Below are 55,233 nucleotides of genomic sequence, written 5' to 3' on the forward strand. Positions count from 1 at the left end.
TTGTACTCACCCTCTCGGGCTTTCCTCCGGGCGCTTCCCTTCGGTATTTCGTGTTTCCGACTCTATCAGACTCTTTCGTGTCCGATTCCCCGTCGAATTGGGGTTCGCCTTTAGTTCTTCGCTTTCGCGTTTTCCCTCTCGGCGTGTCCACTACTTTAGCGGGTTTCCCCTGCTCTTCATAATCGAGTCATTCGCGTTCGAATTTCGGCACGCCAAAATTCGACACCCGTTGGGGTTCGATCGAAGGTAGTGGATGGTCGCTCGGGGATGCTGAACAGCAGGGCCCGTGTCAAGCGGCTCGGGCTACGTTAGGCGCCCCTTGAGGCCGAGTCAAGTTCGGCGCTTGCGCGGCTGATGGGCCCGGTACGGGCTCACCGTGGGGTCGTCCGAGATCCAGAAACGCCATGGATGCGGTGCTCCGTCTCCGCCCACCCCGGTGCGCGGACCGCTGCGTACCAGGTCGGGCGTGGGAGGGGTGCCCGTAAGGATGGAGAGAGGGGAGTCGGTGCCGGCGCAGACGTCCACTCCGTTCAAGGAGCGGCCGACGTCGAGGGCAGTGGCCAGCCGGGCCGGGCCCTTGGCCAGTTCTCGGTCGTGGCGGGCCGAGAGCCGACGCAGGCGGGCCAGTTCGGAGCCCACTCGGATCTCCCCCGCCCTGAGCAGCACACCGCTGGCCTCGCCCTCAGGACCGCACACCATGTTCAGGCAGTGCCACATCCCGTACGTGAAGTAGACGTACGCATGGCCGGGCGGGCCGAACATCACGTCGTTGCGGGCGGTGCGGCCGCGGAAGGCGTGCGAGCCCGGGTCGTTGGGTCCGTCGTACGCCTCGACCTCCGTGAGGCGGACTTCGAGCGGGCCGTGCGGAGTGAGGCGTACCAGCGTGCGGCCCAGGAGATCGGGGGCGACCTCCAGGACAGGGCGGTCGAAGAAATCCCGGGGCAGTGGCGTACGTTCGGTGGCCGCGATCATGCCGTACGAGCGTACTTGACGTCCGGAGGGAACCGGAGGTCGTCGTCACGCGTTCGTAGGGGTCGAGATCGAGCTGATTCATGGGGAAGGACTGGCATGGGGTTCAAGCGGCTGCTGGCGAGCTTGGGGGCCGGCGGGGCGTCGGTGGAGACCGAGCTCACCGAGACCAATGTGGTGCCGGGCGGGGTCGTGCAGGGCGAGGTGCGGATCGAGGGCGGCTCGGTCGACCAGCGCGTCGAGGGGCTCTCGGTCGGGCTGCAGGCCCGGGTGGAGGTCGAGGGCGGTGAGCACGAGCACAAGCAGGACATCGAGTTCACCAAGGCGCGGCTCGGCGGGGCCTTCGAGGTGAAGGCCGGCGCGGTGCACGTGGTGCCGTTCGGGCTTGAGATTCCGTGGGAGACGCCGGTCACGGCGATCGACGGGCAGCAGCTGCGCGGGATGCACATCGGTGTGACGACGGAGCTGGAGATCGCCCGCGCGCTCGACGCCGGCGACCTGGACCCGATCCAGGTGCATCCGCTCCCCGCCCAGCAGGCGATCCTCGACGCGTTCATCCAGCTCGGTTTCCGCTTCAAGAGCGCGGACATGGAGAAGGGTCACATCCGCGGGACGCGGCAGCGGCTGCCGTTCTACCAGGAGATCGAGTTCCACGCGCCGGCGCAGTACCGGGGTCTCAACCAGGTCGAGCTGACCTTCGTCGCGGACGACCGCGCGATGGACGTGATCCTGGAGATGGACAAGAAGCCGGGCCTGTTCAGCGAGGGCAGCGACTGCTACCGCTCCTTCGAGGTCGGCCTGCATGACTTCCAGGGCACGGACTGGCCGGCGTACCTCAATCAGTGGCTGGCGGAGGTCGGCGGGCGGCGCAACTGGTTCTAGGGGCGAACCCCCTAGGCTCGGGTTCCACCAGTTGCCGCCGATTCAGGAGATTCAGGAGGTGCCGACGTGAGCGAGCTCAAGAGGCCGCCGCTTCCCCATGACTTCCACCCCGAGGTGCCGTCGTTCACGGTGGTGAGCGATGACGTCGAGCCGGGTGCCGTGCTCAAGGACGCCCAGGTCTACGACGGTGGGAACACCTCGCCGCAGCTGCGGTGGGAGGGGTTCCCGGCGGGGACGAAGAGCTTCGCTGTGACGTGCTTCGATCCCGACGCGCCCACGGGCAGCGGGTTCTGGCACTGGTCGGTGTTCGACATTCCGGCGTCCGTTACCGAGCTGCCGGCGGGCGCGGGCAGCGGGAAGTTCGAGGGTCTGCCGGCCGGCGCGGTGCAGGTGCGCAACGACTACGGGACGAAGGACTTCGGCGGCGCGGCACCGCCCGCCGGGGAGACGCACCGGTACGTCTTCACGGTGTACGCGGTCGACACCGAGAAGCTGGGCCCCGATGCCGAGACCCCGCCCGCGGCGGTCGGTTTCAATCTGCGGTTCCACACGCTCGGGCGCGCTCAGCTCATCGGTGAGTACACCGCTCCCGCGGAGAGCTGATCGTTCGTTTTCCGTTTGCCCTGCCCTGGTCTTGGAGAGATCAGGGCAGGGCATTTTTCTGTTGTCGGTCCGGTGCGTCGTCCAGCGCGCGTCCGGGCGGGCTCGGATATTGCGTTGTCCATCGTGGCGAGCCCGGCCAGAGTTGATCCAAGCCCGCCAGGGAGTGGGCCGGCACTACGGAGGTGGGCACGATGAGGGACACGCTGGTACTGAACGCGAGCTTCGAGCCGCTGTCGACGGTGACGCTCAACCGTGCCGTGGTGCTGGTCCTCCAGGACAAGGCGGTCGTCGAGCAGTCCCACCCCGGTCTGCGGGTGCGTGCGGCCGCGGTCGACATACCGGTGCCGCGGGTGATCCGGCTGTGCAGATACGTACGGGTGCCCTTCCGAAGACACGCTCCGTGGTCGCGGCGGGGGGTCCTGATCAGGGACCAGCACCGGTGCGCGTACTGCGGGCGGCGCGCGACGACGGTGGACCACGTGGTGCCGCGGGCGCAGGGCGGCCGGGACGGCTGGCTGAACACGGTGGCGTCCTGCGCCGAGGACAACCACCGCAAGGCGGACCGTACGCCGGAGGAGGCGGGGATGCCGCTGCTGCGCCAGCCGTTCGTGCCGTCGCCCGCCGACGCGATGCTGCTGGCGATGGCCGCCGGTGACCGTTCCGAGCTGCCCGAGTGGCTGGCTTCGGGTGCCGTACCGGCGGCATGAGCCGTGGCGCGGGGTACGCGCGGTCTCTCCCGGGTCGCGTATGACCCTTATTTCAGGGTCAGTTGGAGGATGGCGACGACACCGACAGCGATGATCACCCCGCGCAGGACCGCCGGCTTGAGGCGACGGCCCACCTTGGCGCCGATCTGGCCGCCTATGGTCGAGCCGACGGCGATGAGCAGGACGGCGGTCCAGTTGAACTCGGCGACGAAGAGGAAGAAGACGGCCGCCACCCCGTTGACCAGGGCGCCGAGGATGTTTTTGACGGCGTTGACGCGTTGCAGGGTGTCGGGCAGGAGCAGGCCCATCAGGGAGAGGTAGAGGACGCCCTGGGCGGCGCCGAAGTAGCCGCCGTACATGCTGGCGAGGAAGAGGCCGGCGAGGAGCGCGACGCCGCCCTCGGGGCGGGCCTCGGTGCCGCGGGCCTCACGGCGGCGGGTGATGGCGGCGGCCAGCCGCGGCTGGAACAGGACGAGGACGAGGGCCAGGCCGACCAGGACCGGGACGATCGCGTCGAACGACGAGGATGGCAGCGCGAGCAGCAAGATCGCGCCGAAGAGGCCTCCGAGGAGGGCGGCGGCGCCGAGGCGGAGCACGCGGCGGGTCTGGCCGCGCAGTTCGTGGCGGTAGCCGATGGCGCCGCTGATGGAGCCGGGGACCAGGCCGAGCGCGTTGGAGACGTTGGCGGTGATCGGTGGCAGGCCGGTCGCGAGGAGCACGGGGAAGGTGAGGAGCGTGCCGGAGCCGACGATGGTGTTGATGGTGCCCGCGCCGATGCCGGCTGCGAAGACCGCGAGTGCTTCCCAGATGGACAAGGCCATCTCCTTACACGTTCAGTGAGTCGCCTCCCCGCCGTGGAGGTCGAGGGGCCGCACTGATCATGCATGATTCGTGTACGGGGCAGTCAACTTGCCCCGGTCCACGGGTTGTTCACGTCTGTGGGGGGGGTGGTGACGAGGCCGCGCGGTCAGCTCCGTACCGGGGTGTCAGTCCTGGCCCAGTCCTGTCAGCTCCGTCAGCTCCGTCAGCTCTGTCAGTCCATGCGGGGTTCTTCGCGGCGCTCGACCGAACCGCTGCCGCCATTGCCGTTGTTTCCGCCGTTGCCGCCGTTGCCACTGTTTCCGCCGTTACCCGTGTTGAAGCCGGGCATGCCGCCGCCGAGGTTGCCGAAGGCGCCGGAGAGGCCCTTGAGGGCGTCGCCGATCTCGCTGGGCACGATCCAGAGCTTGTTGGCGTCGCCCTCGGCGATCTTCGGGAGCATCTGAAGGTACTGGTAGGAAAGCAGCTTCTGGTCGGGGTCGCCCGCGTGGATCGACTCGAAGACCGTACGAATGGCCTGCGCCTCACCTTCGGCCCGCAGGGCCGCGGCCTTGGCCTCACCTTCGGCGCGCAGGATCGCGGACTGCTTCTCGCCCTCGGCGCGCAGGATCTCCGACTGCCGCACACCTTCGGCCTGGAGGATCGCGGCGCGCTTGTCACGGTCGGCGCGCATCTGCTTCTCCATCGAGTCCTGGATGGAGGTCGGCGGCTCGATCGCCTTCAGCTCGACGCGGTTGACGCGGATGCCCCACTTGCCGGTGGCCTCGTCGAGGACGCCGCGCAGGGCCGCGTTGATCTCCTCGCGGGAGGTCAGCGTCCGCTCCAGGTCCATGCCGCCGATGATGTTGCGGAGCGTGGTGACGGTGAGCTGTTCGATCGCCTGGATGTAGCTGGCGACCTCGTAGGTTGCGGCCCGGGCGTCGGTCACCTGGTAGTAGATGACGGTGTCGATGTTGACGACCAGGTTGTCCTGGGTGATCACCGGCTGGGGCGGGAAGGGTACGACCTGTTCGCGGAGGTCGATCCGGTTGCGGATCGAGTCGATGAACGGGACGACGATGTTCAGTCCGGCGTTGAGCGTCCGCGTGTAGCGGCCGAAGCGCTCCACGATCGCGGCGCTGGCCTGCGGGATCACCTGGATGGTCTTGATCAGGGCGATGAAGACCAGCACCACCAGGATGATCAGGACGATGATGATCGGTTGCATCGCGTACCCCCGTGCCTTTCTTGCTCTCGGATGGCCCTGTAAGCGTTGGCGATTACCGGACTTGATGATCCTGGCATGGTTCACATGACGATGGCAGTGGCTCCGTCGATCTCGACGACGTCGACCTGGTGGCCGGGCTCGAAGACGCGCTCGGCGTCGAGCGCGCGGGCCGACCAGACCTCGCCCGCGAGCTTGATTCTGCCGCCCTCGGCGTCGACACGTTCCAGGACGACTGCCTGACGGCCTTTCAACGCCTCGGTGCCGGTGGCGAGTTGGGGGCGCTGTGCACGGTGGCGGGCCGCGATGGGGCGTACGACGGCGATGAGCGCGACCGAGACGGCGACGAAGAGCAGCACCTGTCCGACGGGGCCGAGGCCCAGACCCGCACCGATGGCGGCGGCGACCGCGCCGAGTGCCATCATGCCGAACTCGGGCATGACGGTCAGGACGAGGGGAATGCCGAGTCCCGCCGCGGCTACCAGCCACCAAACCCACGCCTCGATGTCCACCAGGTCATGGTAGGTGCGGGGCTCCCCCCACCGACAGTGCGCAAGGACCGGCCCGGACGGGGCGGGAGGCTCAGCCCGAGCGGATGCAGGGACCGGCCCGCCCCCGGGGGCCGCGGGGCTCAGCCGAGCGGGAGGCCCGTCGCCGTGTAGCGGTCGCCGCGGTGCTCCACGAGGAGCGGGAGGCCGAAGCAGAGGGAGAGGTTGCGGGAGGTGAGCTCGGTCTCCATGGGGCCGGCGGCGAGCACCTTGCCCTGGCGGATCATGAGGACGTGGGTGAAGCCGGGGGCGATCTCCTCGACGTGGTGCGTGACCATGATCATCGAGGGGGCGTACGGGTCGCGGGCGAGCCGGCCCAGGCGCCGGACCAGGTCCTCGCGGCCGCCGAGGTCGAGACCGGCGGCGGGCTCGTCGAGGAGGAGGAGCTCGGGGTCGGTCATCATCGCGCGGGCGATCAGGGTGCGCTTGCGCTCGCCCTCGGAGAGCGTGCCGAACCTGCGGTCGAGGAAGTCCGTCATGCCGAGGCGGTCGAGGAAGGCGCGGGCGCGGTCCTCGTCGACGGCGTCGTACTGCTCCTGCCAGGTGGCGGTCATGCCGTACGCGGCGGTGAGCACCGTCTGGAGCACGGTCTGGCGCTTGGGGAGCTTGTCGGCCATGGCGACGCCGGCCATGCCGATGCGCGGGCGCATCTCGAAGACGTCCACCTTGCCGAGCTGCTCGCCGAGGATCTTGGCGGTGCCGGTGCTCGGGAAGAGATAGCTGGAGGCGATGTTGAGGAGGGTGGTCTTGCCGGCGCCGTTGGGGCCGAGGATGACCCAGCGCTCGCCTTCCTTGACCGACCAGGAGACGTCGTCCACCAGAGCGCGTCCGTCGCGGACCACGGATACGTCCACCAGCTCCAGTACATCGCTCATGAGCGCGTTGTCTCCCCATGCCATCGTCGTGAGTTCGCGAGTGCGGTGCGGGGGGCGCCTGTGGAGGCGGTCCCCAGGGAAAACCTACGCCACTGGGGAAGTGATCCCGCCTCTAGGGTCTTTCGTTCGGACGGGCCGGAGCAGGGAGCGGGGCCCGGTGCCGTGCATGGTGAGGCGGAGGAGGGCGACATGGCGGAGCCATGGCAACCGCCGACAACGCGAGGAGGGCCACATGGCGGAGCCATGGCGTCGACGACAATGCCGCGAGGCGCGGCACGGGGCCCCGCGAGCCCGGCATGATCCAAACGAAAGACCCTAGGTCCCGGTCGGCCGGTTTCTCTAGGCTGGTGGGATGTTCTCGGAACCACGTTCAGGTCGGCTGGCCGCATGGGGAAACGCCCTGTTGGCCGGAAATGTCTCACCCGATGACGCGGCGCTCGCGATCGTCGGGGACGACGCGGTGCACCGCGTCGAGGGGCTGCCCGGCGAGTCCGCCCCCGTGGGGCTCACGTTGGCGCTCGGGCGGCTGCGGGGTCTCGGGGTGGGCGGCTGGCGGGTCGCGTTGCCCGCGGCGGGGCATCCGCTGGGGCTGAGCGGTCCCGCGGAGTTCAACGCGCGGGCGCTTGCGGCCGAGGAGGCCGTCGTCGGGTTCGGTGCGCCGTACGGGCTCGTCCCCGAGCTGTACGAGGCCGGGCCCGCCGGGGATGTGCACACGGAGGTCGTCTGGCACTGCCTTGTGGTACGGGAGGCGCCGCCCGCGGACGTGCCCTCGCTGGGCGAGGCGGAGCGTGAACTCGCGGAGGCGCTGCGGGAGGCGACGGTCGTGCTGACCCGGCTCGATGTCGCGGGGTCGGGTCCGGCCGCGGCGGTGGCGATCGACGCGTACCGCGCGCGGGCCGAGGGCCCCGACGAGGAGGTGCTCGCGCCGGGCTATCCGCCGCGCGCGGTCCGGGTGTTGGAGCTGGCCCGGCGGGTCGGCCTGCTGGTGTCACTCGCGTACGAGAACGGGCATGGGGGTGCGGTGAGCGCCTCGGAGATCTCGGCTCGGGCGGAGGCGTTGCGGCCGGTGGAGCGGGTGGCTCGGCGGGCGCGGGTGGCGGCGTACAACGCGTATGTGGAGGAGCGCCAGCGCGACCGGGGCTAGCTGGAGAGCAGCCCAGGCCCCTGGGGCTCCGCCCCAGACCCCGTGTGGCGCCCGAAAGGCGCTCGTCCTCAAATGCCGGACGGGCTGGGGCTGCGCGTGCCGCCCGGCGTCAGGGCCGCTCGCGGACGAAGACCGGCTGGGGCCCGGCCGGCCGGGACGTGCGGCGGCCCCCGGGCAAGGTCCGGGGGCCGCGGTGCGCCAGGACGGTCAGAAGTTGGAGCTCTGGTTGCCGAAGACCGGGTTCAGGGCGCCGATCACATTGACCGTGTTGCCCGTGGCGTTCACCGGCACGTGCACCGGCACCTGGACCAGGTTGCCGGAGACGACGCCCGGGGAGCGCTCGGCCTTGCCGTCGGCCTGGGCCCCGCCGTGGGCGGAGGCGGCGCCGGTCGCTGCGGCGAGGGCGCCGCCGGCGAGCACGGTGACGGCGAGAGCCTTGTTGAGCTTCATGGTGTGGATCCTCCAGGTCGTCGCCGCGACCAGTCGCCGCGGCATGCCATGAAGAACGCGCGGCGCCCGCCGGGGTTGCGCTATGTGGGTGACATTTACACGACGGTATGAATCTCGCACCGGACCCTGACGCTCCGCTTCCCGTGCGACGCGGGTCAGCCCACCACCCCGCGGCTCAGCCCACCACCCCGCGGCTCACCCCGCCACCCCGTGTCGTACCGCCCACAGCGCGGCCTGGGTGCGGTCGGCCAGGTCCAGTTTCATCAGGATGTTCGAGACGTGCGTCTTGACGGTCTTCTCGGACAGCACCAGATGGCGGGCGATCTCCCGGTTGGAGCGGCCGTCGGCGATCAGCGCAAGGACCTCCTTCTCCCGCTCGGTCAGCGTCGTGCCGCGGCCCGTTCCGCCGTGTCCTACGTCCTGGCTGAGCAGCGCGCCCGCGACCTCCGGCTGGAGGAGCACGTGCCCGGCGTGCACCGAGCGGATCGCGCCGGCCAGCGCGTCCGGGTCGACGTCCTTGTACACATAGCCGGAGGCGCCGGCGCGCAGAGCGGGGACGACCGTACGCTGCTCGGTGAAGCTGGTGACGATGAGGACCCTGGCCGGGTTGGCGAGCTCGCGGAGCTTGCGCAGGGCCTCGATTCCGTCCATGCCCGGCATCTTCACGTCCATCAGGACGACGTCCGGCTTCAGTTGCTCGGCGCGGGCCACTCCCTCGGCGCCGTCGGAGGCCTCGCCCACCACTTCTATGTCGTCCTGCACTTCCAGGAACGTACGCAGTCCGCGGCGGACCACCTGGTGGTCGTCCACGAGCAGGACCCTGATCACCTTGTCAGCCACCGGGGACCTCCATCTTGATCGTGGCGCCCTCACCGGGTGCCGAGTGCACGGTGAGTCTGCCGCCGACTCCGCTCGCCCGGTGCCGCATCGACACGAGCCCGAGGTGGCGGCCCGCACGGCGGACCAGGCTGGGCTCGAAGCCCCGGCCGTCGTCGGTGATCCGCAGCACGGCGCCCTGGCCGTTGCGTTCCAGTACGACGTCGACCCGGCCCGCGCCCGAGTGCCGCAGCGCGTTGTGCAGGGCCTCCTGGGCGACCCTCAGCAGGGCTTCCTCCTGGGCCGGCGGCAGGGCGCGCACGCCCAGGTTGTCGAAGGTGACGCGGGCCGCGTGGGCCCGGTCGAGGACCTGGATGTGGGTGCGCAAGGTGTGCACGAGGCCGTCCTCCTCCAGGGCGGCGGGCCTCAACTCCACGACGGCGGCGCGCAGTTCGTCGGCCGCCTCGGCGGCGAGGGCCGCGACTTGCTGGAGCTCGCCCTTGGCGCGGGCCGGGTCGCGGTCGACGAGGGCGGCGGCGGCCTGGGCGGTGAGGCGGAGCGAGAAGAGCTTCTGGCTGACCGCGTCGTGCAGCTCGTGGGCCAGGCGCGAGCGTTCCTCGGCGATGGTCAGTTCGCGGCTGCGCTCGTACAGGCGGGCGTTGGTGAGGGCGATCGCAGCGTGCTGGGCGAGCAGGCGGAGCAGCTCCTCGTCGTGGGCGGTGAAGCCGCAGCGGTCGCCCCTGCGGGAGAGGGAGACTTCGGGGCAGCGCTTGTTGGCGAGGAAGAGGGCGCCGAGCGTCTCCTCGCCGTCGCGGATCGGCATGCCGAGGAAGTCGGACATGTCGGGGTGGGCGGAGGGCCAGCCCTCGAAGCGGGGGTCCTTGCGGACGTCGGCGAGGCGCTCGGCCTTCTCCTCGTGGAGCATCGCCGCGAGGATGCCGTGCTGGCGCGGCAGCGGCCCGATCGCCCGCCACTGCTCGTCGCTCACGCCGTCGACGACGAACTGCGCGAAGCCGCCGTGGTCGTCGGGGACGCCGAGCGCCGCGTACTCCGCGTCCAGGAGCTCGCGGGCGGACGCGGTGATCGTCTTGAGGACGTCCCCCACCTCCAGGTGCCGGCTCATGGCGAGCAGGGCGGTGCTCACGGCGGCGAGCCCGGCGCTCGGCGACGGGCTCTGCCCTGGTCCGGCGGGGTGCGCGGGTCGGGGACGGCTCATGTGGTCACCGTACCGGCGGGGTGTGCCAGTGCGCCTCGGCCGCTGGACGGCCACATCTGGGTCGCAGGGCCTAGGCCGAAGTGCCTTGTCGGGTGGGCCCCGCGTCCGACGCGGCGCCGGTGGGTGCGGAGCCACCGTGAAGCCATCGACGGACACCCGTCGATTCGGTTCATGGACAGCTCGAAGGACGAAGGGGTCGGTCATCATGCCGGTTGCGATCATCACGGGGGCTTCGAAGGGGCTCGGCCGCGCGCTCGCCGTGGCCCTGGCCGGGCGGGGCTGGGATCTGGTCCTGGACGCGAGGACGGGTTCCGTACTGAAGGAGGCGGCGCGCGAGCTCGGCGCGTACGGCACGGATGTCGTGGCGCTCGCCGGGGACGTCACGGACGCCGGGCACCGCGCGGAGCTGGTCGCGGCCGCACGGGAGCTGGGCGGACTCGATCTGCTGGTGCACAACGCCTCCGCGCTCGGCGCCGAGCCGCTGGTACGCCTTGACGAGCTGGAGCTCGCGGGGCTGCGGGCGGCGCTTGAGACCAATGTGGTGGCGGCGCTCGGGCTCGTACAGGAGGGGCTGCCCCTGCTGCGGGATTCGGCGGCGGGCGCGGTGATCGCGGTCAGCTCGGACGCGGCGGCCGAGGCGTACGGGACGTGGGGCGGGTACGGGGCCTCGAAGGCGGCGCTGGACCAGCTGGCGGCGGTGCTCGCCGTGGAGGAGCCGGGGCTTCGGGTGTGGGCGGTGGACCCGGGCGACATGCGGACGGATCTCTACGCGGCGGCGGTGCCGGGGGACGACTCCGCGCGGCCGGAACCGTCCGCGGTGGCGCCGGGCTTCCTGCGGCTGCTCGACGAACGGCCGGCGAGCGGCCGCTACGGCGCCCCCTCTCTTATGGAGGCTCAGATGCAGGCCCACAGGGAAGCCCACCCGGACCACACGGCCCGTACCACCCACACTGCCCGCACGGCCCGCACAACCCGCACGACCCATCCGGCGCACACCGCTGATGCCCCCGATACCGCTGATGCCGCTGATACCGCTGATGCCGAGGCTGCCGCCGGGGCTCTCGCGGAGGGGGCGGAAGTTTCCGACGGGGGGCTGGGCGCGGCCGTTCGCTGGGACGGGCGCGCGCAGGCCGTCCCTCAGGACGCCTTCGCGGCGGCCGCCCCCGCGGACGGCAACGGGGACGGCACCGGGGACAGCGCCGGGAAGGGCGCGCGATGACGGCGCCCATGGTGGTGCGGGTACCCGACGGCCTGCTCGCGTCGGTGCCCGCCGAGGTGCGCGGTACGGGCCGGGACGACGTGCGCCTGATGGTGTCGCGCGGCACGGCCGTCACGCACCACGCCTTCCACGACCTCGCGGGGCAGTTGCGCGCCGGCGACGTCCTGGTCGTCAACACCTCGCAGACGCTGCCCGCCGCCGTCGACGCCACGGTGGCGGGGCAACCCGTGGTGGTGCACTTCTCCACGCTCGGCCCCGACGGGCGCTGGGCGGTGGAGCTGCGTACGCCGGCCGCCGGGGGAAGCAGCGAGCGCCGCCGCGGCGACCGGGCGGGGACGGTGGTGGCGCTGCCCGGCGCGGAGCGGCTCGTGCTCGAAACGGCGCTGAGCCCGGACCGGCTGTGGTGGGCGCGGGTGTCGGCGGCCGACGTGCCGGGGCTGATGGGCCGGTACGGGCGGCCCATCCGGTACGGCTACACCGAGCGGGACCAGCCGCTGTCCGCGTACCAGACGGTGTTCGCGCTGCCGGCGCCCGGCGGGCTCGGCTCGGCGGAGATGCCGAGCGCGGCGCGGCCGTTCACGGCCGGGCTCGTCGCCGAGCTGGTGCGGCGCGGGGTGTGGTTCGCGCCGGTCACGCTGCATACGGGGGTGGCGTCGGCGGAGGCGCACGAGCCGCCGTACCCGGAGCGCTTCGAGGTGCCGCAGGCGACGGCCCGGGTGGTGAACGCGGCCAGGGCGGGGGGCGGCCGGGTCGTGGCGGTGGGGACCACGGCGGTGCGGGCCCTGGAGTCGGCGGCCGGGGCGGACGGGCTGGTGCGAGGGGCGGTCGGCTGGACCGATGTGGTGGTGACGCCGGAGCGCGGGGTGCGGGTCGTGGACGGGCTGCTGACCGGGCTGCACGAGCCGGAGGCCTCGCACCTGCTGATGCTGGAGGCGATCGCCGGGGGGGCGGCGCTCGCCGTCGCCTACGACCAGGCGCTGAGCCGGCTCTACCTGTGGCACGAGTTCGGCGACGTCCACCTCATCCTCCCGGAGGAGAACCCTCACCGTATGCATTGCTCCAGCAACGTGCGGTGAAACTGTTACGCCCTCGATGTGAGCCCGCGCATAGGACGCACATCACTTACGAAGTCGGCTAGTGGACAAATAAAGGCGGTGTGAGCCGCTATGGAGTGGGTACGAGGCGCCTTTCCCGGCGGGGTGATCCACTATCCGGCTTCGTATGTAGCACCTTTGCCACGAGATTTTGCGGCCGCTAACAATGGCTCCCGTCGCACAGCGCTGCGGCTCAAACCGCTGCGGCGCTCCGGTGCCCGTCCCCGCCATTCGGAAGAGGTCCAACCGCCATGCCCGAGTCCACCAACCCCGGTCATAGTCGTCTCGACAAGAAGCACAAGATTTCGATTGCCGGCGTGGCCGCCCTCGGCGCCGCCGCTCTCGCTCTCTCGGTCTTCCCGGGCACGGGCCAGTCGGACAGCGCCGCGGCCGCCGAGCCCGTCGCCTTCGCGGCGACCGTCAGCACCAAGACGGTCTCGCAGAGCATCTCCAAGCAGCAGGTGACCGCCGACAAGCAGGCCAAGGACGCCGCGAAGGCCAAGGCCGCCGCGGACGCCAAGGCGAAGGCCGCGGCCGAGGCGAAGAAGCGTGACGAGGCCGCCGCGGCCAGCCGCTCCGCCGCCCGCAAGCCGGTCTACGCCAACAACCTGGACGGCTGGATCCGCCAGTCCCTCGACATCATGAAGAGCAAGGGCATCCCGGGTACCTACGACGGTCTGCACCGCAACATCATGCGCGAGTCGACCGGCAACCCGAACGCCATCAACGGCTGGGACATCAACGCCATCAACGGCATCCCGTCCAAGGGCCTGCTCCAGGTCATCCAGCCGACCTTCACCGCCTACCACGTGGCCGGCACGTCGTGGAACATCTACGACCCGGTCGCCAACATCACGGCCGCCGCCAACTACGCGGCCGACAAGTACGGCTCGATGGACAACGTGAACAGCGCCTACTGAGCACCTACTGAGCGCCTACTGAGCGACGTAGGACGGCATACGCGACGCCGAAGGGCGGCACCCCGTGCGGGGTGCCGCCCTTCCGCGTGCGCCTCGTGCGGCGTGCGCGCCTCCTGCGACGTGCGCGGTCAGCGGTTACTTGCGCATGACCTCGGGCTCGTGGCGGCGCAGCAGGCGTGCGACCAGGAAGCCGAGGGCGATGCCGATGACGAGCAGCACCGTGATGTCGGTGAACCACTGGGCCGCGTCGTGCTTCCACAGCGGGTCGAGGTTGGTCGGGTCGCTCTGGTCCATCGGCGCCATCAGACGCGAGAGGTCGAGCGTGGTGCCGGCGCCCGCGATGGCCCAGCGCGACGGCATCAGCCAGGCGAACTGCTCCAGGCCGGGCGAGTCGTAGACCTTGAACAGGATCCCGGTGAACACGACCTGCACGATGGCGAACATGACCAGGAGCGGCATGGTCTTCTCGGAGGTCTTCACCAGCGCGGAGATGATCAGGCCGAACATCATCGAGGTGAAACCGAGCGCGATCACGACCAGGCACATCTCGACCGCGGGCGGCATCACCAGGCCCTCGGCGGGCAGCTTGCGGGTCGAGAATCCGATCACGCAGAGGATCACACCCTGGAAGGCCGTGATGACTCCGAGCACGAGGATCTTGGACATCAGATACGCCGAGCGGGACAGGCCGGTGGCCCGCTCCCGTTCGTAGATGACCCGTTCCTTGATCAGTTCTCGTACGGAGTTGGCGGCGCCCGAGAAGCACATGCCGACCGCCAGGATCAGCATGATCGTGCCGGCGTCGCCGTTGAACCGGGACGGCGGCGTCGGCGGCGCGAGCCCGAACTTCGCCGGGATCACGACGCTGACCGAGCCGATCACCGCGGGCAGGGCCACCGACAGGGCGAGGAAGCCCTTGTCCGAGGCGATGACCGAGGTGTAGCGGCGCATCAGGGTCCACAGCTGGGAGAGCCAGCCCTGGGGCTTCGGCGGCTTCATCGCCTGCGCGGGCGGCATCTGCACCGACTGCGGGGCGACGGCGTCGATGTCGGCGGCGTACATCTGGTAGTGCTGCGAGCCCTTCCAGCGGCCCGCCCAGTCGTAGTCGCGGTAGCTCTCGAAGGCGGAGAAGACATCGGCCCACGTGCTGTAGCCGAAGAAGTTCAGCGCCTCCTCGGGCGGGCCGAAGTAGGCGACCGAGCCGCCCGGCGCCATCACCAGGAGCTTGTCGCAGATGGCGAGCTCGGCCACGGAGTGGGTGACGACCAGGACGGTGCGGCCGTCGTCGGCGAGGCCGCGGAGCAGCTGCATGACGTCGCGGTCCATGCCCGGGTCGAGGCCCGACGTGGGCTCGTCGAGGAAGATCAGCGACGGCTTGGTCAGGAGCTCCAGGGCAACCGAGACGCGCTTGCGCTGGCCACCGGAGAGGGAGGTGACCTTCTTCTCCTTGTGGATGTCCAGCTTGAGCTCGCGCAGCACCTCGTCGATGCGCTGCTGGCGCTCGTTCTCGGTGGTGTCGGCGGGGAAGCGCAGCTTGGCCGCGTACTTCAGCGCCTTCTTGACGGTCAGCTCCTTGTGCAGGATGTCGTCCTGCGGGACCAGACCGATGCGCTGGCGCAGCTCGGCGAACTGCTTGTAGAGGTTGCGGTTGTCGTAGAGGACGTCGCCCTTGTTCGCGGGCCGGTAGCCGGTGAGCGCCTTGAGCAGGGTCGACTTTCCGGAGCCCGAGGGGCCGATGACCGCGATGAGGGACTTCTCGGGGACGCCGAAGGAGACGTCCTTGAGGATGTCCTTGCCGCCGTCGACCGTGACGGTCAGGCCACGGGCGGAGAAGGAGACGTCACCGGTGTCGACGAACTCTTCGAGCCGGTCGCCGACGATGCGGAAGGTCGAGTGGCCGACGCCGACGATGTCGTGCGGGCCGAGCAGGACGCTGCCGCCCTTGGCGATCGGCTGGCCGTTGACGTAGGTGCCGTTGTGCGAGCCGAGGTCGCGGATCTCCATCCGGCCGTCGGGCGTCGCGTGGAACTCGGCGTGGTGGCGCGAGACCTGGAGGTCGGAGACGACCAGCTCGTTCTCGAGCGCACGGCCGATGCGCATGACGCGGCCGAGGGCGACTTGGTGGAACGTGGTCGGGCTGCGGTCGCCGTAGACGGGCGGGGTGCCCGCGGGGCCGCCGCCCTGCTGCGGGAACTGCGGCTGCTGGGGCTGCTGTTGCTGCGACTGCTGCTGTTGCTGTTGCTGCTGCTGCTGCCAGGACTGCTGCGGCACCTGCGCCTGCTGAGGCTGCTGCGCCTGCTGGGGCCATCCGCCCTGCTGGGGCGGGGCCTGCTGGGGTCCCGGGTGGGCGGGGGCCGCCTGCCCGTGCTGGGCGGGGGCGGGCTGTGCGTAGGCCGCCGCGGCGGCACCGGACAGATTCAGCCGCGGGCCGTCGGTCGCGTTGCCGAGGTGGACCGTGGAGCCGGGAGCGATGTCCATCTGATGGACGCGCTGGCCCCGCGCGTAGGTGCCGTTGGTGGATCCGTGGTCCTCGATGACCCAACTGTGGCCGTTCCAGCTGATCGTGGCGTGCCGCCACGAGACTCTGGCGTCGTCCACGACGAGGTCACCCTGCGGATCACGTCCCAGGGTGTACGACCTGGACGGATCGAGCGTCCAGGTGCTGCCATTCAATTCCAGTACGAGTTCCGGCACTCCAGCCCCACTTGTCGTCCCCCGAAAGACCTCCGCGCCGGAGGCCCGTTACTCCCGACACCGGGAGTCTAGGGATGGTGAACATCGTGGGGAACTATTTCAGGCCCGGGCTCGTATCCGAAACCCGGGCCTTGTGAATTAGGTGCACAGACCGGGCACAGTCCCGTCGCGGTCCTGCAACAGGGCTCTGGGACCGCCCCGTTGACGTGGGGCAAACACGCATCGAGAACAGGAAGAACCCATGAGTGCGTATGGATCATGATGTCCGCCCATAAATGATGTTCACGCGGACCAAAAGGGTCGCATCGCACAAAAGGGGCTGAGTCGGCTCGTATCGGGGGGTCCGGATGAGCGTGGACGGCAATCGCGGCCATGGTGCGATCCGGTGGGGTGACGTCGCTCTCGCATCGGTCACCGCGGTGAGCTGGGCCCTGGTCGCGATGGCGGCCACGGCCGTCGATTCGGCGCGGGCATCGACCTGCGCGGCGACGCGGGGCTCGCCTGCACGCTCGGCGCCGGATGGGGCGCACCCGCCGGGGCGAGCAGGGCGGACCCGAGTCGAGCCGGTACGGCACGGGCGGGCCCGCACCGAGCCGGAACGACACGGGCGTCCCCAGCGAACCAGGCCCCTATCGCCCCGCTCTGCCGCACCCGCTGCCCGACCCGGACACCAACCCCTACCTCAAGCCCCCGCCAGGCCCGCACGACTCCCCCACGCTGCCCGGGCCCCCGAGCCGCCCCCCCGGGCACGCCCCGGGCACGCCCCGTTCGCACAGGCCGCCGCGTGAGAGGCCGCCGCCTCCGCCCGGGGTCTCGCCTTTGCCCGGGGTGCCGCCTCCGCCCGGGTGTCGCATAGGCCGCGCTGAGCTGCCCCGCGCCGGTGGGGGCCATTGGAGGGGGCGCTGTCCGCAGGGCGGGACGGCGTGCGGGGCGGGCGCCGGGGCCGGATACGGTGGAGGCACCATGACGCCATCGCCCCTGCCCCCCGCCGGCCAGAACTCCGACGCCGGTCAGAGCTCTGACGTACCGACCCTCCTCGTCAAGATCTTCGGCAAGGACCGCCCGGGCATCACGGCCGGGCTCTTCGACACCCTCGCCGCCTACGCCGTCGACGTCGTCGACATCGAACAGGTCGTCTCCCGCGGCCGCCTCGTGCTGTGCGCGCTCGTCACCGAGCCGACCGTGGCCACCCCGGGCGAGCTGCGCGCGACCGTGCACAGCTGGGCCGAGTCGCTGAAGCTCGAAGCCGAGATCATCTCCGGCATCGGCGACAACAGGCCGCGTGGCAGCGGCCGTTCGCACGTCACGGTGCTCGGTCACCCGCTGACCGCCGAGTCGACGGCGGCCATAGCGGCTCGTATCGCCGGCACCGGCGGCAACATCGACCGTATCTTCCGGCTCGCCAAGTACCCGGTCACGGCCGTGGAGTTCGCCGTCTCGGGTGTGGCCACCGGGACGCTGCGCACCGCGCTCGCCACCGAGGCCAAGGCCCTCGGAGTGGACGTGGCCGTCGTCTCGGCGGGTCTGCACCGGCGGGCCCAGCGGCTCGTCGTGATGGACGTGGACTCCACGCTGATCCAGGACGAGGTCATCGAACTTTTCGCGGCCCACGCCGGCTGCGAGGCCGAGGTCGCCGAGGTAACGGCCGCCGCGATGCGCGGCGAGCTGGACTTCGAGCAGTCGCTGCACGCCCGGGTGGCGCTGCTGCGCGGCCTTGACGTCTCGGTGGTGGACAAGGTGCGGGCGGAGGTTCGGCTGACGCCGGGCGCCCGCACCCTGGTCCGTACGCTCAAGGCGCTCGGCTATCAAGTCGGTGTGGTGTCCGGCGGGTTCACCCAGGTCACCGACGGGCTCAAGGACGAGCTCGGGCTCGACTTCGCCTCCGCCAACACCCTGGAGATCGAGGACGGCACGTTCACCGGCCGGGTCACCGGCGAGGTCGTGGACCGGGCCGGCAAGGCGCGGCTGCTGCGGGAGTTCGCGGCGGAGGCGGGGGTGCCGCTGTCCCAGACCGTGGCGATCGGCGACGGTGCCAACGACCTCGACATGCTGAACGCGGCGGGCCTCGGCGTCGCCTTCAACGCCAAGCCGGTGGTGCGGGAGGCCGCGCACACCGCGGTGAACGTGCCCTTCCTCGACACCGTGCTCTATCTGCTCGGCATCACCCGGGAAGAGGTCGAGGCCGCCGACGGCGTCCTGGACTGACCCCACCCCGTACCCGCACGTATGCGGAAGGCCCCGGCGGATCGTGGGCGCCGGGGCCTTCCGCATGCGTAGGGGTGTGCGCCGCGCGGCTCAAGCGCGGCTCAGACGTGTGGCTCAAGCGCGCGGCTCAGGCTCGCGGGCTCGCGGCTCAAGCGCGCGGCTCAGACGTGCGGCGCCCAGAACTCGACGAGCTTGGCCACGCCGTGTTCGACGGACTTCCAGGTGCCGTCGAACGTCAGCACGGCGATGGCGGAGGTCGGAAAGCCGCTGCGGTTCATCCGCGACAGCACATCGCCCTCGGCCTGGCCGGCGAGCGCGTCGGCGAGCGCGTGCATGCCGGGGTTGTGCCCGATGAGCACCAGGTCGGCGACGTCGTCCGGGGTCTCGTTGACCAGGGCGATCAGTTCGCCGAGGGAGGCCTCGTACATCCGGTCCTCGTACACCGTCCGCGGGCGGTGCTGGAGTTCCGACACGGCGAGCTTCCAGGTCTCGCGGGTCCTGACCGCGCTGGAGCAGAGGGCGAGGTCGAAGGTGATGCCGGTTTCCGCGAGGCGACGGCCGGCGGCCGGGGCGTCCGCCCGGCCCCGCTCGGCGAGCGGCCGGTCGTGGTCGGACACCTCGGGCCAGTCGGCCTTGGCGTGCCGGAGTAGGACGATCCTGTGCGGTGTGTCGACGCTCATGCTCTCCAGCTTCGCATGGATCACGCCATCGGGCGCAGGGTGTTGGAGGGCTCGGCGAGGGTGCTGACGCGACGCTCGGTGGGGCCGCGTCGGCCTAGCGCGCGAGGGTGTGCTGGATGCGGTCGACGAGGTGGTTGAGGGTCCCGTCGCCGGAGGCCGCGTGGGCGTCGCCGGATCCGACGACGAGCGCGAGGAGCACGAAGAACGCGATCGCGGGCAGCACCACGCCCCACCACGGCAGCTTGAAGTCGACGCCACCTGCGGTCGGTTGGGGGGCCCTGGGGTGGGTGTGGGCCGACATGACCGCCTCCGTGGATTCCGGGTTCGAGTGCCGCGTACGAACAGGTCGTTCGGCGCACTTCAGAATCTACGGAGCCGGGCAGCGCCACCCCATCCGGTGACCCACCCACTTCACCCTGACCCTGACCCCCTAGGGGATGGTGGGGCTAGCCCCACCGTGCCGGGCCGGGCCGGGGTGCGGGTCAGGGTGAGGCGATCGTCGCGATGATGGCGACGACGACCGTGACGGCGAGCATCGCGCCGAGCACGAGCAGGAGCTTCTTGTGGCTGTTCTGCGGATTGGGTTCGAGCACTGGCATGCCGACAGTGTCGCATCCCGGTTTGGCCCGCTATCGCCGGGCCCCAGCCACGCCGCACGGCCCGGCCCGCCGGCATCAGGCCCCGGCCACGCCGCCCGGCCCGCCGGCATCAGGCCCCGGCCACGCCGCCCGGCCCGCCGGCATCAGGCCCCGGCATCGCCATCCGGCCCGCTAGCGCCGGGCCCCCGCCTCGTCCTCGATCGTACGGTCGCGTCCGGCCATCATTCCGACGACGATCTGCGGCACCATGAGGCCCGCCATCAGCGCGATCGGCAGGTCCCAGCCGCCGGTGCGGTCGTGCAGGACGCCGACCAGGAGGGGGCCCGGGATGGAGAGCAGGTAGCCGACGCACTGGGCGAACGCGGACAGGCGCACCACGCCGGCGTGGCTCCGCGACCGCTTGCTGATCATGGTGAGGGCGAGCGGGAAGGCGCAGTTGGAAACGCCGAGGAGCAGCGCCCAGGCCCAGGCTCCGGCGGCCGGTGCGAGGTAGAGCCCCGCGTAGCCGGCGAGACCGCAGGCGCCGAGTGCGACCACGATCGGGCCCTGGCTGCGCAGCCGGTTGACGAGCCAGGGAATGACGAAGCCGAGCGGCACGCCCATGACCATGGTGATGGAGAGCAGCAGCCCCGCCGTGCCGGCCGAGACGCCCGCGTCGCGGAAGATCGTCGGCATCCAGCCCATGGTGATGTAGGCGCCGGTGGCCTGGAGGCCGAAGAAGCAGGCCAGGGCCCAGGCGGTGCCGCTCCGGGTGATGCGCAGGGCGGGCGCCGGCTCTTCGCGGGTGCTGGGGGCCGGCCCCACGCTTCCCGAGCGGTCGCGGGCGAGCGGGATCCAGGCCGCCACGGCGACGACGGCGAGCAGCGCCCAGATGCCGAGGCCCTGGCGCCAGCTGCCGCCGAGCGCGTCGGTGAGGGGCACGGTGGTGACCGCGGCGAGCGAGGTGCCCGCGGCGAGCGCCATCGAGTAGAGGCCGGTCATGGAGCCGACGCGGTCGGGGAAGTACCGCTTGACGATCACCGGCATCAGGACGTTGCTGACGGCTATGCCCATCAGGGCCAGCGCGCTCGCCGCGAGGAAGCCGACGGTGCCGCCCGCGAAGGGCCGCAGGAACAGGCCGGCGGTGATGGCGGCCATACCGGCGAGGACCACGGCGCCGGGGCCGAAGCGGCGGGCCAGGCGCGGCGCCATGATGCCGAAGACGGCGAAGCAGAATGCCGGCACCGAGGTGAGGACGCCCGCGATGCCGTCGCTCATGCCGAGGCCGCCGGTGACCTCCTTCATCAGGGAGCCGAGGCTGGTGATGGCGGGGCGCAGGTTGACGGCCGCGAGCACCAGCGCGAGCGGTACGGCCCACCGCGTCCACGACGGCACCCGGCCCGCGGCGGCGGGGGCTTCCGGGAGGTCGGCGGGGCCGGGGGGCGCGGGGCTCAGCGTGGTGGTCTCTTCATCGGCCATGGGACCATCATAGAATCATGGGATGATTGGTTGTCCAATCGCCTGCAGTACCTCGCTCGGACCTTACAGCCCTCCTCCTCGCGCCCTCCTCCGCACAGCCCTCCTCCGCACAGCCCTCCTCCTCAACAGCCCTTCTCGGACAGGAGCACCATGACGCTGAGCTCTCCCCGGCGGTCCGCCCTCGTCGACCAGGTGATCGCGCAGCTGCGTAACCAGATCACCTCGGGCGAGTGGGCGGTGGGGTCGCGCATCCCGACCGAGCCCGAGCTGGTCGAGCAGCTCGGGGTGGCGCGCAACACCGTCCGCGAGGCCGTTCGCGCCCTGGCCCACAACGGTCTGCTCGACATCCGGCAGGGCTCGGGCACCTATGTCGTGGCGACGAGCGAGCTGGCCGGGGTGATGCACCGCCGGTTCGCCGGCGCGGACCCGCGCCATGTGGCCGAGCTGCGCTCCACGCTGGAGTCGTCGGCGGCGAAGCTGGCCGCGGAGCGGCGCACCGAGCGCGAACTCAAGCAGCTGGACACACTGTTGGAGCGGCGGGAGGAGGCCTGGGCCTCGGGCGACCGGGAGGCCTTCGTCGCGGCCGACGCCACGCTCCACCTGGCAGTCGTCGCCGCCTCGCACAACGACGTACTGACCGAGCTGTACGCGGACCTCGGCCATCTGCTGCGCGACTGGCTGCGGGACGACGTCGCCCTCGACATGAGTCCGGAGCACCACATGGATCACAGCCGCATGGTCGACGCCATCCGGGCGGGCGACGCGGAGACCGCCGCGTCCGAGGCCGCGGCCCACGCGTTCATCTGCCTGCCGGAGCGGCTCGCCGGCCGCTGAGCAGGGGCCGCCCGGCACCCGCCGCCGCGGCCTCGGCTCAGCGCGCCTTCTGGTGGGTCACCCACACCGCGCCGACGCCCTTCCAGCACCGGTCGGTGAGCCGTACGGTCTGGCCCGGGGCCACGTCCACCGGCGCCGCGTCCGCGTCCAGGTCCCACCACATCGCGCAGTCGGTGTGCAGCCGCACCCGGTCGACGTCCGGGTAGGGGTTGTGGCAGTACGCGATGGCGTGCGAGCCCTGCACCGAGGTTCGGCATGCGGCGCCGAACGGTTCGGGCTCCGGCGCCGCGGGCGCGGTCTCGGGGGCGGTCGCGGCGCGCACCACCGAAGGCGCGGCGAGACCGGCCGCCGTGACGAGCAGCAGGAAGAGCAGGGCCAGTGCCCGGCGCTCCGTGACACGCAGGGGGCGCGACACCGCGCCACCTCCTCCCCGCTCGACTGCCCGGTCCGTCCGTCTCGATCAGTCTGCGGTCACGTGGCGCCGCACGCACGGCGGCCGCCCACCGAACGGGTCGGTGGGCGGCCGCCGTGGGGCGTTCCGGTGTTACGCGCCCATCATGTGCACGCCGCCGTCGACGTGGATGATCTCGCCGGTGGTCTTCGGGAAGAAGTCCGAGAGCAGCGCGGCGATGCCGAGGCCCGCCGGCTCAGGGTCGGCCATGTCCCACTCCAGCGGGGAGCGGGTGTTCCACACGTCGGCCAGGTCCGCGAAGCCCGGGATGGACTTGGCAGCCATCGAACCGATCGGCCCCGCCGAGATGAGGTTGCAGCGGAAGTTCTCCTTGCCCAGGTCGCGGGCGAGGTAGCGGGAGGTGGCTTCGAGGGCCGCCTTGGCCGGGCCCATCCAGTCGTACTTCGGCCAGGCGAACTGCGCGTCGAAGGTGAGACCGACGACGGAGCCGCCGTTCGGCATCAGCGGCTTGCAGGCCATGGTGAGCGACTTCAGGGAGAACGCCGAGACGTGCATCGCGGTCGCGACGTCCTCGAAGCTCGCCTCAAGGAAGTTGAAGGCGCCCTGCGGCGCGAAGCCGATCGAGTGGACGATGCCGTCGAGGCCGCCGAGCTCGTCCTTGACCAGGCCGGCGAGGCGGTCGAGGTGCTCCTGGTTGGTCACGTCGAGCTCGATGACCTTGGCCGGCTTGGGGAGCTTCTTGGCGATGCGCTCGGTCAGGGTGGGCCGCGGGAAAGCGGTGAGGATGATCTCCGCGCCCTGCTCCTGTGCGACCTTGGCCGCGTGGAAGGCGATGGAGGACTCCATCAGCACACCCGTGATGAGGATGCGCTTGCCGTCGAGAATTCCGCTCATGTGATCAGTGACCCATGCCCAATCCGCCGTCAACGGGGATGACGGCTCCAGTGATGTACGACGCGTCGTCGGAGGCGAGGAACTTCACCGCGGCGGCGATCTCCTCGGGCTGCGCGTAGCGGCCCAGCGGCACCTGGGCCACGATGCCCGTGCGCTGCTCCTCGGTGAGCACCTTGGTCATGTCGGTGTCGACGAAACCGGGTGCGACGACGTTGAAAGTGATGTTCCGGGAGCCGAGCTCACGCGCCAGCGAGCGGGCGAAGCCCACCAGGCCGGCCTTGGAGGCGGCGTAGTTGGCCTGGCCGGCCGAGCCGAGCAGACCGACGACCGAGGAGATCAGCACCACGCGGCCCTTCTTCGCGCGGAGCATGGCGCGGTTGGCGCGCTTGACCACACGGAAGGTGCCGGTGAGGTTGGTGTCGAGCACGGAGGTGAAGTCGTCCTCGGACATCCGCATCAGGAGCTGGTCCTTGGTGATGCCCGCGTTGGCGACCAGAACCTCGACCGGGCCGTGCTTCTCCTCGATCTCCTTGTAGGCCTGCTCCACTTGCTCGGCGTCGGTGATGTCACACCGGACGGCCAGACAGCCCAGTTCGGCGAGCGCGGCCGGCGGCTCTCCGGAGCGGTACGTGATCGCGACCTTGTCGCCGCTCTCGGCAAAAGCGCGGGCGATGGCGAGGCCGATGCCCCGGTTACCTCCGGTGACGAGAACCGAGCGGCTCAACGGATCACCCTTTCGATAGGCGGATTCGTACTCCCGCAAACTATCGGTACCGCCCCACTTAAGAGGAATCGAGCCCTGACAGTGGCATGGAACGAGCGCTGTCGGGTCTCTACAGAAAGGGCGTAGTCAGGGAGCCCCTGGGCGCGACATGATCGGGGCGACCGGTCTCATACGACAGGGAGACAGCTGTGCCATCTGGGACCCATTCCATCGACCAGGCCTTCACGGCGCTACCGCTGCGGGCCCTCGCCGACGCGGCACTCGCCCGGGCCCGCGCCCTCGGCGCCGATCACGCGGACTTCCGTTTCGAGCGGGTGCGCAGCGCGTCCCGCCGGCTGCGGGACGCGCGGCCCGCCGGTTCCTCAGACACCACCGATCTCGGCTACGCGGTCCGTGTCGTGCACGGCGGGGCGTGGGGGTTCGCCTCCGGGGTCGATCTGACGATGGACGCGGCCGCCAAGGTGGCCTCCGCCGCCGTGGCCATGGCCAAGCTGTCCGCGCAGGTCATCGCGGCCGCCGGGTCGAGCGAGCGGGTCGAGCTCGCCGACGAGCCGGTGCACGCCGACAAGACCTGGATCTCCTCCTACGAGATCGACCCGTTCACGGTGGCGGACGAGGAGCAGAGCGCGCTGCTCGCCGACTGGAGCGCGCGGCTGCTGCGCGCCGACGGCGTGGAGCACGTGGACGCCTCGCTGCTCACGGTGCACGAGAACAAGTTCTACGCGGACACGGCGGGCACCGTCACCACGCAGCAGCGGGTGCGGGTGCATCCGGAGCTCACCGCGATCGCCGTGGACCGTGCGAGCGGCGAGTTCGACTCGATGCGCACGCTGGCGCCGCCGGCCGGGCGCGGCTGGGAGTACCTGACGGGCACCGGCTGGGACTGGGAGTCGGAGCTCGCGCAGATCCCGTCGCTGCTGGCCGAGAAGATGCGGGCGCCGGCCGTGGAGAGCGGCCGCTACGACCTCGTGGTGGACCCGTCCAACCTGTGGCTGACCATCCACGAGTCGATCGGCCACGCCACCGAGCTCGACCGGGCGCTCGGCTACGAGGCGGCGTACGCGGGCACCTCGTTCGCCACCTTCGACCAGCTGGGCAAGCTGGCGTACGGCTCGCGGGTGATGAACGTGACCGGCGACCGCACCGCCGAGCACGGGCTCGCCACCATCGGCTACGACGACGAGGGCGTCGAGGCGCAGTCCTGGGACCTGGTGAAGGACGGCACCCTCGTCGGCTACCAACTCGACCGCCGCATCGCGAAGTTGACCGGCCTCGGCCGCTCCAACGGCTGCGCTTTCGCCGACTCCCCCGCGCACGTCCCCGTGCAGCGGATGGCGAACGTGTCGCTCGCGCCGGAGCCGGGCGGGCTCTCCACGGAGGACCTGATCGGCGGGGTCGAGCGCGGCATCTACGTGGTCGGCGACCGCTCGTGGTCGATCGACATGCAGCGCTACAACTTCCAGTTCACCGGGCAGCGCTTCTTCCGCATCGAGAACGGTCGCCTGGCCGGTCAGCTCCGTGACGTCGCCTACCAGGCGACCACCACCGACTTCTGGGGCTCCATGGAGATGGTCGGCGGCCCCCAGACCTATGTCCTGGGCGGCGCCTTCAACTGCGGCAAGGCCCAGCCGGGCCAGATCGCCGCGGTCTCCCACGGCTGCCCCTCCGCCCTGTTCCGCGGCGTCAACATCCTCAATACTGCTCAGGAGGCGGGTCGATGAGTCCCCGTACGACCGTCAAGCCGCACGAGATCGTCGAGCGTGCCCTGGAGCTCTCCACCGCCGACGGCTGTGTCGTCATCGCCGACGAGCACTCCTCGGCCAATCTTCGGTGGGCCGGCAACGCGCTCACCACCAACGGCGTCACCCGCGGACGGACGCTGACCGTGATCGCGACGGTCGACGGCGCCGAGGGCACCGCGTCCGGCGTCGTGTCGCGCTCGGCCGTCACCGCCGCCGACCTGGAGCCGCTGGTACGGGCCGCGGAGGCGGCCGCGCGCTCCGCCGGGCCGTCCGAGGACGCCCAGCCGCTGGTCACCGGTGTTCCGGTGGCGGCCGATTTCACCGAGGCCCCGGCCGAGACGACCTCCGCGGTGTTCGCCGACTTCGCGCCCGCGCTCGGCGAGGCCTTCGCCCGCGCCAAGGCGGGCGGCCGCGAGCTGTACGGGTTCGCCAGCCACGAGCTGACCAGCACCTACCTCGGTACGTCCACGGGCCTGCGACTCCGCCACGACCAGCCCACCGGCACCCTGGAGCTCAACGCGAAGGCCGCGGCCATCGCCGGGGGCCCGGGCCGTTCGGCCTGGGCGGGGCGGGCGACCGCGGACTTCAAGGATGTCGATCCGGGCGCCCTCGACGACGAGCTCACCCGCCGGCTCGGCTGGGCCGAGCGCCGCGTCGAGCTGCCCGCCGGGCGGTACGAGACGCTGCTGCCGCCGACCGCGGTGGCCGATCTGCTGATCTACCAGATCTGGTCGGCCGCGGCCCGGGACGCCGCCGAGGGCCGGACCGTCTTCTCCAAGCAGGGCGGCGGCACCCGTGTCGGCGAGACCCTGGCCCGGCTGCCGCTCTCGCTGCGCAGCGACCCGCACGAGCCGGGCCTGGAGTACGCGCCGTTCACGGTGGCGCACGCGTCGGGCGACACGGAGTCGGTGTTCGACAACGGTCTTCCCGTCGCAGCGACCGACTGGATCCGCGAGGGCCGCCTGGAGAACCTCGTCACCACCCGGCACAGCGCCGCGCTCACCGGACTGCCCCTCGCGCCCTCCGCCGGGAACCTCATCCTGGACGGCGGCGGTGAGCGGTCCCTGGACGAGATGGTCGCCGCCACCGAGCGCGGTCTGCTCCTCACGTGCCTGTGGTACATCCGCGAGGTGGACCCGGCGACGCTGCTCCTGACCGGTCTGACCCGCGACGGCGTGTACCTCGTCGAGAACGGCGAGGTGGTCGGCGAGGTCAACAACTTCCGGTTCAACGAGTCGCCGGTGGACCTCCTGTCGCGGGCCACCGAGGCGGGGCGCACCGGAAAGACCCTGCCCAGGGAGTGGAGCGACTACTTCACCCGCACCGCGATGCCCGCGCTGCGCATCCCCGACTTCAATATGAGCTCGGTCAGCCGGGGCGTATAACCTCGGTGCTGGCAGTAAGCACGTCAGCACGGCTGAACAAGCACGTCTGAGCAAGCACCTCCGAAGGAGACAAGAGACCCGTGACGGACATCGTCGACGAACTGCAGTGGCGTGGGCTGATCGCCCTCTCCACTGACGAGGACGCATTGCGCAAGGCGTTCGCGGACGGTCCCGTCACGTTCTATTGCGGCTTCGACCCGACCGCGCCGAGCCTGCACCTGGGCAACCTGGTGCAGATCCTCACCATGCGCCGGATCCAGCTCGCGGGGAACCGCCCGCTGGGTCTGGTCGGCGGGGCCACCGGCCTCATCGGCGACCCGAAGCCCAACTCGGAGCGCACTCTGAACGCGCCGGAGGTCGTGGCGGGCTGGGTCGAGCGGCTGCGCGGCCAGATCGAGCGGTTCCTCGACTTCGAGGGCCCGTACGCCGCGACCATGGTCAACAACCTGGACTGGACGTCGGGCCTGTCGGCGATCGACTTCCTGCGGGACATCGGCAAGTACTTCCGGGTCAACAAGATGATCGCGAAGGAGGCCGTCTCGCGCCGGCTCAACTCCGACGCGGGCATCAGCTACACCGAGTTCAGCTACCAGATCCTCCAGGGCATGGACTTCCTGGAGCTGAACCGGCGCTACGGCTGCACGCTGCAGACCGGCGGCAGCGACCAGTGGGGCAACCTCACGGCCGGCACCGACCTGATCCACCGGGTGGAGCCCGACGCCGATGTGCACGCCCTCGCCACGCCGCTGATCACCAAGGCGGACGGCACCAAGTTCGGCAAGACGGAGTCCGGCACGGTCTGGCTCGACCCCGAGCGGACCACGCCGTACGCCTTCTTCCAGTTCTGGCTCAACGCCGACGACCGGGACATCTCGAAGTTCCTGCGGATCTTCAGCTTCAAGTCCCGCGAGGAGATCGAGGAGCTGGAGAAGCTCACCGAGGAGCGGCCGCAGGCGCGGGCCGCGCAGCGGGCGCTCGCCGAGGAGCTGACCACGCTGGTGCACGGCGCGGAGCAGACGGCCGCGGTGACCGCCGCGTCCAAGGCGCTCTTCGGCCAGGGTGAGCTGACGGAGCTGGACGAGGCGACGCTGGCCGCCGCCCTGTCCGAGCTGCCGAACGCGAAGGTGGCCGAACTCGGCCCGGTCACCGACCTGTTCGCCGAAGTGGGCCTCGTGGCCAGCAAGTCGGCGGCCCGCCGCACCGTGAAGGAGGGCGGCGCCTACGTGAACAACGTGAAGGTGACGGCCGAGGACGCGGTGGCCACGGCCGACGAGCTGCTGCACGGGCGGTGGCTGGTGCTGCGCCGCGGCAAGAAGAACCTGGCGGCCGTGGAGTTCACCGGCGCCTGACCGCACGCCCGACCGGAGCAGGTTGCCGCGGGCAGCCGGGCGGTGCGAGCGTGCGTGAGGGGGCGGTTCCTGTGCGGAACCGCCCCTCACGCGTGCCGTCAGGCTCTCTGCTTGTTGCCCCGCACCGCCATGTAGAGCATGTCTCCCAGGAAGACGATCACGACGGCGGCCGCGATCTGGAGGCCGTGCCGGCCCCAGTCGATGCCCTTGGTCTCGGCGATGCCGATGGCCCGGGCGATCGAGTTGCCGACGATGCCGCCGATGATGCCGAAGATGGTGGTCAGCCAGAGCGGACTGTGCTGCTTGCCGGGAATGATCGCCTTGGCGATGAGACCGAGCACGAATCCCACGATGATGGCCCACAACCAGCCCATGGCTGCCTCCTAGTACGGCTCGACGTGAGCAGGTTCAGCCAGTCTCTGCCCGTACCCCGTACGGCGCATGTCGGACTCGTCCGTACGTGGCATGTACTGCGGCATCCGCACAGGTAAGAGCCGCCCCGGTCTCGAAGGCGCCGCACCCCCGGCGTACCGTGAGAGCAGTCCGGGCCGGGGAGAGCCCGCCGTGGAATTCGGGTGGTGGAAGTGATGCGGAAGCAGAGCAGCGGCCAGGTCTTCCGGATCACCGGAGCCCGCCGGTCGCTCGACGAGGACGTCCGGGGCCGGCAGCGCCGCTACGTGATCTCGATGTCGATCCGCACGCTCTCGGTGATCCTGACGGCGGTGCTGTGGAACGTCGAGCGTCCCGTCGCCATCGTGACGCTGGCGCTGGGCGCACTGCTGCCCTATGTGGCGGTCGTGTTCGCCAACGGGGGCCGGGAGAACGTGACTTCACTTCCCTCCACCTTCATCCCCGCCCCCTCACGTCCGGCGCTCGGCACGGCGCCGACGGGCGGCCCCGCGCAATCCACGGCGGACTCCGCGCCAGGACCCGCTGCCGGCGACCACGAACCGCACGCACGCGAACAGGGCTGATTCGTCACCGTCCGCTAAGCTCAAGAAAACCTCAGATCAATCATGAAGTTCCGGTGCACCACACCGGGTCCCCCATGACATACTTCGTAGGCGCTCCGCATCCCCCGTCGGAGCGACGGACCGACGCCGGGCAGCTCCCCCCGTGGCTGCTCGGCGTCGCCATTTCCCGGGGCCGTATGCCGCACAATGTCTCTGTGAGTGACGAGACCAGCGACGAGACCCCCATCTGTTCCGCCAAGGGCTGCCGTGCCGCCGCCGTCTGGGTCCTGGCCTGGAACAACCCCAAGATCCATACGCCGGAGCGGCGCAAGACATGGCTCGCGTGCGAGGAGCACCGCGAGCACCTCTCCCAATTCCTGGGCGTACGGGGCTTCTTGAAGGATGTGGTGACGCTCGCCGAGTGGGAGTCGGCCGGCTCAGCCGCCGATCGCTGACATCGGGCGCTCGGGCTGCAGGAAGGACGGGTCGTCCAGACCCGATCCGGCCTTCTTGCCCCACATCGCCAGCTTCCACAGCCGGGCGATCTCGTCGTCGCCCGCTTCCGAGCGCAGTGCCGCGCGCAGGTCGGACTCCTCGCGGGCGAAGAGGCAGGTGCGGACCTGGCCGTCGGCGGTGAGCCGGGTGCGGTCGCAGGCCCCGCAGAACGGGCGGGTCACCGAGGCGATGACGCCCACGGTGTGCGGGCCGCCGTCGACCACCCAGCGCTCGGCGGGCGCGGAGCCCCGCTCGTCGTCGCCCTCGGGGGTGAGCGTGAAGCGCGTACGCAGCGACTGGAGGATGTCGCCGGCGGTGATCATGCCGTCGCGCTTCCAGCCGTGCTGCGCGTCCAGGGGCATCTGCTCGATGAAGCGCAGCTCGTAGTCGTGCTCGACGGCCCAGGCCAGCAGGTCGGGGGCTTCGTCGTCGTTGAGGCCGGGCATCAGGACGGCGTTGACCTTGACCGGGGTGAGGCCCGCGGCCCGGGCGGCGTCCATGCCCTCGATGACGTCCTTGTGGCGGTCGCGGCGGGTCAGGGTCTTGAACACCTCGGGGCGCAGGGTGTCCAGGGAGACGTTGACGCGGTCCAGGCCCGCCGCCTTCAGGGCGGAGGCGGTCCGCTTGAGGCCGATCCCGTTGGTGGTGATCGACATCTGGGGGCGCGGCTCCAGGGCGGCGCAGCGCTCGACGATCCCGACCAGGCCGGGCCGGAGCAGCGGTTCGCCACCGGTGAAGCGGACCTCGGTGATGCCGAGGTCGGTGACGGCGATGCGGATCAGCCGGACGATTTCGTCATCGGTCAGCAGATCGGGCTTGGCGAGCCATTGCAGCCCCTCTTCCGGCATGCAGTACGTGCACCGCAGATTGCACCGGTCGGTGAGTGAGACACGCAGGTCAGTGGCCACACGGCCGTAGGTGTCGATGAGCACTGTGGGCCCCCTCCCCCGTCGTCGAAGATTCCTCGGACATCGCACGGATGTGTATACACCCGAGCCTACGCGAGAGGCGCGGCAACTGCGGGGGCCGATTGTCACGAGGTGCGGCGAGGCCGTGTCGTAGGACCCTACGACACGGCCTCGGCCACGCTCCGTGCGGTCGTACGTCAGTGGGCTCCGACGCCGGTGAGGGACTTGACCTCCAGCTCGGCGTACTTGCCCTGGTCGGGCTCCTCCTTCGAGAGCAGCGACCCGATCCAGCCGAGCAGGAAGCCCAGCGGGATCGAGATGAGGCCGGGGTTCTCCAGCGGGAACCAGTGGAAGTCGACGCCCTTGAACATCGAGGTCTTCGGGTTGCCGGAGACGACAGGCGAGAACAGCACCAGGAACACCGAGCTGAAGAGGCCGCCGTAGATCGACCACAGGGCGCCCTGGGTGGTGAAGCGCTTCCAGAACAGGCTGTAGAGGATGGTCGGCAGGTTCGCGGAGGCGGCCACGGCGAAGGCGAGCGCGACCAGGCCGGCCACGTTCATGTCGCGGGCGAACGCGCCGAGCAGGATCGCGACGGCGCCGATGAAGACGGTGGCCCAGCGCGCGGCCCGCATCTCCTCCTTCTCCGTCGCCTTCCCCTTGCGGATGACGTTGGCGTAGATGTCGTGCGCGAAGGACGACGACGAGGCGAGGGTGAGGCCCGCGACGACGGCGAGGATCGTCGCGAAGGCGACCGCCGAGATCACCGCCAGCAGGGTCGCGCCGCCCGTGGTGCCGACGCCCCCGCCGAGATACTCGGCGAGCTGGGGCGCCGCGGTGTTGCCCGCCGGGTTCTGCGCCTTGATGGCGGCGGGCCCGACCAGGGCCGCCGCGCCGAAGCCGAGCGCGATGGTCATCAGGTAGAAGGCGCCGATGATGCCGATCGCCCAGTTCACCGACTTACGCGCGGCCTTGGCGCTGGGCACGGTGTAGAAGCGGATCAGGATGTGCGGCAGGCCCGCGGTACCGAGCACCAGGGCGATGCCGAGCGAGAGGAAGTCGAGCTTGGAGGTGCCGCTGACGCCGTACTTCAGGCCGGGCTCCAGGAATGCCGAGCCCTTGCCGCTCTTCTCGGCGGCCGAGCCGAGCAGGTCGGAGATGTTGAAGTGGAACTTGAGCAGCACCAGGAAGGTCATGAGGATGGCCCCGGCGATCAGCAGGACGGCCTTGACCATCTGCACCCAGGTGGTGCCCTTCATGCCGCCGATGGTGACGTACACGATCATCAGGACGCCGACGAGGGCGACGATGAGGATCTTGCCCGCGTCGGTGGTGATGCCCAGGAGCAGCGAGACGAGCACGCCCGCGCCGGCCATCTGCGCCAGCAGGTAGAAGATCGACACGACGATGGTGGAGGCGCCGGCGGCGGTACGGACCGGGCGCTGGCGCATCCGGTAGGCGAGCACGTCGCCCATCGTGTAGCGGCCGGAGTTGCGCAGCGGCTCGGCGACCAGGAGGAGCGCCACCAGCCAGGCGACGAGGAAGCCGATGGAGTAGAGGAAGCCGTCGTAGCCGAACAGGGCGATGGCTCCGGCGATGCCGAGGAAGGACGCCGCGGACATGTAGTCGCCGGAGACCGCGAGGCCGTTCTGGAACGCGGTGAACTGGCGGCCGCCCGCGTAGAAGTCGGAGGCGTTCTTGGTCTGGCGGCCCGCCCATACGGTGATGGCGAGGGTCGCGGCGACGAACACCGCGAAGAGGGTGATGATCAGCGGCCGGTGCTCGGTGGTCGAGGAGGCGGCGAGGGGGATGAGGGCGGGGCTCATGCGTCGGCCTCCATACGGTGCTTGATGACCTCGGCCCTGGGGTCGAGCTTCGCCGCTGCGTGCCGCGAGTAGAACCAGGCGATGAGGAAGGTGGTCAGGAACTGGGCGAGGCCGAAGACGAAGGCCACGTTGATATTGCCGACGACCTTGGTGCCCATGAGGCCGCCCGCGTAGTTGGAGAGCAGCACGTACAGCAGGTACCAGCTGATGAAGGCGACGGTCAGTGGAAAGGCGAACGACCGGTGGGCGCGCCGGAGTTCACCGAATTCCGCGCTCTGCTGCTCCGAGACGAACGCCTCGGTACTGGGCTGCGCCGGGCGGGGGACCGCCCCGGCTTCGGGGGGCGACGCGTCGGTGGCCACGGATTCTCCTCGCGGTGCGGATGCGGCGGGCATGGATAGGTCGGACATGGCGGGGTCCTCGCTGTGGGGGTGCTGATGCGGTCCCCCTGACAACGGCACGGGGCTCGGGGCGTCTCGGTTCACCCCGGCCGTTTTTTCTCCGTGGCGCGTTCTCCCGCCGGGTGCGGCGTGTTCACGGCGCGGCGTGTTCCGCGCGGGCCCCTCACGGCGCGGCGTGTTCCGCGCGGGCCCCTCACGGCGCGGCGTGTTCCGGGCGGGCCCTGGTCGACAACACGACTTTCTGCGCGAACTCGGCCGAAGTCGTTGATCCGCCCTGATGATCGGCGATAGCTTCACGCTCAATCCGTCCCGGCCGTGGCGGCCCTGCGGCTCCGGCCGCCGTTCCTCACGTCCGTACGTACCGAGAGTTCCGCCAACCCCATGGAGACCCCATGACGTTGCACATCTCCCGTACGCGCCGCGCCATCGCCGCATCGGCGGGTCTGGCCACCGCCGCCGCCCTCGCGCTGCTCCCCGGCACGGCGACAGCTGCACCCGCCGGTCCCGCCGGACCCGCCTCGGCGAGCACGAAGGCCGGGCAGAGCTCCGGGCCCGAGCTGAGCTATATCGTCAACGTCCGCCCCGGGCAGGGGAATTCAGCCAGAGTGCAGAGAGCGGTCACCCAGGCGGGCGGCTCGGTCCTCCAGGCGTACGACCGGATAGGCGTCCTCGTGGTGCACTCCGCCAACGCGGACTTCGCCAAGACGATCCGTCAGGTCAGGGGGGTCGATTCGGCGGGTGCGACCCGGACCGCGCCGCTGCCCACGCAGTCCACCGACGACGTGGGCACGCCCAAGAACATCACCGCCGAGCAGCTGAAGGCCCTCTCCGCCAAGGCGGCGCCCGGCGAGGACCCCCTGGAGCCGTTGCAGTGGGACCTGAAGGCGATCAAGGCGGACAAGGCGCACGAGAAGACGCTGGGCAGCTCCAGGGTGACCGTCGGCGTGATCGACACGGGCGTCGACGACACCCACCCCGACATCGCGCCCAACTTCGACCGCTCCAAGTCGGTCAGCTGCATCACCGGCAAGCCGGACACCACGGACGGCGCCTGGCGCCCGTTCACCACCGGCGGCTCCCCGCACGGCACCCATGTGGCGGGCGAGATCGCGGGCGCCAAGAACGGCGTGGGCATCACCGGCGTGGCGCCCGGGGTGAAGATCGCGGCGATCAAGGTGTCGACGCAGGGCGGCAGCTTCTTCTACACCGAGGCCGTGGTCTGCGGCTTCATGTGGGCGGCCGAGCACCACATCGACGTCACCAACAACAGCTATTACACCGACCCCTGGTACTTCAACTGCACGAACGACCCCGACCAGAAGGCGCTGGTGGAAGCGGTCACGCGGGCGTCGAAGTACGCCGAGTCCAAGGGCACGGTCAACGTGGCGGCGGCCGGCAACGAGAGCTACGACCTCACATCCCCCTCGATCACCGACCCGTCGAGCCCGAACGACACCACCCCGGGCAGCCGGGTGATCGACCCTCGGAAGTGCCTGGACATCCCGACCCAGCTGCCGGGCGTGGTCACCGTCGCGGCGACCGGAGCCAAGGGCCTCAAGTCGTCGTTCTCGAACTACGGTCTCGGCGTGATCGACGTCGCGGCCCCGGGCGGCGACTCGACCGCGTACCAGCCGCCGCAGGCCCCGGCCACCAGCGGTCTGATCCTGGGCCCGGTGCCCGGCGGGACGTGGGCGTACATGGCCGGTACGTCGATGGCGACGCCCCATGTGGTGGGCGTGGCGGCCCTGCTGAAGTCGACGCATCCGCACGCGTCGGCGTTCGCGATCAAGGCGCTGCTCGCGCTCCAGGCGGACCGGACACCGTGCACCACGCCCTACGACATCGACGGTGACGGCAAGGCCGACGCGGTCTGCGAGGGCGGGACGTACTACAACGGCTTCTACGGGGCGGGCATCGTCAACGCCCTCAACGCCGTGAAGTAGCAGGGGAGTTGAGGGGGCCGGCCGCTGTGCGGTCGGCCCCCTTCGCCGTGCCGCGGCCGGTTACGGCTTGACGAGGACCTTCAGCGCGGTGCGGTCGTCCATCGCGCGGTAGCCGTCGGGTACGCCCTCGATGCCGACCGTGCGGTCGAAGACCGGGGACGGGTCGATGGTGCCGTCGAGGATGTCGGCGAGCAGCTCGGGGATGTAGGTGCGCACGGGGGCGACGCCGCCGTGCAGCGCGATGTTGCGGTCGAACATGACGCCGAGGTCGAGGCCGGTGCCGCTGCCGTGCGGGACTCCGACGTAGCCGATGGCGCCGCCGTCGCGGGTGATGTCGACGGCGGTGCGCATGGACTGCTCGGTGCCGACGGCCTCGATGACGGCGTGGGCGCCGTGCCCGCGGGTCAGCGCGCGCACCGCGTCCACGGCGGCCTCGCCGCGCTCGGCGACGACGTCGGTGGCGCCGAAGAGCTTCGCGATGTCGGTACGTGCCTGGTGGCGTCCGAGCGCGATGATCCGTTCGGCGCCGAGCCGCTTGGCGGCGAGCACCCCGCACAGGCCGACGGCGCCGTCACCGACGACGGCGACGGTCGAGCCGCGCTTGACGCCGGCGCCGATCGCCGCGTGGTGGCCGGTGCCCATGACGTCGGAGAGCGCGAGCAGCGCGGTGAGCAGGTGGTCGTCGGAGGCCGCGTCGGCCGGGAGCTTGACGAGGGTGCCGTCGGCGAACGGCACGCGGACGGCTTCGCCCTGGCCGCCGTCGGAGCCGACCGAACCCCAGAAGCCGCCCTGCGGGCAGGAGGTGGTCAGGCCTTCGGAGCAGTAGTCGCAGGTGCCGTCGGACCAGACGAAGGGCGCGACGACCAGGTCGCCCTTGGCGAGGCCCCGTACCTCGGACCCGGCCTCCTCGACGATGCCGAGGAACTCGTGGCCGATCCTCCCCCAAGGCCTAAAGGGCCAGGGGGGACCCCCACCCGGGCTTGCGCGCGGACTCACCGCGGTAGGCCCACAGGTCGCTGCCGCAGATGCAGGCGCGCAGGACACGGACGACCGCGTCGGTGGCCACCTGGACCCTCGGGTCCGGCACCTCCTCCACCCGGATGTCGTGGGGGGCGTGGATGACGGTGGCGCGCATGGTGCAGGTCCTTGCCGGTCAGGAGGGTGTTCGGGACTCCTCACGGTACGCCTGTGCGAGAAGTGCCTGGGCGCCGAGATAGGTCAGCATGATCCAGAAGTCGGGGCGCGGCAGCTGGGGCCAGTCGGCGACGCCGGTGGCGATGAGGGTGTCGGAGAGCAGGAACAGGGCGCCGCCGACACCGACGAGCGGGCCGAGCCGCGAGGAGCGGTAGGCCATCGCCGTGAGCAACAGGCTGTACCCGGCGACGGGGACGCGCAGTCCGGCGGGCAGGTCGGGCCAGAGCCCGGCGATGGTGACGAGCAGCGCGATCACGTAGGCGGCGCCCAGCCCCGCGTGCGTCCTGCCCCGCCCGAACAGGACGAGGTAGCAGACGTGCCCGGCGGCGAAACAGCCCATGCCGAGCAGGAAGGCGGCGTCGGCGCCCGAGAGCAGGAACACGTCGCCGCCCCAGCCGCACAGAAGCGCGGCGATGAGCAGCCGCGGGCCACCCCGGGCGTAGACGTGCCCGGCGAGCAGCGGCATGAGGAGCGGCTTGGTGACCAGGTGCCCGGTGTGCCAGCCGGCGAGGAGTAAGCCGAGGTCGAGGGCGCCGGCCAGCGCGAAGGCGACGAGGAGCGGGGTGGCCGCAGCGGCGTGCCGCATGCCGGGGGTGCCGGACGTACCAGGGAGCGGGTCGGCGCCGGGGGCCGGCTCCGAGGCCGGGGCCGGTCCGAGCGGGACGGCGTCCCGACCGGCTCGGGTCATACGGCGCGCTCCGCGACGGGAGCGGGCCCGGCGGCGGGCCCGGCGGCGGGCTCTGCCGCCGACGATGCGACAGGTTCGACGACGGCCCCTGCGGCCCCGGACGCAGTCGCCACGGCGGGCCCGGACGCCGTCGCCACGGCGGGCCCGGACGCCGTCGCCACGGCGGGCCCGGACGCCGTCGCCACGGCGGGCCCGGACGCCGTCGCCACGGCGGTCCGCGGCTGCCAGCCCGGCCCGCCGAATACCCGGCCGGCCCGCTCGCGCCAGCTGGTCGCGGCGCGTACGTCGCGGGCGATGGCGGCGTACTCATGGGTGGCGACGCGCAGCGGGTTGAAGGTGGCGATGTTCTTGGTGAGCCCGAACACGGGCCGCTCCGTCTCGGCGGTGAACGAGCCAAACATCCGGTCCCAGATGATCAGGATGCCGCCGAAGTTGCGGTCCAGGTAGCCACCCTGCGAGGCGTGGTGCACGCGGTGGTGCGAGGGCGTGTTGAACACGAACTCGTAGGGCCGGGGCAGCTTGCCGACCCGCTCGGTGTGGACCCAGAACTGGTAGACGAGGTTGGCCGACGAGCAGAAGGCCAGCACCGCCGGGTGGACGCCGAGGGCGATGAGCGGCACGTAGAAGGGCCACACCGTCCAGGTCGTCCAGGGCTGGCGCAGGGCGGTGGTGAGGTTGAACTTGCGGCTGGAGTGGTGCACCACATGGCAGGCCCACAGGATCCGGATGACGTGGTGGCCGCGGTGCGACCAGTAGTAGAAGAAGTCCTGCCCCAGCAGCATCAGCGGCACGGTCCACCACAGCACGGGAATGCTGAGCGGGGTCAGGGCGTAGACCGCCGTATAGATCGCGACGATCGGAATCTTCCACAAGGCGTCGAAGACCAGGCTGCCGAGCCCCATGCCGACGCTGGTGGCGGCGTCCTTCGTCTCGTACCCGGCGGAGTCCTCGTCCGGATGGAGGCGGTAGCTCACCATCTCGACCACGGTGAGCAGCACGAAAGCGGGTATCGACCACAGCACGACATCGGGCAGGTTCGGCTCCATGCCTGCACCGTAGGGGCGCGGTGGCGGGTCCGGCTAGATGTTGTTACCGACAAGTATGCGAGACACGTTGTCAGCAACCTTTGGTGAGTTCCGCCAATGGAGCACCCGGGGCCGGGCGTACCATCTCCGGCACCGGTGCGCTCTGGGGGAGGCAACTGCGGTGCCAGGCATGGAAGTTGTGGTCGCACGTCTCGCGAGCGCGGTGGTCTCGACCGTCGCGAAGTCGGTCCTGGCCCCGAGACCGGGTGCGGGCCTCGCGGCCCGGCCCCCGCGCCCCCTGCCGAAGCCGGCCTCCCCCGACCGCCTGGCGAAGGTCCTCGGGCGGCGCCTGGCGGAGGCGCACGCCGCGCTCCCCGCACACGAGCGGACGGCGGCCGTCGACGCGGTGCGGGACGGCTTCGCGGCGGCGGGCGCACTCGACGCGGACCGCCTCTTCACCCTGGGCCTGGACCCGGACCGCCTCGCCGCCGAGCTGCGCCGCCCGCACCCGGGCCCCGGCGAGGCCCTCTATGAAGAGCTGCTCACGTTGTGCTGCGCCCACGTCCTGGAGCAGCTCACGGCGCATCCGTCGTTCGCGGCGCGCGCTGCGGTGGAGCAGACCAGGACGGCGGCCTCGGCACGGGAGCTGATCGAGGACGTACGCGACCGGGTGGGCCCGCGCCGCGAGGCCGTCGCGCTCGGCTTCGAGGAGCAGTACGCACGGTACGTGGCCGAGACGCACGGCCGCCTCGAACTGTTCGGCCTCACTCTCGGCCGCTCTGCGGGCGAGTGGCCGCTGGACACGGCCTACATCAGCCTGGCGGTCAGCGGCGAACCGCGACAGGCGGCGGGGCTGCCGGACGGCAGGTCCACCACGGTGGGCGTGGAGCACGCGCTGGCCGGCACCGACCGGCTGCTCCTGCGCGGCGCGGCCGGCTCGGGAAAGTCCACGCTCGTGCAGTGGCTGGCACTGAACGCCGCCCGCCGTACCTTCGGGCCCGAACTGGCCGACTGGAACAGGTGCGTTCCCTTCGTGCTCCGCCTGCGGGCGTTCACCGCGGCCGAGTCCCTGCCGGTGCCGGAGGACTTCCTGCGTTCGACCGGGGTGCCGTTCGCTCCCCCGCCCGGCTGGACCGAGTCGCTCCTGGCCGGGGGCCGGGCGCTGGTCCTGGTGGACGGCGTGGACGAGGTACCCCTGCGGTTGCGGGCCCGGACCGAAGCGTGGCTGAGGTCGCTGGTGACGGCGTTCCCCGAGGCCCGGTACGTCGTCACGACCCGGCCGTCGGCGGTGTCCGAGGACTGGCTGGCGGGCCGGGGTTTCGTCGCGCACTCGCTCCTGCCGATGGAGCGGGAGGACGTGCGGGCGTTCGTGGCGCACTGGCACGATTCGGCGCGGCTCGCCTGCCCGTCGCCCGAAGAGCGCGACCGCCTCGATACGTACGAGACGTCCCTCCTGAGTGCGGTCACCTCCCGGCTCGACCTGGGGCGGCTCGCCACCAACCCGCTGATGTGCGCGCTGCTCTGTGCCCTGAACCGGGACCGCCGCATGCAACTCCCCCGCGCCCGCAAGGAGTTGTACGACGCCGCCCTCGACATGCTGCTCGTGCGCCGCGATACCGAGCGGGAGATCACCGGCGTCGAGGGCGTCACCCTCACCCGGGACGAGCAGACGGCTCTGCTCCAGCGGCTCGCGTACTGGCTGATCCGCAACGGCCTCGCGGAGGCGGACCGCGACGAGGCCACCTCGATGGTGACGGAGTGGCTCGCCGCGATGCCGCAGGTGACGGGCGAGCCCGGCCAGGTCTTCGCCCACCTGCTCATCCGCAGCGGGCTGCTGCGCGAGCCGATGCCCGGCTCGGTCGGCTTCGTCCACCGCACCTTCCAGGACTACCTGGGAGCGAAGGCGGCCGTCGAGGAACGGGACTTCGGCGTCCTGGTGCGCAACGCCCACGACGACACGTGGGACGACGTCGTGCGGATGGCGGTTGGGCATGCGCGGGTGGGCGAACGCGCGCGTCTGCTAAGGCAGTTGCTCCGCCGCGCCGACCATGCGCCGCGGCTCCGGCACCGCTTGGTCCTGCTGGCCGCGGCCTGCCTGGAGCACGCCCCGGAGCTGGACCCGGCAGTGCGGGCCGATGTCGAGTCCAGGGCCCGGGAGTTGATGCCGCCGCGCACCTGGGACGAGGCGGAGGCCCTGGCCAAGGTGGGGCAGCTGGTCCTTGAGTTGCTGCCGGGGCCGGAGGGGTTGTCCGAGGACGAGGCCGCGTGTGTGGTGCGGACGGCCGGGCTGGTTGGCGGGGAGGCGGCGCTGGGGGTGATCCGGCGGTTCCGGAGGGATGCACGACCGCCTGTGCGCGTCCAACTGGGCGTCGCATGGAGCTCGTTCGAGACCGGCACATACGTGAAGGAGGTGTTGGCGGACGCACCGGCGTGGACGACCAGCTATGTCCCCGTGCGCAGTGCGGAGCAGCTGGCCGAGGTGCCACGGCTGCACCATCTGAAGCTGATCAGCCTGGAGGGGGACCTTCCCCTCTCGGAGGATCTCCTGACCCACCCGGATCCGACGTCCCTGAGCCTGCTCGCCAACCGAGTCGTGGACGATCTCGCTCCGTTGCGCCGCCTGCCCACGCTGCAACGACTCTGGATCGGGAGGTGTCCGGCCGTCATGGATCTGACTCCCCTGCGCGACCTGCCCCTTCTGCGCGACCTCTCCCTGTTCTCGCTGGAGCCCGATCTCCCCCTGGCACCACTCGCCCACGTCGACCGCTTGGAACGGCTCACCCTCGGCACCCCCGGCGCGCCACGCCAGGTCGGCGACATCCCCGCGTCGCGGCACCTGCGCCACCTGGGCCTGTTCCCGGGTACGCGGGACATGGGCCTGGACGGCCTGGACCGCTGGCCACTCACCAGTCTGGTGATCACGGGCGGGCGCCAGTCCGGGGAGCTGGCACGGCAACCCGCACTGGCCCGGTTGCGCGATCTCCAGATCTTTGACGATCCGGGCCTGGACCTGGCCGAGTTGGTGCACCACCGGGGATTGATCTCTCTCACGCTGAGCTCGTGTCACCTGTTGTCGGGCCTTGCGGCCCTGCGCGAGCTGCCCGAGCTGCGCCGGCTGACGTTCCTCAGCTGCACCGGGGTGCTCGACGTGAGTTCCCTGCACACGCTGCACCAGGTGCACATCGGCCATCAGCACACCGACCTCGTGGGAACCGCGCTCCTGCCGCCCGAGCGGCTGCGCAGGTTGTGAGCCCTACACCCCCACCGCCCCCAGCAACACCCCCGCCCCATAAGTGACCCCCATCGCCACCGCACCCCCACCCACGTTCCGCCAGATCGCCCGGTCGACCGGGGCCGCGCCCAGGCGGGCGCTCCACCAGCCGGTTACGGCGAGCGCGGCCAGGACCGAGGTGACCGTCACGTAGAGGCGGACGGAGGCCGGGGGCAGGACGATGGCGAGCAGGGGGAGCAGTGCGCCCGCCGTGAAGGCGAGGAAGCTGGCCCAGGCCGCGTGCCACGGATTGGTGAGTTCGTCGGGGTCGATGCCCAGCTCGACGCTGGCGTGGGCGCGCAGCGCGTCGCGTTCGGTGAGCTGGACCGCCGCCTCGCGGGCCACGTCCTCACTGAGGCCCCGCTGCGCCAACAGGCCGGTCAGCTCGGCGAGTTCGGCCTCCGGCGACTCCTTCAGCTCGCGCCGCTCCATCGCGAGCGCGGCCTTCTCGGAGTCGCGCTGGGTGGAGACGGAGACGTACTCGCCGGCGGCCATGGACATGGAGCCGGCGAGGAGTCCCGCGAGGCCCGCCGTGAGGAGGGCCGAGCGGGAGTCCGTCGCCCCGGCCACGCCGACGACGAGACCGGCGGTCGAGACGATGCCGTCGTTGGCGCCGAGCACCGCGGCCCGCAGCCAGTTGAGCCGCGAGCCGAGCGCCCCGTTGTGCGCCTCGTCGTGCTGGTCGGATGAGCTCATGCGGGGCAGGGTCTCACCCCGCCCCTCACCACACCCGCACCGACCCACCCGGCGCGAACGCGGGGCTTGTGGCCTTCGCCGGGATCTCCTTCAGCGGTTCGGCGATCTCCGCGACCGTGGGTCCGACGCGGGCCGCGACCTTGTCCAGGGCGGCCAGGTCGAAGCCGTAGACGCGGGCCGCGTTGCCGCCGACCATCGCCGCGACCTCCTCGCGCGGCACACCGGCGTACGCGATGCGCAGCCCTTCCCGGGAGAAGGGGGTGGTGCCCTCGTCGTGCGGGTAGTCGCATCCCCACATGATCTTGTCGAGGCCGATACGGTCCCGCAGCGGCACCTCGTGCGGCCGCATGAAGCTCGCCCCGACGAAGCAGTTGTCCCGCCACACCTGCGAGGGCCCCTTGCCCATGGACTCCGCGAGGCCCGCCCCGAATTTGGACTCCGCCGTGGACGCCTTCGTCGCGGCCGCCACCAGCCGCCCGTGGTAGTAGTCCAGCATGTCCAGGACACCGGGGATCCAGCCCGAACCCTGTTCGGTGAGAACGAGGTTGAGGGCGGGGTGACGGTTGAAGACCCCGCCGAAGATCAGATGCCACAGCGCCCGGTGCGAGAACCACGTCGTCTCCACCATGAACACCGCGCGCGCCGCCGGCTCCTCCCCCAGCTTCGGGGACGCGGAACCGCCGTGGTGGTTGACCGGCACGCCCAACTCCGCGCAGACCGCCCAGATCGGGTCGTACACATCGGAGTAGAGCTCGGGGATGCCCGAGCCCGGCGGGGCGCCCGGCAGCAGGATGCCGCCGGTCAGGCCCGCCTCCTTGGCGCGGCGGATCTCGCGTACCGCCTCGTCGACGTCGTTGAGGAGGATCTGCGCGACACCCGCACGGCGTCCGGGTGCACCGGCGCAGAAGTCGGCGAGCCAGCGGTTGTGGGCGCGCAGCCCGGCCCAGCGCTGTTCGTACTCCTCGCGGGTCGGGGCCGGCGCCATGAGGGAGGCGGAGGGGAAGAAGGGCGGGATCGTGTTGGGGAAGACGACCTCCGCGACGATGCCGTCCGCCTCCAGCTCGGCCAGCCGGCGCGCCGAGTTCCAGTTGCGGTCGGCCGTGTCGGCCATCAGGTCCTCGTACGGATTGACGTACGTGGCCGCCCATGCGTCGAAGGCATCGTGGTACTCGGCCTCCAGGTAGGGCCGGTAGTCCAGGAGATCGGCCCCTGCGTGGCAGTCCGCCGAGACAACGGTGTACCGCTCGCTCATCGCTCCACCCCCAGGACCGGGAAGTCGTGTTCCGTCAGCCAGTGGCGGCCCACCTCGCGCGAGCGCGCCCAGGACGCCTCGACCGCCAACTGGTCCTCGGGCTGGCCCAGTTCGGCCGGGGTCGGTCCGATCCGGCGGGCGATCGGCGCCAGCACGGCGGTGTCGAAGCCGAAGACCTCCGCGGCCGCGAGGCCGAGCATCCGCCGGGTCTCGCTCACCGGAATGTCGTGGAAGGTGGTGCGCAGCCACTCCCGGGTGTTGGGCCAAGTGCCCTCCGGGTGCGGGAAGTCCGATCCCCACAGGATGTTGTCGACGCCGATCTCGTAGCGCTGGGCGAGCTCGCGGCGCTTGGTGTTGGTGGCGCAGACGAAGAGCTGCCGGTCGAGGTACTCGCTCGGTGGCCGCTTCAGCTCGGCGAAGGGCGACAGCTTCTTGCCGCCGTGCGCACCGAGGTAGAGGCGGTCCATGAACCACAAGAGGTTCGGCAGCCACCAGCAACCCGACTCGGCCACACCGAATGTGAGTCCCGGGTGCCGCTCGAAGACACCGGACCAGAGAAGGAACCAGAGGGGCCGGGCGGGCCAGAACGTCACCTCGGACACATAGATCCCCAGGTGATCGCCGTACTCGTGGCGCGGGGCCGCGCCCGAGTGGGTCACGAGCGGCATCCCCGTCTCGGCCGCCGCCGCCCACACCGGGTCGTAACGCCGGTCGTGGTACGGCGCCTTGTCCACCCACATCGAGGGGATCATCAGCGCGCCGAGCCCGGACTCCTTGGCCCGGTGGATCTCGGCCACGACCCGGTCGACCTCACCCGTGACGGGCAACAGGGCGACCCCGCAGTGCCGTTCGGGATTGTGTCCGACGAACTCAGCGAGCCAGCGGTTGTGCGCCTGCGCGCCGCCCATGCCGAGCTCGGGGTCCTGGTCGCCGGAGAGGCCGAGGCCCACCCCGAAGGGGGCGGCGGTGCGGCTGTCGACGGCGTCCGCGTCGGGGAAGACGACCTCGCCGGCCACCCCGTCGCCGTCGAGCTCCTTGAGCCGCTGCGCCGGGTCCCAACCGCCGCGCAGGCCCTCCTCGTTGTCGCTGAACCAGCGGTCGGCGAAGGCCTCGTTGCGTACGCCGAGCCGGGTCATCTCCTCGCGGCGCCGGTCGCGCCCCGCGAGGAACTCGTCGAACTCCCGGTGGAACCGGGCGTCCAGATAGGGCCGGTACTCCTCGGTGGGAAGCCCGGCGTGGCAGTCGGAGGAGATGATGAGGTACGGGTCGTCCTGCCCTGCTGCTACCCGTCCTGCTGCTGTCTGTCCTGCTGTCGTCCGTGCATCCTTCTGTGCTGTCATCGCACGTCCCTCGTCATTCCTCGTCAGTCCAGAATGAAGCGTTCCAGGTACGCCGGGTTCGCCCGGTCGAGCATCGACGTCGAGCGAGCTCGGATCTGCCGGTCGCTGTGCTCGCTCGCCGGCAGCATCCAGAACCGGTCGGCGCGGATCCCGTCGACGACCTCGTCCGCCACCGCTTCGACCGGGGTGAACTCGATCTCCTGGCCGGCCGCCTTCATGGCCGCCTCCCACTGGTCGAGGCTGCGATAGGGGGTCTTGCGCGGCCGCTCCTTGGCGTACCGCTCGGGCCGGTTGCGGTGCGACTCCCACAGTCCGGTGCGCAGCATGTGCGGCCCGGGGAAGAGCACCGATGCGCCGATCGGGACCTCCTCCGCCTTGAGGTGTGCGTACAGGGACTCGGTCATCGTGACCACCGCCGACTTGGTGACGGCGTACACGGACGCGGTCGGCAGCGGGGCGATTCCGCCGTCCCCTGAGGAGGTGTTGAGGATCCGGCCCGGCTCGCCGCCCGCGATCATGCGGGGCACGAAGGCCTGGATGCCGTGGAAGACGCCCCAGACGTTGACCGCGAAGGCCCACTTCCAGTCGTTGACCTCGTGCTCCCACATGCGGCCCTCGGCGCCGGAGCCCACCCCGGCGTTGTTGCACAGCACGTGCACCGCGCCGAACGCCTCGTACGCGGCGTCCGCGAGCGCGCGCACCGAATCCCGCTCGCTGACGTCGACGGTACGGGCCAGCACCTCGGCCCCGTCCTCGCGGAGGCTGCCGGCCGCCTTCTCCAGGGCGCCCTCCTCGACGTCGGCGAGAACGACCCTGAGGCCCTCGGCGGCGAACCGCCGCGCCATCGCCAGCCCGATCCCGCTCGCCGCGCCGGTGACGACGGCGACCTGCCCCTGCCTCAGCTCCATGCTCAGACGCTCCCCTCGGGCGGGCCGTCCAGGATCTGCTGCGGGTCGTCGTAGCGCTGATGGATGTAGGGCAACAAGGCCTGGGCGCTGACCCGTTCGACGACCTTGCCCTTCTGGTCGGTGGTCTTCTCGCCTATGGTGATCTCGACGACGCGGCGCACCGGCAGGTCCGCGACGGGGTCGTACATCGACTCGCGCAGCACCACATCGCCGGTGATCTTCTCCAGCTTGCGCACCTTCTCGTTACGTACGCAGTGGACGAGGGCGGGGTCGGCGTCGAAGCCCTCGCCGTCGACGGCCGGCAGGAACTTGAAGTAGAAGTCGGTCTTCCGCGTCGGCTCGGGCAGCGGCAGCGGGCCGTCCACGGCGCCGCGCACCTCGACGAAGGCGATGCCGTGCCGGGCGAGCGAGGCCCGTACGACCAGGCCGTCGCGTTCGACGGCCACTTCGCCGAGCTTCTTCGGCTCGCCGAACACCTCGCGCCCGCCGATCAGGGCCCGCTCGTGGGTCATCGGCATGACCAGCGGATACCAGCCCTCCTGGCCGTCGTGCACGGCGGCGACCGCCACCGAGCCCGCGCCGAGGGGATAGCCGGGCAGGTCGACCTTGCTGATGTTGGCCCGCACCAGGGGGCGCTCGGCTGGTTCGAGCGGCGGCGGGAGCACGGCGGCGACCGCGTCGGGGTCGCTCTCCCAGACCGCCACCACGCCGGTCGACCAGATGTCGGGAAGCTTGGAACTCGCGGTGCGCGCGGCCTGGATCTCGGCCTCGGTGCGCGCCCCGTACCGTACGCGTGCCATGTCGTACCACCCTTCGCAGACTGCTCTTCGCCGGTCACTCTCGGGGGTCTGTAACACAGTTACACCGCTTGCGATGAAGGGTAAAGGGCCATGCAGGCACCGGAATTGAGGGAGCATCAGATATGGCGCGTGAGTCGCTCACCCGGGAGGAGATCCTGGTCGTGGCGGGATCCCTGGTCAGACGGCACGGCCCGGCCGCGCTGACCATGCGGGGGCTCGCCGCCGAGCTCGGCACCGCCGTCACCTCGATCTACTGGCACGTCGGCAACCGCGAGTCGCTCCTGGACGCGCTGGTCGAGCGGACCGTCGAGGAGTTGGGCGAGATCGAGCCGCGCGGGCGCACTCCGGCCGCGCGCGTGGTGTCGGTGGCCCGCACCCTGCGCCGCGAGCTGCGGGCCCGCCCCCACCTGATCGCGATGGTGCACGAACGCGGCCTGACCGAGCGGATGTTCCTGCCCGCACAGCAGGCGCTGGTCCACGAGGTGCACGCGGCGGGGCTGCGCGGCGCCCGCGCGGCCCAGGCCGTGCGGGCCGTGCAGTTCCAGGTGGTGGGGTACGTACTGGTCGAGCGCAACCGGGAGCGCGCCCCGCAGCAGCGCCCGGCCGAGGAGGAGCTGTGGCACGCCGCGACGGCCGAACAGGACCCGCCGCTGGCGCGGGCGCTGGCCGCGCCGGTGGACCAGGAGCGGCTGTTCACGGTCTCGGTACGGGCTCTGGTGGACGGGCTGCTGAGGGACCGGGACGCATGACCGCGCGCCCGGCAAGGACCGCTCCGGGCGCCCGCGGGTGTGGGCAGGGCCTCATCGGGCCACCCGCACGGGTGGCGCGCGGGCGGCCGGGCAGCGGCACATATCGGCTGTTACGGCCGCCAGTTGAAGGGCTGCGGCCTGCGGAGCCCGCCCCCGGGCGCCCGGTCCCGGCCACGGGTCCGGGCCGGGCTGTCAGTGCGGCCCCGTATTCTCTGTGACCATGCTCGACGACCTGACGACAGCAGCGACGTGGCCGGCCGCCTACCCACCGGGGTACGCGGTCGTCGACGTGGAGACCACCGGCCTCGCCCGCGACGACCGGATAATCTCGGCTGCCGTCTACCGGCTCGATGCGCAGGGCAACGTCGAGGACCACTGGTACACGCTGGTCAACCCCGAGCGCGACCCGGGCCCGGTGTGGATCCACGGGCTCACCAGTGACGTGCTGGAAGGCGCCCCGCTCTTCCCCGAGGTCGCCGAGGAGTTCGCGGCGCGGCTCGACGGCCGGGTCCTCGTCGCGCACAACGCGATCTTCGACTGGCAGATGATCGCCCGCGAGTATGCGCGGGCCACCCGCACCGCACCGGTCAAGCAGCGGCTGTGCACCATCGCCCTCTCCAAGGAACTGGCGCTGCCGCTGCCCAACCACAAACTGGAGTCGCTCGCCGCGCACTACGGCGTCGTGCAGCAGCGCGCCCACCACGCGCTCGACGACGCGCGGGTGCTCGCCGAGGCGTTCCGGCCGAGCCTGCACGCGGCGGCCGCCGGCGGGGTGCGCCTCCCGCTGCTCGAATGCCGGCCGCTCACCGAGTGGACGGACACACCGCCCACTCCGCGTATCGGATACCAAGCGTCATACCGGGGCGGATCGGGCACTTGGCGGGCCTCGCGCAAGCGACCCGCCTGCCCGCACCCCAACCCCGGGCGCTACGAACCGGACCGGCCGCTGAAGCAGGGCATGCGGGTCGCGTTCTCCGGGGACACCTCCGTCGACCGGGAGCTCCTGGAGGACCGGGCGATCGAGGCAGGGCTCCATGTGGCGACGAGCGTCTCGCGCCTCACCAGCCTGCTCGTCACCAACGACCCCGATGCGGCCACCTCCAAGACGGTCAAGGCGAAGTCCTTCGGCACGCCCGTCGTCGACGAGGCCGCGTTCACCCAGTTGCTCCGGGATGTGACACCGGCAGACGGGTGAGTGCCGGGCGCGGCGCCCACCGCGCGCGCCGCGCACCCTCCACCCTGTGGCGCATGGCACGTTGCGAGGTCTGCGGAAACGACTACGGGATGTCCTTCGAGGTGCACGCGCAGGGCGCGGTACACGTCTTCGACTGCTTCTCGTGCGCCATCCACCGCATGGCGCCCATCTGTGAGCACTGCCGGGTCCAGATCATCGGCCAGGGGGTCGAGGTCGAGGGCGCGTGGTTCTGCGGGGCGCACTGCGCCCGCGCGGAGGGAAAGGCGGGCATCGTCGACAAGGTCTGAACCCGGTTCCCCACCCCCGGCATTTCCCCCACCCCACTCAGCGCACCCCATGGCCCGAGTTGTACGGTCATGGGGTGTACCGCTTCCTGTTGTCCCGGCAGTGGGTGCTCGTCACCCTTCTGACCCTGGCGCTCATCCCCACGATGATCGAGCTGGGCTTCTGGCAGCTGCACCGCCATGAGCACAAGGTCGCCCAGAACACCCTGATCGCCGACAACCTGAAGGCGCAGCCGGTCGCGGTGACCGAGCTCACCTCACCGGGCCACACCGTCCCGCGGTCGGACTACTGGCGCAAGGTCAGCGCCACCGGCACCTGGGACACCGCCCACGAGGTCGTCGTACGGCGCAGGACCGCGGCCGACGGCCGGGTCGGCTACCACGTGCTCACCCCCTTCGACCTCGACGACGGCCCCACCGTGATGGTCAACCGGGGCTGGATCGCCGACAACGGCAACCAGACGGACTTCCCCAAGATCCCGGCGCCGCCCCGCGGCAAGGTCACCATCACCGGCCGTCTGATGGCCGACCAAACGACCGCGGCCAGCGGCATCAAGGACGTCAAGGGCCTGCCGCCCCGCCAGGTCATGCTGATCAGCAGCGCCCAGCAGACCAAGGCGCTCGGCCGACCGGTGCTCGGCGGATACATCGAGCAGACCGCGCCCGAACCGTCCGGTGACTCCCCCGAACTGATTCCCGCCCCCGACGACAGCTCCATCGGCCCGCACATGGCGTACGCCGTTCAGTGGTGGCTGTTCTCCGCCGCGGTGCCGGTGGGCTGGTTCATCCTCGTACGCCGTGAGAAGCAGGACCGCGAGGCCGCGAAGGCCGAGCCCGCGGTGGTGCCGGAGCACGCGGCTGTGTAGCGGAGAGCGGTGCGGGAGCGCGCCGCCGTTCCGCGGGGAGGGGCGCGGGAGCACGCGGCCCGCATGGCGGAGAGTGGTGCGGGAGCACGCGGCGCTTAGCAGTTTGCCTGGCCGGGAACACGCCTTGGCGTGACCCAACGTACACAGCGCATCGAGGACTACGCCCTCATCGGCGATCTGCAGACCGCCGCCCTCGTCGGCCGCGACGGATCCGTCGACTGGCTCTGCCTGCCCCGCTTCGACTCCGCCGCCTGTTTCGCGGCCCTGCTCGGCGACGAGGACAACGGCCACTGGCGGATCGCCCCCGTCGAGGCGGGCCACACGGGCCAGTGTTCCCGGCGCGTCTACGCGGACGACTCGCTCGTCCTGGAGACCTACTGGGACACCCGCACCGGCACGGTGAAGGTCATCGACTTCATGCCGCAGCGCGATGTCGCCCCCGATGTCGTACGCATCGTGGAGGGCGTCAGCGGCACCGTCGAGATGGGCTCCGTCCTGCGGCTCCGCTTCGACCACGGCCATGTGGTGCCCTGGATGCGGCGCTCGGACGGGCACCGGGTCGCGGTCGCCGGGCCCGACTCGGCGTGGCTGCGCAGCGAACCCGAGGTCAAGACGTGGGGCCAGGACATGAGCACCCGCTCGTCGTTCACGGTCGGCAAGGGCGAGAAGGTCGCGTTCGTCCTCACCTGGCACGCCTCGCACGAGCCGCGCCCCGACCTCATCGACCCCTACGAGTCCCTGGAGCAGTCCCTCGCCGACTGGCGGGAGTGGGCGGGACGCTGCCGCTACCAAGGGCCCTACCGGGACGCCGTGATGCGCTCCCTCATCACTCTCAAGGCCCTCACCTACGCGCCCACCGGCGGCATCGTGGCGGCGCCCACCACCTCGCTGCCCGAGGAGATCGGCGGCATCCGCAACTGGGACTACCGCTACTGCTGGCTGCGCGACTCCACCCTCACGCTCGAATCGCTGCTCTCCGCGGGCTATCTGGAGGAGGCCGCGCAGTGGCGGAACTGGCTCCTTCGCGCCGTCGCGGGCGATCCGGCCGACCTCCAGATCATGTACGGGATCGCCGGTGAGCGCAGGCTGCCGGAGAGTGAACTCCCGTGGCTGAAAGGCCACTTCGGGTCGGCTCCGGTCCGGATCGGCAACGCGGCCGTCGACCAGTTGCAGCTCGATGTGTACGGCGAAGTCGTCGACTCGCTGTATCTGGCCCGCCGGGCCGGTCTCAAGAGCGAGGCGCACGCCTGGAACATCCAGCTCGCCCTCCTCGACTTCCTCGAAGAGCGGTGGCGCGAGCCGGACGAGGGCCTGTGGGAGGTGCGCGGGCCACGCCGGCACTTCGTGCACTCGAAGGTGATGGCGTGGGTGGCGGCGGACCGCGCGGTGCGCACCCTGGAGGAGGAGCCCACTCTGCGCGGCGACGCCGACCGCTGGCGCCGGATGCGGGACGCGGTGCACAAGGAGGTGTGCGAGAAGGGCTTCGACCCGGTCCGCAACACCTTTACGCAGGCCTACGGTTCCGCGGAGCTCGACGCGGCGACCCTGCTCATCCCCCGCGTCGGCTTCCTTCCGGCGGACGATCCCCGGGTGGTCGGCACCGTCGAGGCGATCCAGGCGGAGCTCGGCCAGGGCGGGTTCGTACGCCGCTACAGCACCGACGGGGCGGCCGCGGACGTGGACGGCCTGCCGGGCGACGAGGGCACGTTCCTGGTGTGTTCGTTCTGGATGGCGGACGCGTTGCGCCTGATCGGCCGCGAGAAGGAGGCGCGGGAGATGTTCGAGCGGCTTCTCACGCTCCGCAACGACGTGGGGCTGCTCGCCGAGGAGTACGACCCGGTGAGCGGCCGGCAGCTCGGCAACTTCCCGCAGGCCTTCAGCCACATCGGCCTGGTCGCCACCGCCTGCGCGCTGGAGCCGGACTGCGGCGACGAGGCAGGATAGGCCCATGGATCTTGGACTGAAGGACCGTGTGTACGTAGTGACCGGCGCCTCGCGGGGTCTCGGCCTCGCCGCCGCCCGCGCGCTCGTCGCGGACGGCGCGAAGGCGGTCATCACCGGCCGCGACGAGAAGACACTGAAGGAGACCGCCGCCGAACTCGGCCCGGGCGCGCTGCCCGTGGTCTCCGACAACGCCGACCCGGCGTCGGCGGGACGGCTCATCGCCGCCGCCCGCCAGCACTTCGGGCGCTTCGACGGCGTCCTTGTCAGCGTGGGCGGCCCGGCGCCGGGCTTCGTCGCCGACAACACCGACGAGCAGTGGCAGTCGGCCTTCGAGTCGGTCTTCCTCGGCGCGGTGCGCATCGCGCGGGCGGCCGCCGGGGAACTCGACGAGGGCGGGGTGATCGGCTTCGTGCTCTCCGGTTCCGTGCACGAGCCGATCCCGGGCCTCACCCTCTCCAACGGGCTGCGCCCCGGCCTCGCCGGGTTCGCCAAGTCGCTCGCCGACGAGCTGGGGCCGCGCGGCATCCGCGTCGTGGGGCTCCTTCCGGCCCGTATCGACACGGACCGGGTCCGGCAGCTCGACGAGCTGTCCGGAGACGCGGAGGCGACCCGCGCGGCCAACGAGGCGAAGATCCCGCTGCGCCGCTACGGCACCCCGGAGGAGTTCGGCCGCACGGCCGCCTTCCTGCTCTCCCCCGCGGCTTCGTACCTCACCGGCATCATGGTCCCGGTGGACGGCGGGGCACGACACGGCTTCTGACCCGGCCCACCGTCCCGGCCGCCCCGAGCCGTCGAGAGGCGGCCGACGTCTCGAGGTGCGGGGCGCGGGCCCCGCCGGCGGCCCACAGGCCGTCAGCCGCAGCGCCACGTCGTCGGGAACGTCCGGTATACGTCGTAGTCGCGGACGCTCCCGCCCAGGGTGCCGTCGTTGGCGGAGACCGCGACGCGTATCTGCGAACCGGTCAGCGAGGCGATCTCCTTGCCGAACTGCCAGACACCCGTCACCAGAGGGTCTTCGAAGCCCCCTCCGGTCTCGAAGCCGACGGACTGGCCGGTGCTGTTGACGGAATTGAGGAGCGCGCTCTTCTCGGGTCGTACGAACGAACCGTCCTTGTCCCACAGGACGCCCGCGCCCCGCCCGTCGGCCTGCGCGGCCGACCCGGCCACCCGGCCCTGGGAGATGGCGTCGCCCGCCACCCTGGTGCTGCCCGGCGGAACGGCCAACTTGCGGGCGCTGCCCGCCCGCCAGAGGTAGACGGCGTTGGAGTCGGTCCCGTTGCCCACGGGGTAGGAGTTGACCAGTACGGTGCCGTCCTGATCGATGCCGACCGCCCGGTTCGATCCGGCCGTCGGCAGCCCGCCGGCCACCTTCACCGCGGTGCCGGGAACGGAGGCGGGCCACAGAACCGCGATGCCGGGGCCGGCAGCGCCATAGCCCCAGCCCACGATGTCACCGGCGTCGTTGATCGCCGTGGGGAAGGCGGACTCGATGCCGGAGGGCAGGGGCAGAGCCTCCAGCTTGCCGTCGCGCGAACGGAAGGCGTGCGCCTTGTTGTTGTCGCGGTCGTCGGTGTAGCCGACCAGCGTTCCGGACCGGTTGACACCGGCGACGGTCATGGTGGCGGTCAGGCCCGGGAGGTCGCCGTAGTCGATGACCTTGCCGCCGCTCCAGCGGACGGCGTGATAGGTGGACGCGTTGTACACCCACCCGGCGAATCCGCTGCCGCTGTCGGCCGCGCCAATGACGCCCTCGGTCATCCCGGCGGGCAGCGGCAGCTTCGTGGGAGTGCAGGTCGCGGCGGCCTCGGCCGTGCCCGGGGCCATGAGGGCACAGGCCGTGCCCACCGCGAGGGCCGTGAGGACCGTCGTCACATGTCGGGACCACATACGAACCATCAGCTCCTTGGAACGGTGAGAAACCGCCTCACCGTCGCAAGCAGAACTGACGGCTCGCTGACGCCGTGCCCTTACGTGGCAGGTCCCGCGCTCCGTGCGGGCGCGGGACGTGTGACGAAGGGGCGGGCTCGCCTCCTCAACTCACGCGCCGCGCCCGGTGCTTGACCGCCCGCAGCCGGACTTCGGCGGGCAGCTCCGCGAGTCCCGCCGAGTCCCGCGCGTGGGCGAGGGCCTGCCCGTCGAGGTGGACGAGCGCGGCCGCCGGCTGGGCGTGCGGTTCGAGGAGCAGCGCCACGCGCGCGGCCGGAGCGGACCGCCTGCCGACCAGGACGGCCTGGGCCCGCGCCACCCCGTCCAGGGTCTCCGCCTCGCCCGCGAGCACCCCTTCGAGGGCCCGGCCCCGCAGCAGCGCACCCTCGCCGTCGCCGGAGTCCACCAGAACCTCGGCGAGGCGGGCCCGGCGCAGTTGCGCGAACAGCCACCACAGGGCGAGGAGCACGAGGAGGGCGAGTACGGCGATCACGACCGGCCACCACCAGTCCTGGTCGCGCCAGTGGTGGCGGCGGTCGCGGCTCAGGAGCACGTCGTGCTTGGTGCCCCACGGCCACCACGACGGCACGGCGGCGCCGAACCCGGCGGCGAGGACCGCGCCGCCCGCGAGGAACAGCACGAGGCCCACGAGGCCGAGCACCACCCGGTTGACCGTTCGCAGCATGGCTCAGCCTTTCCGTGCCGGGCGGCTCACACGGACCGCAAGACGGGGCGGCCCGGCAAGGCCGAGCTCCCGGATTCCGGTGCCGAGCGCCGCGTCCAAGTCGGCCCGTACGTCGTCGAGTTCACGGAAGTGCGAGTGGGCGCGCACCACGACCCTGCGGCGGCCCATGCGGACCCGGGCCGACTGGATGCCCGACACCTCCATGGCCCGGTCGCGCAGCACGAGCGCCGCCGCGGCCCGGTCGAGCCCGGCGTGCACGGCCGGCGAGGGGCTGCGCATCGGCAGGATGCTCCGCAGCCCCGGCGTCACGGCGAGCGCGATGAGCCAGAGGCCGATCAGCGCCACGGCGGCGGCGCCGGCGATGACCGCCACGTCGTCGACGGGGTGGGAGGCCAGCCAGTCGGCGAGCCGCACCCGCCAGCGCATGGCGGAGCGGTGGGCGCGTACCGCCGCGACGTCGTAGAGGAAGAGCCCGGAAACCGCCAGGATCACCAGCGCGAGCAGAGCCGAGGGAACCCGGCGGGCGGACCAGAATCGTCCGGCCCGACCGCCCTCGGCGAGGACCGGCACCGCGTCGTAACCGGCGGCCGAGTCGGCCTGATCGAGTCCGGAGGCGTGTCCTGAGACGTGGCCCGGCTCGTCGCCCTGTTCGACGACGGGCAGCCGCCGGGTGCCGCCCTCGCCTTCCTGCGGGTGGCTCATCGGATCCTCCCCCGCTCCGCCGTGCGCGCGTCCGCCGCGTGCAGACGCTCGATCTGCACCGCCACTTCAGGGACTTCCATTCCCGCCAACGCCCTTACCCGCTCGGCGACTTGGCGACGCACCGCGCGGCACTGACCGCCGAGGTCGCCGGGGTAGCCGAGCTCGACACTGACCCGTACCCGGGCCGAGTCCTGGTGCACGGCGACATCGGCGCGCGGCGGCGCGCCGCCTGCCGGGGCCTCGGCGAGCGCCTCCCGCGCCGCCTGCGCGGCGATCTTCGCCACGACCCGGTCGGCGATCTTGGTGGCGCCGCGCTCGGCGGGCTCGATCCGTCCGGCCGCCGCCATGGGTCAGCGCCGCCGGTCGCCGCGGTCGCGCGGACGGAAGAAGTCGCCGGGTTCGAGGTCACCGTCCAAGAACCGGCCTGCCACGAAACCGATCGCGCCCAGCGCCGCGATCAGCAGGAACGCCCCGAAGCCGCCGAAATATCCGGCGAATCCGAGCGCCATGCCGGCCATCAAGCCAACCACCGCCATGCTCATGCTGAGCTCCTCGGTTCCATGGATCCGACCCGTCAGTAGTCAGTGCGCGGAAGTTCCGTGCGCGGAAGTGAAGAAGTTCGGCCGCTTGGGCCGTCGGGGTTACCGGAGGGGGTCACTGGAGCCGGGAATCCGGCTCGTCGTCCTCCTCGTCGGGCAGCTTCACATCGCTGACCGCGATGTTGACCTCGACGACTTCGA

The 55,233-nt window shown here is 71.3% G+C and carries 54 protein-coding genes and 2 pseudogenes (1 of these 56 only partly in view); 22 read left to right on the forward strand and 34 right to left on the reverse strand.

Annotated features, from left to right (window positions below; all coding sequences use genetic code 11):
- Positions 1-330 precede the first annotated feature (330 nt).
- The gene (locus AB0D31_RS17315; protein ID WP_362723287.1) at positions 331-972 is read right to left on the reverse strand and encodes a DNA-3-methyladenine glycosylase; all 642 of its coding nucleotides are present in this window, start codon (positions 970-972) and stop codon (positions 331-333) included.
- Positions 973-1,068: 96 nt separating this feature from the next.
- Between AB0D31_RS17315 and AB0D31_RS17320 the strand changes: the two genes are divergently transcribed.
- From AB0D31_RS17320 to AB0D31_RS17330, 3 genes are all read left to right on the forward strand, one after another.
- Positions 1,069-1,851: a sporulation protein gene (locus AB0D31_RS17320; protein ID WP_362723290.1), complete on the forward strand. Its 783-nt coding sequence runs from the start codon at positions 1,069-1,071 to the stop codon at positions 1,849-1,851.
- 66 nt (positions 1,852-1,917) lie between these two features.
- Positions 1,918-2,454, forward strand: coding sequence for a YbhB/YbcL family Raf kinase inhibitor-like protein (locus tag AB0D31_RS17325; protein ID WP_362723293.1), 537 nt, complete (start codon positions 1,918-1,920; stop codon positions 2,452-2,454).
- A gap of 191 nt (positions 2,455-2,645) precedes the next feature.
- Positions 2,646-3,161: an HNH endonuclease gene (locus tag AB0D31_RS17330; protein ID WP_362723296.1), complete on the forward strand. Its 516-nt coding sequence runs from the start codon at positions 2,646-2,648 to the stop codon at positions 3,159-3,161.
- Between the two features lie 47 nt (positions 3,162-3,208).
- On the opposite strand, the gene AB0D31_RS17335 is transcribed toward AB0D31_RS17330, so the two are convergent.
- The 4 genes from AB0D31_RS17335 to AB0D31_RS17350 all read right to left on the reverse strand — a co-directional run bounded on the left by AB0D31_RS17335 (position 3,209) and on the right by AB0D31_RS17350 (position 6,607).
- A complete protein-coding gene (locus tag AB0D31_RS17335; RefSeq protein WP_362723299.1) occupies positions 3,209-3,982 on the reverse strand; it encodes a sulfite exporter TauE/SafE family protein in 774 nt (257 codons plus the stop codon).
- A 212-nt stretch (positions 3,983-4,194) separates the two neighbouring features.
- The gene (locus AB0D31_RS17340; protein WP_362723302.1) at positions 4,195-5,187 is read right to left on the reverse strand and encodes an SPFH domain-containing protein; all 993 of its coding nucleotides are present in this window, start codon (positions 5,185-5,187) and stop codon (positions 4,195-4,197) included.
- Between the two features lie 80 nt (positions 5,188-5,267).
- Positions 5,268-5,699, reverse strand: coding sequence for an NfeD family protein (locus AB0D31_RS17345; protein WP_362723511.1), 432 nt, complete (start codon positions 5,697-5,699; stop codon positions 5,268-5,270).
- Between the two features lie 116 nt (positions 5,700-5,815).
- Positions 5,816-6,607, reverse strand: a complete 792-nt coding sequence (locus tag AB0D31_RS17350) for an ABC transporter ATP-binding protein (RefSeq protein WP_362723305.1) — start codon at positions 6,605-6,607, stop codon at positions 5,816-5,818.
- A gap of 352 nt (positions 6,608-6,959) precedes the next feature.
- Between AB0D31_RS17350 and AB0D31_RS17355 the strand changes: the two genes are divergently transcribed.
- Positions 6,960-7,751, forward strand: coding sequence for a hypothetical protein (locus tag AB0D31_RS17355; protein ID WP_362723308.1), 792 nt, complete (start codon positions 6,960-6,962; stop codon positions 7,749-7,751).
- A 207-nt stretch (positions 7,752-7,958) separates the two neighbouring features.
- Here the strand turns inward: AB0D31_RS17355 and AB0D31_RS17360 are convergent, their stop codons facing one another.
- The 3 genes from AB0D31_RS17360 to AB0D31_RS17370 form a co-directional block, all read right to left on the reverse strand.
- A complete protein-coding gene (locus AB0D31_RS17360) occupies positions 7,959-8,201 on the reverse strand; it encodes a chaplin (protein ID WP_362723311.1) in 243 nt (80 codons plus the stop codon).
- Between the two features lie 195 nt (positions 8,202-8,396).
- Positions 8,397-9,041 (reverse strand): response regulator transcription factor, encoded by a 645-nt coding sequence (locus AB0D31_RS17365; RefSeq protein WP_362723314.1) that lies wholly within the window; start codon positions 9,039-9,041, stop codon positions 8,397-8,399.
- Entirely contained in the window at positions 9,034-10,233 is a 1,200-nt protein-coding gene (locus tag AB0D31_RS17370; RefSeq protein ID WP_362723317.1) for a GAF domain-containing sensor histidine kinase, read from the reverse strand. The genes AB0D31_RS17365 and AB0D31_RS17370 overlap by 8 nt, the downstream gene beginning before the upstream one ends.
- Positions 10,234-10,438: 205 nt before the next feature.
- Between AB0D31_RS17370 and AB0D31_RS17375 the strand changes: the two are divergent.
- The 3 genes and pseudogenes from AB0D31_RS17375 to AB0D31_RS17385 form a co-directional block, all read left to right on the forward strand.
- Positions 10,439-11,131: pseudogene (locus AB0D31_RS17375) on the forward strand (SDR family oxidoreductase); the annotation flags it as partial.
- A gap of 317 nt (positions 11,132-11,448) precedes the next feature.
- Positions 11,449-12,528 carry an S-adenosylmethionine:tRNA ribosyltransferase-isomerase gene (locus AB0D31_RS17380; RefSeq protein WP_362723320.1) on the forward strand — a complete coding sequence of 360 codons (1,080 nt, stop codon included), beginning with the start codon at positions 11,449-11,451 and terminating at the stop codon, positions 12,526-12,528.
- Between the two features lie 269 nt (positions 12,529-12,797).
- Positions 12,798-13,466 (forward strand): transglycosylase SLT domain-containing protein, encoded by a 669-nt coding sequence (locus AB0D31_RS17385; protein WP_362723323.1) that lies wholly within the window; start codon positions 12,798-12,800, stop codon positions 13,464-13,466.
- Positions 13,467-13,601: 135 nt separating this feature from the next.
- Here the strand turns inward: AB0D31_RS17385 and AB0D31_RS17390 are convergent, their stop codons facing one another.
- Positions 13,602-16,160: an FHA domain-containing protein gene (locus AB0D31_RS17390; RefSeq protein WP_362723326.1), complete on the reverse strand. Its 2,559-nt coding sequence runs from the start codon at positions 16,158-16,160 to the stop codon at positions 13,602-13,604.
- Between the two features lie 963 nt (positions 16,161-17,123).
- Between AB0D31_RS17390 and serB the strand changes: the two genes are divergently transcribed.
- Positions 17,124-18,365, forward strand: coding sequence for a phosphoserine phosphatase SerB (gene serB / locus AB0D31_RS17395; RefSeq protein ID WP_362723329.1), 1,242 nt, complete (start codon positions 17,124-17,126; stop codon positions 18,363-18,365).
- A gap of 161 nt (positions 18,366-18,526) precedes the next feature.
- On the opposite strand, the gene AB0D31_RS17400 is transcribed toward serB, so the two are convergent.
- From AB0D31_RS17400 to AB0D31_RS17415, 4 genes are all read right to left on the reverse strand, one after another.
- Positions 18,527-19,045 (reverse strand): histidine phosphatase family protein, encoded by a 519-nt coding sequence (locus AB0D31_RS17400; RefSeq protein ID WP_362723332.1) that lies wholly within the window; start codon positions 19,043-19,045, stop codon positions 18,527-18,529.
- A gap of 94 nt (positions 19,046-19,139) precedes the next feature.
- Complete coding sequence (locus AB0D31_RS17405) at positions 19,140-19,346, reverse strand: hypothetical protein (protein WP_362723335.1); 207 nt, start codon at positions 19,344-19,346, stop codon at positions 19,140-19,142.
- 181 nt (positions 19,347-19,527) lie between these two features.
- Complete coding sequence (locus AB0D31_RS17410; protein WP_262985314.1) at positions 19,528-19,644, reverse strand: SGM_5486 family transporter-associated protein; 117 nt, start codon at positions 19,642-19,644, stop codon at positions 19,528-19,530.
- 171 nt (positions 19,645-19,815) lie between these two features.
- Entirely contained in the window at positions 19,816-21,102 is a 1,287-nt protein-coding gene (locus tag AB0D31_RS17415; RefSeq protein ID WP_362723338.1) for an MFS transporter, read from the reverse strand.
- A 150-nt stretch (positions 21,103-21,252) separates the two neighbouring features.
- Between AB0D31_RS17415 and AB0D31_RS17420 the strand changes: the two genes are divergently transcribed.
- The gene (locus tag AB0D31_RS17420) at positions 21,253-21,936 is read left to right on the forward strand and encodes a FadR/GntR family transcriptional regulator (RefSeq protein WP_362723341.1); all 684 of its coding nucleotides are present in this window, start codon (positions 21,253-21,255) and stop codon (positions 21,934-21,936) included.
- Positions 21,937-21,973: 37 nt separating this feature from the next.
- Here AB0D31_RS17420 and AB0D31_RS17425 read toward each other — a convergent pair whose 3' ends face one another.
- The 3 genes from AB0D31_RS17425 to fabG all read right to left on the reverse strand — a co-directional run bounded on the left by AB0D31_RS17425 (position 21,974) and on the right by fabG (position 23,966).
- Positions 21,974-22,351: a hypothetical protein gene (locus AB0D31_RS17425; RefSeq protein WP_362723344.1), complete on the reverse strand. Its 378-nt coding sequence runs from the start codon at positions 22,349-22,351 to the stop codon at positions 21,974-21,976.
- Positions 22,352-22,480: 129 nt separating this feature from the next.
- Entirely contained in the window at positions 22,481-23,242 is a 762-nt protein-coding gene (fabI, locus tag AB0D31_RS17430) for an enoyl-ACP reductase FabI (protein ID WP_362723347.1), read from the reverse strand.
- 4 nt (positions 23,243-23,246) lie between these two features.
- On the reverse strand, positions 23,247-23,966 hold the full coding sequence (fabG, locus tag AB0D31_RS17435) for a 3-oxoacyl-[acyl-carrier-protein] reductase (RefSeq protein ID WP_362723349.1): 720 nt from the start codon (positions 23,964-23,966) through the stop codon (positions 23,247-23,249).
- A 188-nt stretch (positions 23,967-24,154) separates the two neighbouring features.
- Here fabG and AB0D31_RS17440 point away from each other — a divergent pair, with 188 nt between their 5' ends.
- The 3 genes from AB0D31_RS17440 (at position 24,155) to tyrS (ending at position 28,442) form a co-directional block, all read left to right on the forward strand.
- Entirely contained in the window at positions 24,155-25,687 is a 1,533-nt protein-coding gene (locus tag AB0D31_RS17440; protein ID WP_362723352.1) for a TldD/PmbA family protein, read from the forward strand.
- Positions 25,684-27,093 (forward strand): metallopeptidase TldD-related protein, encoded by a 1,410-nt coding sequence (locus AB0D31_RS17445; protein ID WP_362723355.1) that lies wholly within the window; start codon positions 25,684-25,686, stop codon positions 27,091-27,093. The genes AB0D31_RS17440 and AB0D31_RS17445 overlap by 4 nt, the downstream gene beginning before the upstream one ends.
- An 80-nt stretch (positions 27,094-27,173) precedes the next feature.
- Complete coding sequence (tyrS, locus tag AB0D31_RS17450) at positions 27,174-28,442, forward strand: tyrosine--tRNA ligase (protein WP_362723358.1); 1,269 nt, start codon at positions 27,174-27,176, stop codon at positions 28,440-28,442.
- 98 nt (positions 28,443-28,540) lie between these two features.
- Here the strand turns inward: tyrS and AB0D31_RS17455 are convergent, their stop codons facing one another.
- Positions 28,541-28,816: a GlsB/YeaQ/YmgE family stress response membrane protein gene (locus tag AB0D31_RS17455; protein WP_362723360.1), complete on the reverse strand. Its 276-nt coding sequence runs from the start codon at positions 28,814-28,816 to the stop codon at positions 28,541-28,543.
- 213 nt (positions 28,817-29,029) lie between these two features.
- Between AB0D31_RS17455 and AB0D31_RS17460 the strand changes: the two genes are divergently transcribed.
- Complete coding sequence (locus AB0D31_RS17460; protein WP_362723363.1) at positions 29,030-29,416, forward strand: DUF3099 domain-containing protein; 387 nt, start codon at positions 29,030-29,032, stop codon at positions 29,414-29,416.
- 194 nt (positions 29,417-29,610) lie between these two features.
- Positions 29,611-29,850 carry a hypothetical protein gene (locus AB0D31_RS17465; protein WP_362723365.1) on the forward strand — a complete coding sequence of 80 codons (240 nt, stop codon included), beginning with the start codon at positions 29,611-29,613 and terminating at the stop codon, positions 29,848-29,850.
- Here AB0D31_RS17465 and moaA read toward each other — a convergent pair.
- The 3 genes from moaA to AB0D31_RS17480 all read right to left on the reverse strand — a co-directional run bounded on the left by moaA (position 29,833) and on the right by AB0D31_RS17480 (position 32,986).
- Complete coding sequence (gene moaA, locus AB0D31_RS17470; protein ID WP_362723367.1) at positions 29,833-30,822, reverse strand: GTP 3',8-cyclase MoaA; 990 nt, start codon at positions 30,820-30,822, stop codon at positions 29,833-29,835. The genes AB0D31_RS17465 and moaA overlap by 18 nt on opposite strands.
- Positions 30,823-30,995: 173 nt before the next feature.
- Positions 30,996-32,624 (reverse strand): cation acetate symporter, encoded by a 1,629-nt coding sequence (locus tag AB0D31_RS17475; protein ID WP_362723370.1) that lies wholly within the window; start codon positions 32,622-32,624, stop codon positions 30,996-30,998.
- On the reverse strand, positions 32,621-32,986 hold the full coding sequence (locus AB0D31_RS17480; protein WP_362723373.1) for a DUF485 domain-containing protein: 366 nt from the start codon (positions 32,984-32,986) through the stop codon (positions 32,621-32,623). The genes AB0D31_RS17475 and AB0D31_RS17480 overlap by 4 nt, the downstream gene beginning before the upstream one ends.
- A 431-nt stretch (positions 32,987-33,417) precedes the next feature.
- On the opposite strand from AB0D31_RS17480, the gene AB0D31_RS17485 reads away from it, so the two are divergent.
- A complete protein-coding gene (locus AB0D31_RS17485; RefSeq protein WP_362723376.1) occupies positions 33,418-34,968 on the forward strand; it encodes a S8 family serine peptidase in 1,551 nt (516 codons plus the stop codon).
- Between the two features lie 60 nt (positions 34,969-35,028).
- Here AB0D31_RS17485 and AB0D31_RS17490 read toward each other — a convergent pair.
- The 3 genes and pseudogenes from AB0D31_RS17490 to AB0D31_RS17500 form a co-directional block, all read right to left on the reverse strand.
- A pseudogene (locus AB0D31_RS17490) lies at positions 35,029-36,103 on the reverse strand (zinc-dependent alcohol dehydrogenase family protein).
- 18 nt (positions 36,104-36,121) lie between these two features.
- Positions 36,122-36,748: a lysoplasmalogenase gene (locus AB0D31_RS17495; RefSeq protein ID WP_362723513.1), complete on the reverse strand. Its 627-nt coding sequence runs from the start codon at positions 36,746-36,748 to the stop codon at positions 36,122-36,124.
- A 98-nt stretch (positions 36,749-36,846) separates the two neighbouring features.
- The gene (locus AB0D31_RS17500) at positions 36,847-37,896 is read right to left on the reverse strand and encodes a sterol desaturase family protein (RefSeq protein ID WP_362723379.1); all 1,050 of its coding nucleotides are present in this window, start codon (positions 37,894-37,896) and stop codon (positions 36,847-36,849) included.
- A gap of 169 nt (positions 37,897-38,065) precedes the next feature.
- On the opposite strand from AB0D31_RS17500, the gene AB0D31_RS17505 reads away from it, so the two are divergent.
- Positions 38,066-41,125 carry an NACHT domain-containing protein gene (locus AB0D31_RS17505; RefSeq protein ID WP_362723382.1) on the forward strand — a complete coding sequence of 1,020 codons (3,060 nt, stop codon included), beginning with the start codon at positions 38,066-38,068 and terminating at the stop codon, positions 41,123-41,125.
- Positions 41,126-41,128: 3 nt separating this feature from the next.
- Here AB0D31_RS17505 and AB0D31_RS17510 read toward each other — a convergent pair whose 3' ends face one another.
- From AB0D31_RS17510 to AB0D31_RS17530, 5 genes are read right to left on the reverse strand one after another with little or no spacing between them, the layout of a single operon-like run.
- The gene (locus AB0D31_RS17510) at positions 41,129-41,842 is read right to left on the reverse strand and encodes a VIT family protein (RefSeq protein ID WP_362723385.1); all 714 of its coding nucleotides are present in this window, start codon (positions 41,840-41,842) and stop codon (positions 41,129-41,131) included.
- A gap of 25 nt (positions 41,843-41,867) precedes the next feature.
- Positions 41,868-43,094 (reverse strand): amidohydrolase family protein, encoded by a 1,227-nt coding sequence (locus tag AB0D31_RS17515; RefSeq protein ID WP_362723388.1) that lies wholly within the window; start codon positions 43,092-43,094, stop codon positions 41,868-41,870.
- Complete coding sequence (locus AB0D31_RS17520) at positions 43,091-44,434, reverse strand: amidohydrolase family protein (protein WP_362723390.1); 1,344 nt, start codon at positions 44,432-44,434, stop codon at positions 43,091-43,093. The genes AB0D31_RS17515 and AB0D31_RS17520 overlap by 4 nt, the downstream gene beginning before the upstream one ends.
- A gap of 23 nt (positions 44,435-44,457) precedes the next feature.
- Positions 44,458-45,342: an SDR family NAD(P)-dependent oxidoreductase gene (locus AB0D31_RS17525; protein WP_362723393.1), complete on the reverse strand. Its 885-nt coding sequence runs from the start codon at positions 45,340-45,342 to the stop codon at positions 44,458-44,460.
- Positions 45,343-45,344: 2 nt separating this feature from the next.
- On the reverse strand, positions 45,345-46,142 hold the full coding sequence (locus AB0D31_RS17530; RefSeq protein ID WP_362723396.1) for an acetoacetate decarboxylase family protein: 798 nt from the start codon (positions 46,140-46,142) through the stop codon (positions 45,345-45,347).
- A gap of 122 nt (positions 46,143-46,264) precedes the next feature.
- On the opposite strand from AB0D31_RS17530, the gene AB0D31_RS17535 reads away from it, so the two are divergent.
- The 6 genes from AB0D31_RS17535 to AB0D31_RS17560 all read left to right on the forward strand — a co-directional run bounded on the left by AB0D31_RS17535 (position 46,265) and on the right by AB0D31_RS17560 (position 51,940).
- The gene (locus tag AB0D31_RS17535; protein ID WP_362723398.1) at positions 46,265-46,891 is read left to right on the forward strand and encodes a helix-turn-helix domain-containing protein; all 627 of its coding nucleotides are present in this window, start codon (positions 46,265-46,267) and stop codon (positions 46,889-46,891) included.
- Positions 46,892-47,105: 214 nt separating this feature from the next.
- Positions 47,106-48,086, forward strand: a complete 981-nt coding sequence (locus AB0D31_RS17540) for a DEDDh family exonuclease (RefSeq protein WP_362723401.1) — start codon at positions 47,106-47,108, stop codon at positions 48,084-48,086.
- A 53-nt stretch (positions 48,087-48,139) separates the two neighbouring features.
- Positions 48,140-48,373: a hypothetical protein gene (locus AB0D31_RS17545; RefSeq protein ID WP_328313648.1), complete on the forward strand. Its 234-nt coding sequence runs from the start codon at positions 48,140-48,142 to the stop codon at positions 48,371-48,373.
- A 74-nt stretch (positions 48,374-48,447) separates the two neighbouring features.
- On the forward strand, positions 48,448-49,236 hold the full coding sequence (locus AB0D31_RS17550; protein WP_362723404.1) for an SURF1 family protein: 789 nt from the start codon (positions 48,448-48,450) through the stop codon (positions 49,234-49,236).
- A 129-nt stretch (positions 49,237-49,365) separates the two neighbouring features.
- Positions 49,366-51,180, forward strand: a complete 1,815-nt coding sequence (locus tag AB0D31_RS17555; RefSeq protein WP_362723407.1) for a glycoside hydrolase family 15 protein — start codon at positions 49,366-49,368, stop codon at positions 51,178-51,180.
- 4 nt (positions 51,181-51,184) lie between these two features.
- A complete protein-coding gene (locus AB0D31_RS17560) occupies positions 51,185-51,940 on the forward strand; it encodes an SDR family oxidoreductase (protein ID WP_362723410.1) in 756 nt (251 codons plus the stop codon).
- A 92-nt stretch (positions 51,941-52,032) separates the two neighbouring features.
- Here the strand turns inward: AB0D31_RS17560 and AB0D31_RS17565 are convergent, their stop codons facing one another.
- The 6 genes from AB0D31_RS17565 to AB0D31_RS17590 form a co-directional block, all read right to left on the reverse strand.
- Positions 52,033-53,067 carry a hypothetical protein gene (locus AB0D31_RS17565; protein WP_362723413.1) on the reverse strand — a complete coding sequence of 345 codons (1,035 nt, stop codon included), beginning with the start codon at positions 53,065-53,067 and terminating at the stop codon, positions 52,033-52,035.
- 145 nt (positions 53,068-53,212) lie between these two features.
- A complete protein-coding gene (gene amaP, locus AB0D31_RS17570; protein ID WP_362723416.1) occupies positions 53,213-53,791 on the reverse strand; it encodes an alkaline shock response membrane anchor protein AmaP in 579 nt (192 codons plus the stop codon).
- A 3-nt stretch (positions 53,792-53,794) separates the two neighbouring features.
- On the reverse strand, positions 53,795-54,493 hold the full coding sequence (locus AB0D31_RS17575; RefSeq protein ID WP_362723419.1) for a DUF6286 domain-containing protein: 699 nt from the start codon (positions 54,491-54,493) through the stop codon (positions 53,795-53,797).
- Positions 54,490-54,840 (reverse strand): iron-sulfur cluster assembly protein, encoded by a 351-nt coding sequence (locus tag AB0D31_RS17580; protein WP_362723421.1) that lies wholly within the window; start codon positions 54,838-54,840, stop codon positions 54,490-54,492. The genes AB0D31_RS17575 and AB0D31_RS17580 overlap by 4 nt, the downstream gene beginning before the upstream one ends.
- A gap of 3 nt (positions 54,841-54,843) precedes the next feature.
- Positions 54,844-55,035, reverse strand: a complete 192-nt coding sequence (locus AB0D31_RS17585; RefSeq protein WP_267053909.1) for a hypothetical protein — start codon at positions 55,033-55,035, stop codon at positions 54,844-54,846.
- Between the two features lie 112 nt (positions 55,036-55,147).
- A protein-coding gene (locus AB0D31_RS17590; protein ID WP_362723424.1) for an Asp23/Gls24 family envelope stress response protein crosses the window boundary here: on the reverse strand, positions 55,148-55,233 show its 3' portion. 415 nt of this gene lie beyond the right edge of the window; 86 of the gene's 501 nt are visible here — the last part of the coding sequence; its start codon lies beyond the right edge, outside the window — the gene reads right to left on this strand; its stop codon occupies positions 55,148-55,150.

This window comes from Streptomyces sp. NPDC048361, assembly GCF_040651795.1.
GTDB lineage: Bacteria > Actinomycetota > Actinomycetes > Streptomycetales > Streptomycetaceae > Streptomyces.

Bases quoted from the DNA above. Each gene is read 5' to 3' on its own strand.
- AB0D31_RS17315 (WP_362723287.1), bottom strand. From the start codon at position 972: ATGATCGCGGCCACCGAACGTACGCCACTGCCCCGGGATTTCTTCGAC.
- AB0D31_RS17320 (WP_362723290.1), top strand. From the start codon at position 1,069: ATGGGGTTCAAGCGGCTGCTGGCGAGCTTGGGGGCCGGCGGGGCGTCG.
- AB0D31_RS17330 (WP_362723296.1), top strand. From the start codon at position 2,646: ATGAGGGACACGCTGGTACTGAACGCGAGCTTCGAGCCGCTGTCGACG.
- AB0D31_RS17335 (WP_362723299.1), bottom strand. From the start codon at position 3,982: ATGGCCTTGTCCATCTGGGAAGCACTCGCGGTCTTCGCAGCCGGCATC.
- AB0D31_RS17340 (WP_362723302.1), bottom strand. From the start codon at position 5,187: ATGCAACCGATCATCATCGTCCTGATCATCCTGGTGGTGCTGGTCTTC.
- AB0D31_RS17350 (WP_362723305.1), bottom strand. From the start codon at position 6,607: ATGAGCGATGTACTGGAGCTGGTGGACGTATCCGTGGTCCGCGACGGA.
- AB0D31_RS17355 (WP_362723308.1), top strand. From the start codon at position 6,960: ATGTTCTCGGAACCACGTTCAGGTCGGCTGGCCGCATGGGGAAACGCC.
- AB0D31_RS17360 (WP_362723311.1), bottom strand. From the start codon at position 8,201: ATGAAGCTCAACAAGGCTCTCGCCGTCACCGTGCTCGCCGGCGGCGCC.
- AB0D31_RS17370 (WP_362723317.1), bottom strand. From the start codon at position 10,233: ATGAGCCGTCCCCGACCCGCGCACCCCGCCGGACCAGGGCAGAGCCCG.
- AB0D31_RS17380 (WP_362723320.1), top strand. From the start codon at position 11,449: ATGACGGCGCCCATGGTGGTGCGGGTACCCGACGGCCTGCTCGCGTCG.
- AB0D31_RS17385 (WP_362723323.1), top strand. From the start codon at position 12,798: ATGCCCGAGTCCACCAACCCCGGTCATAGTCGTCTCGACAAGAAGCAC.
- serB (WP_362723329.1), top strand. From the start codon at position 17,124: ATGACGCCATCGCCCCTGCCCCCCGCCGGCCAGAACTCCGACGCCGGT.
- AB0D31_RS17400 (WP_362723332.1), bottom strand. From the start codon at position 19,045: ATGAGCGTCGACACACCGCACAGGATCGTCCTACTCCGGCACGCCAAG.
- AB0D31_RS17405 (WP_362723335.1), bottom strand. From the start codon at position 19,346: ATGTCGGCCCACACCCACCCCAGGGCCCCCCAACCGACCGCAGGTGGC.
- AB0D31_RS17410 (WP_262985314.1), bottom strand. From the start codon at position 19,644: ATGCCAGTGCTCGAACCCAATCCGCAGAACAGCCACAAGAAGCTCCTG.
- AB0D31_RS17415 (WP_362723338.1), bottom strand. From the start codon at position 21,102: ATGGCCGATGAAGAGACCACCACGCTGAGCCCCGCGCCCCCCGGCCCC.
- AB0D31_RS17420 (WP_362723341.1), top strand. From the start codon at position 21,253: ATGACGCTGAGCTCTCCCCGGCGGTCCGCCCTCGTCGACCAGGTGATC.
- fabI (WP_362723347.1), bottom strand. From the start codon at position 23,242: ATGAGCGGAATTCTCGACGGCAAGCGCATCCTCATCACGGGTGTGCTG.
- AB0D31_RS17445 (WP_362723355.1), top strand. From the start codon at position 25,684: ATGAGTCCCCGTACGACCGTCAAGCCGCACGAGATCGTCGAGCGTGCC.
- AB0D31_RS17455 (WP_362723360.1), bottom strand. From the start codon at position 28,816: ATGGGCTGGTTGTGGGCCATCATCGTGGGATTCGTGCTCGGTCTCATC.
- AB0D31_RS17460 (WP_362723363.1), top strand. From the start codon at position 29,030: ATGCGGAAGCAGAGCAGCGGCCAGGTCTTCCGGATCACCGGAGCCCGC.
- AB0D31_RS17475 (WP_362723370.1), bottom strand. From the start codon at position 32,624: ATGAGCCCCGCCCTCATCCCCCTCGCCGCCTCCTCGACCACCGAGCAC.
- AB0D31_RS17485 (WP_362723376.1), top strand. From the start codon at position 33,418: ATGACGTTGCACATCTCCCGTACGCGCCGCGCCATCGCCGCATCGGCG.
- AB0D31_RS17495 (WP_362723513.1), bottom strand. From the start codon at position 36,748: ATGCGGCACGCCGCTGCGGCCACCCCGCTCCTCGTCGCCTTCGCGCTG.
- AB0D31_RS17500 (WP_362723379.1), bottom strand. From the start codon at position 37,896: ATGGAGCCGAACCTGCCCGATGTCGTGCTGTGGTCGATACCCGCTTTC.
- AB0D31_RS17505 (WP_362723382.1), top strand. From the start codon at position 38,066: ATGGAAGTTGTGGTCGCACGTCTCGCGAGCGCGGTGGTCTCGACCGTC.
- AB0D31_RS17510 (WP_362723385.1), bottom strand. From the start codon at position 41,842: ATGAGCTCATCCGACCAGCACGACGAGGCGCACAACGGGGCGCTCGGC.
- AB0D31_RS17515 (WP_362723388.1), bottom strand. From the start codon at position 43,094: ATGAGCGAGCGGTACACCGTTGTCTCGGCGGACTGCCACGCAGGGGCC.
- AB0D31_RS17520 (WP_362723390.1), bottom strand. From the start codon at position 44,434: ATGACAGCACAGAAGGATGCACGGACGACAGCAGGACAGACAGCAGCA.
- AB0D31_RS17525 (WP_362723393.1), bottom strand. From the start codon at position 45,342: ATGGAGCTGAGGCAGGGGCAGGTCGCCGTCGTCACCGGCGCGGCGAGC.
- AB0D31_RS17530 (WP_362723396.1), bottom strand. From the start codon at position 46,142: ATGGCACGCGTACGGTACGGGGCGCGCACCGAGGCCGAGATCCAGGCC.
- AB0D31_RS17535 (WP_362723398.1), top strand. From the start codon at position 46,265: ATGGCGCGTGAGTCGCTCACCCGGGAGGAGATCCTGGTCGTGGCGGGA.
- AB0D31_RS17545 (WP_328313648.1), top strand. From the start codon at position 48,140: ATGGCACGTTGCGAGGTCTGCGGAAACGACTACGGGATGTCCTTCGAG.
- AB0D31_RS17560 (WP_362723410.1), top strand. From the start codon at position 51,185: ATGGATCTTGGACTGAAGGACCGTGTGTACGTAGTGACCGGCGCCTCG.
- AB0D31_RS17565 (WP_362723413.1), bottom strand. From the start codon at position 53,067: ATGTGGTCCCGACATGTGACGACGGTCCTCACGGCCCTCGCGGTGGGC.
- amaP (WP_362723416.1), bottom strand. From the start codon at position 53,791: ATGCTGCGAACGGTCAACCGGGTGGTGCTCGGCCTCGTGGGCCTCGTG.
- AB0D31_RS17575 (WP_362723419.1), bottom strand. From the start codon at position 54,493: ATGAGCCACCCGCAGGAAGGCGAGGGCGGCACCCGGCGGCTGCCCGTC.
- AB0D31_RS17580 (WP_362723421.1), bottom strand. From the start codon at position 54,840: ATGGCGGCGGCCGGACGGATCGAGCCCGCCGAGCGCGGCGCCACCAAG.
- AB0D31_RS17585 (WP_267053909.1), bottom strand. From the start codon at position 55,035: ATGAGCATGGCGGTGGTTGGCTTGATGGCCGGCATGGCGCTCGGATTC.